The sequence below is a fragment of the Flavobacterium sufflavum genome (genome assembly GCF_004016525.1).
Lineage (GTDB): Bacteria > Bacteroidota > Bacteroidia > Flavobacteriales > Flavobacteriaceae > Flavobacterium > Flavobacterium sufflavum.
This window is the reverse complement of sequence record NZ_SACJ01000017.1, coordinates 1-50,719: the sequence shown is the minus strand read 5'-3', so window position 1 is coordinate 50,719 and position 50,719 is coordinate 1. Positions and strand designations below refer to the sequence as shown.

The 50,719-nt window shown below is 32.1% G+C and carries 44 protein-coding genes and 1 pseudogene; 34 read left to right on the top strand and 11 right to left on the bottom strand.

All coding sequences use genetic code 11. The features are described from left to right. Window positions 1–496: 496 nt before the first annotated feature. Complete coding sequence (locus EOD40_RS17585) at window positions 497–1,174, bottom strand: DUF4294 domain-containing protein (RefSeq protein WP_128197786.1); 678 nt, start codon at window positions 1,172–1,174, stop codon at window positions 497–499. Between the two features lie 82 nt (window positions 1,175–1,256). Between EOD40_RS17585 and EOD40_RS17580 the strand changes: the two genes are divergently transcribed. Next, the gene (locus tag EOD40_RS17580; protein WP_128197784.1) at window positions 1,257–2,345 is read left to right on the top strand and encodes a M42 family metallopeptidase; all 1,089 of its coding nucleotides are present in this window, start codon (window positions 1,257–1,259) and stop codon (window positions 2,343–2,345) included. 228 nt (window positions 2,346–2,573) lie between these two features. Then, on the top strand, window positions 2,574–3,170 hold the full coding sequence (locus tag EOD40_RS17575; protein ID WP_128197782.1) for a DUF2238 domain-containing protein: 597 nt from the start codon (window positions 2,574–2,576) through the stop codon (window positions 3,168–3,170). 74 nt (window positions 3,171–3,244) lie between these two features. Here EOD40_RS17575 and EOD40_RS17570 read toward each other — a convergent pair whose 3' ends face one another. From EOD40_RS17570 to EOD40_RS17560, 3 genes are all read right to left on the bottom strand, one after another. Next, window positions 3,245–4,201: a phosphoribosylaminoimidazolesuccinocarboxamide synthase gene (locus EOD40_RS17570; RefSeq protein ID WP_128197781.1), complete on the bottom strand. Its 957-nt coding sequence runs from the start codon at window positions 4,199–4,201 to the stop codon at window positions 3,245–3,247. A gap of 337 nt (window positions 4,202–4,538) precedes the next feature. Continuing rightward, complete coding sequence (locus EOD40_RS17565) at window positions 4,539–5,369, bottom strand: Cof-type HAD-IIB family hydrolase (RefSeq protein ID WP_128197779.1); 831 nt, start codon at window positions 5,367–5,369, stop codon at window positions 4,539–4,541. A gap of 213 nt (window positions 5,370–5,582) precedes the next feature. Then, window positions 5,583–6,533, bottom strand: coding sequence for a PhoH family protein (locus EOD40_RS17560; protein ID WP_128197777.1), 951 nt, complete (start codon window positions 6,531–6,533; stop codon window positions 5,583–5,585). 197 nt (window positions 6,534–6,730) lie between these two features. Here EOD40_RS17560 and EOD40_RS17555 point away from each other — a divergent pair, with 197 nt between their 5' ends. From EOD40_RS17555 to dnaN, 4 genes are all read left to right on the top strand, one after another. Further along, window positions 6,731–7,561: an SAM hydrolase/SAM-dependent halogenase family protein gene (locus tag EOD40_RS17555; RefSeq protein WP_128197776.1), complete on the top strand. Its 831-nt coding sequence runs from the start codon at window positions 6,731–6,733 to the stop codon at window positions 7,559–7,561. Between the two features lie 35 nt (window positions 7,562–7,596). Continuing rightward, window positions 7,597–8,322, top strand: coding sequence for a gliding motility-associated ABC transporter permease subunit GldF (gene gldF, locus EOD40_RS17550; RefSeq protein WP_128197774.1), 726 nt, complete (start codon window positions 7,597–7,599; stop codon window positions 8,320–8,322). Next, window positions 8,322–10,007: a gliding motility-associated ABC transporter substrate-binding protein GldG gene (gldG, locus tag EOD40_RS17545; protein ID WP_128197773.1), complete on the top strand. Its 1,686-nt coding sequence runs from the start codon at window positions 8,322–8,324 to the stop codon at window positions 10,005–10,007. Before gldF ends, gldG begins: the two co-directional genes overlap by 1 nt. A 105-nt stretch (window positions 10,008–10,112) precedes the next feature. Beyond that, complete coding sequence (gene dnaN, locus EOD40_RS17540; protein ID WP_128197771.1) at window positions 10,113–11,231, top strand: DNA polymerase III subunit beta; 1,119 nt, start codon at window positions 10,113–10,115, stop codon at window positions 11,229–11,231. 152 nt (window positions 11,232–11,383) lie between these two features. Here the strand turns inward: dnaN and EOD40_RS17535 are convergent, their stop codons facing one another. Together EOD40_RS17535 and EOD40_RS17530 are read right to left on the bottom strand one after the other, a co-directional pair. Continuing rightward, window positions 11,384–13,156 (bottom strand): MutS-related protein, encoded by a 1,773-nt coding sequence (locus EOD40_RS17535; protein WP_128197769.1) that lies wholly within the window; start codon window positions 13,154–13,156, stop codon window positions 11,384–11,386. Between the two features lie 69 nt (window positions 13,157–13,225). Continuing rightward, a complete protein-coding gene (locus EOD40_RS17530; protein ID WP_128197767.1) occupies window positions 13,226–14,059 on the bottom strand; it encodes a universal stress protein in 834 nt (277 codons plus the stop codon). A 146-nt stretch (window positions 14,060–14,205) separates the two neighbouring features. Here EOD40_RS17530 and mnmE point away from each other — a divergent pair, with 146 nt between their 5' ends. The 10 genes and pseudogenes from mnmE (at window position 14,206) to EOD40_RS17490 (ending at window position 22,920) form a co-directional block, all read left to right on the top strand. Beyond that, window positions 14,206–15,609, top strand: coding sequence for a tRNA uridine-5-carboxymethylaminomethyl(34) synthesis GTPase MnmE (gene mnmE / locus EOD40_RS17525; protein ID WP_128197765.1), 1,404 nt, complete (start codon window positions 14,206–14,208; stop codon window positions 15,607–15,609). 148 nt (window positions 15,610–15,757) lie between these two features. Beyond that, entirely contained in the window at window positions 15,758–16,888 is a 1,131-nt protein-coding gene (locus EOD40_RS17520; RefSeq protein WP_128197763.1) for a tyrosine-type recombinase/integrase, read from the top strand. A gap of 4 nt (window positions 16,889–16,892) precedes the next feature. Continuing rightward, window positions 16,893–17,879 carry a hypothetical protein gene (locus EOD40_RS17515; protein WP_128197761.1) on the top strand — a complete coding sequence of 329 codons (987 nt, stop codon included), beginning with the start codon at window positions 16,893–16,895 and terminating at the stop codon, window positions 17,877–17,879. A gap of 87 nt (window positions 17,880–17,966) precedes the next feature. Continuing rightward, a complete protein-coding gene (locus tag EOD40_RS17510) occupies window positions 17,967–18,251 on the top strand; it encodes a helix-turn-helix transcriptional regulator (RefSeq protein WP_128197759.1) in 285 nt (94 codons plus the stop codon). Between the two features lie 10 nt (window positions 18,252–18,261). Next, window positions 18,262–19,692: a DUF3987 domain-containing protein gene (locus EOD40_RS17505; RefSeq protein ID WP_128197758.1), complete on the top strand. Its 1,431-nt coding sequence runs from the start codon at window positions 18,262–18,264 to the stop codon at window positions 19,690–19,692. A 225-nt stretch (window positions 19,693–19,917) separates the two neighbouring features. Beyond that, window positions 19,918–20,091: pseudogene (locus tag EOD40_RS18355) on the top strand (PG0870-related protein); the annotation flags it as partial. Continuing rightward, entirely contained in the window at window positions 20,092–20,964 is an 873-nt protein-coding gene (locus EOD40_RS17500; protein ID WP_164905508.1) for a DUF6371 domain-containing protein, read from the top strand. It abuts the pseudogene before it with no gap. A gap of 3 nt (window positions 20,965–20,967) precedes the next feature. Continuing rightward, window positions 20,968–21,096: a hypothetical protein gene (locus tag EOD40_RS18290; RefSeq protein WP_262707540.1), complete on the top strand. Its 129-nt coding sequence runs from the start codon at window positions 20,968–20,970 to the stop codon at window positions 21,094–21,096. Between the two features lie 151 nt (window positions 21,097–21,247). Next, window positions 21,248–21,631: a plasmid mobilization protein gene (locus EOD40_RS17495; protein WP_128197754.1), complete on the top strand. Its 384-nt coding sequence runs from the start codon at window positions 21,248–21,250 to the stop codon at window positions 21,629–21,631. Beyond that, complete coding sequence (locus tag EOD40_RS17490) at window positions 21,628–22,920, top strand: relaxase/mobilization nuclease domain-containing protein (RefSeq protein ID WP_128197752.1); 1,293 nt, start codon at window positions 21,628–21,630, stop codon at window positions 22,918–22,920. The genes EOD40_RS17495 and EOD40_RS17490 overlap by 4 nt, the downstream gene beginning before the upstream one ends. Before the next feature lie 268 nt (window positions 22,921–23,188). Here EOD40_RS17490 and EOD40_RS17485 read toward each other — a convergent pair whose 3' ends face one another. After that, window positions 23,189–23,551 (bottom strand): hypothetical protein, encoded by a 363-nt coding sequence (locus EOD40_RS17485; protein WP_128197750.1) that lies wholly within the window; start codon window positions 23,549–23,551, stop codon window positions 23,189–23,191. Window positions 23,552–23,856: 305 nt separating this feature from the next. On the opposite strand from EOD40_RS17485, the gene EOD40_RS17480 reads away from it, so the two are divergent. The 13 genes from EOD40_RS17480 to EOD40_RS17420 all read left to right on the top strand — a co-directional run bounded on the left by EOD40_RS17480 (window position 23,857) and on the right by EOD40_RS17420 (window position 37,586). Beyond that, complete coding sequence (locus tag EOD40_RS17480) at window positions 23,857–25,440, top strand: type I restriction-modification system subunit M (protein WP_128197749.1); 1,584 nt, start codon at window positions 23,857–23,859, stop codon at window positions 25,438–25,440. Then, complete coding sequence (locus EOD40_RS17475) at window positions 25,440–26,666, top strand: restriction endonuclease subunit S (RefSeq protein ID WP_128197747.1); 1,227 nt, start codon at window positions 25,440–25,442, stop codon at window positions 26,664–26,666. Before EOD40_RS17480 ends, EOD40_RS17475 begins: the two co-directional genes overlap by 1 nt. A gap of 98 nt (window positions 26,667–26,764) precedes the next feature. Beyond that, window positions 26,765–27,550, top strand: coding sequence for a trypsin-like serine peptidase (locus EOD40_RS17470; protein ID WP_128197745.1), 786 nt, complete (start codon window positions 26,765–26,767; stop codon window positions 27,548–27,550). Window positions 27,551–27,561: 11 nt separating this feature from the next. Continuing rightward, the gene (locus EOD40_RS17465; RefSeq protein WP_128197744.1) at window positions 27,562–29,040 is read left to right on the top strand and encodes a hypothetical protein; all 1,479 of its coding nucleotides are present in this window, start codon (window positions 27,562–27,564) and stop codon (window positions 29,038–29,040) included. 6 nt (window positions 29,041–29,046) lie between these two features. After that, entirely contained in the window at window positions 29,047–31,926 is a 2,880-nt protein-coding gene (locus tag EOD40_RS17460) for a type I restriction endonuclease subunit R (RefSeq protein WP_128197742.1), read from the top strand. Between the two features lie 94 nt (window positions 31,927–32,020). Beyond that, window positions 32,021–32,596: a hypothetical protein gene (locus tag EOD40_RS17455; protein WP_128197740.1), complete on the top strand. Its 576-nt coding sequence runs from the start codon at window positions 32,021–32,023 to the stop codon at window positions 32,594–32,596. Between the two features lie 277 nt (window positions 32,597–32,873). Beyond that, a complete protein-coding gene (locus EOD40_RS17450; RefSeq protein WP_128197738.1) occupies window positions 32,874–33,842 on the top strand; it encodes a hypothetical protein in 969 nt (322 codons plus the stop codon). Further along, complete coding sequence (locus EOD40_RS17445; RefSeq protein ID WP_128197736.1) at window positions 33,839–34,462, top strand: hypothetical protein; 624 nt, start codon at window positions 33,839–33,841, stop codon at window positions 34,460–34,462. The genes EOD40_RS17450 and EOD40_RS17445 overlap by 4 nt, the downstream gene beginning before the upstream one ends. 42 nt (window positions 34,463–34,504) lie before the next feature. After that, window positions 34,505–34,750, top strand: coding sequence for a hypothetical protein (locus EOD40_RS17440; protein ID WP_128197734.1), 246 nt, complete (start codon window positions 34,505–34,507; stop codon window positions 34,748–34,750). A gap of 467 nt (window positions 34,751–35,217) precedes the next feature. Continuing rightward, on the top strand, window positions 35,218–35,811 hold the full coding sequence (locus EOD40_RS17435) for a DUF6088 family protein (protein ID WP_128197732.1): 594 nt from the start codon (window positions 35,218–35,220) through the stop codon (window positions 35,809–35,811). Window positions 35,812–36,099: 288 nt separating this feature from the next. Continuing rightward, on the top strand, window positions 36,100–36,297 hold the full coding sequence (locus EOD40_RS17430; protein ID WP_128197730.1) for a type II toxin-antitoxin system Y4mF family antitoxin: 198 nt from the start codon (window positions 36,100–36,102) through the stop codon (window positions 36,295–36,297). A gap of 1 nt (window position 36,298) precedes the next feature. Further along, entirely contained in the window at window positions 36,299–36,634 is a 336-nt protein-coding gene (locus tag EOD40_RS17425; protein ID WP_128197728.1) for a HipA N-terminal domain-containing protein, read from the top strand. Beyond that, window positions 36,627–37,586, top strand: coding sequence for a HipA domain-containing protein (locus EOD40_RS17420; RefSeq protein ID WP_164905507.1), 960 nt, complete (start codon window positions 36,627–36,629; stop codon window positions 37,584–37,586). Before EOD40_RS17425 ends, EOD40_RS17420 begins: the two co-directional genes overlap by 8 nt. A 159-nt stretch (window positions 37,587–37,745) precedes the next feature. Here EOD40_RS17420 and EOD40_RS17415 read toward each other — a convergent pair whose 3' ends face one another. The 4 genes from EOD40_RS17415 to kduI all read right to left on the bottom strand — a co-directional run bounded on the left by EOD40_RS17415 (window position 37,746) and on the right by kduI (window position 42,992). Continuing rightward, on the bottom strand, window positions 37,746–38,393 hold the full coding sequence (locus EOD40_RS17415; protein ID WP_128197727.1) for a DUF998 domain-containing protein: 648 nt from the start codon (window positions 38,391–38,393) through the stop codon (window positions 37,746–37,748). 140 nt (window positions 38,394–38,533) lie between these two features. After that, complete coding sequence (locus tag EOD40_RS17410) at window positions 38,534–41,041, bottom strand: phosphatidylglycerol lysyltransferase domain-containing protein (protein WP_231129655.1); 2,508 nt, start codon at window positions 41,039–41,041, stop codon at window positions 38,534–38,536. 294 nt (window positions 41,042–41,335) lie between these two features. Beyond that, window positions 41,336–42,130 (bottom strand): gluconate 5-dehydrogenase, encoded by a 795-nt coding sequence (locus EOD40_RS17405; protein ID WP_128197725.1) that lies wholly within the window; start codon window positions 42,128–42,130, stop codon window positions 41,336–41,338. 19 nt (window positions 42,131–42,149) lie between these two features. Continuing rightward, entirely contained in the window at window positions 42,150–42,992 is an 843-nt protein-coding gene (kduI, locus tag EOD40_RS17400; RefSeq protein ID WP_128197723.1) for a 5-dehydro-4-deoxy-D-glucuronate isomerase, read from the bottom strand. Window positions 42,993–43,285: 293 nt separating this feature from the next. On the opposite strand from kduI, the gene EOD40_RS17395 reads away from it, so the two are divergent. From EOD40_RS17395 to EOD40_RS17375, 5 genes are all read left to right on the top strand, one after another. Further along, window positions 43,286–44,311, top strand: coding sequence for a LacI family DNA-binding transcriptional regulator (locus tag EOD40_RS17395; protein WP_128197722.1), 1,026 nt, complete (start codon window positions 43,286–43,288; stop codon window positions 44,309–44,311). A 179-nt stretch (window positions 44,312–44,490) separates the two neighbouring features. Next, window positions 44,491–46,113, top strand: a complete 1,623-nt coding sequence (locus tag EOD40_RS17390; RefSeq protein ID WP_128197720.1) for a hypothetical protein — start codon at window positions 44,491–44,493, stop codon at window positions 46,111–46,113. 51 nt (window positions 46,114–46,164) lie between these two features. Then, on the top strand, window positions 46,165–47,598 hold the full coding sequence (locus EOD40_RS17385; protein ID WP_196781469.1) for a glycosyl hydrolase family 28 protein: 1,434 nt from the start codon (window positions 46,165–46,167) through the stop codon (window positions 47,596–47,598). Between the two features lie 514 nt (window positions 47,599–48,112). Then, window positions 48,113–50,242, top strand: a complete 2,130-nt coding sequence (locus tag EOD40_RS17380; protein WP_128197717.1) for a beta-galactosidase — start codon at window positions 48,113–48,115, stop codon at window positions 50,240–50,242. Window positions 50,243–50,330: 88 nt separating this feature from the next. Further along, window positions 50,331–50,719: beta-galactosidase (locus EOD40_RS17375; RefSeq protein WP_196781468.1), on the top strand; the 389-nt coding region annotated here is incomplete at its 3' end.

Sequence of the window (50,719 nt, the reverse complement as noted above, 5' to 3'; positions counted from 1 at the left end):
AAATCTCACAAACTTTTTTAAACCTTTTTTTTAAAGAAATAAATCTCTAATTCCGATTTAATGTTTGTCAGTATTTTAAAGAACGTATGCGTTGTTGCGGGTGCAAAAGTAGAACCTTTATTCGTTTTGACAATAACTTTTCGAAACTATTTTGAAAGTATTTTTTAATCTACTGATAACATGCAACTTATTTTTAGCCGTTTTTTAGTTTTGTAAGGTTTTAGACAGAAGAACTCAGCTTTTTATGGCTGTACCGCAGAGATACGCCAAGAAAAACACGGAGATTCGCTAAGGTTTTCTAACAAACTACACTATTATACAATAGTGCATATCGCCATTTCTAGCACAATCCCTAGCCCCGATAGTAGTGAAAATCCTTTCTTGACGACCTTTAGTCAAGAAAGATTGTAGTGAATAGCAGGAAACAGCTCCAAAAAAAAAGCTCATACTATAATTATAGTACGAGCTTCTTTATATTTAAGGTGTAATTTAGAATTTATGGTTTTGTAGATAATTTGGAATCCCAGTATTCATTTAACTTATCTACATCTACCGGTGTTGCTGCCGGTTGATTCTGCAATCTACCCGATTCAAAGGCATCTTTAAGAATGTTTTCTATCAAATAATCCTCATTAGATTCGAAAGGCGCATATTGGGATTTTAAATCTATATCAAACATACTGGCAGCTGTGTTAGACCAAAAAGCTTTCCATCCGCTTTTTAATGTCTTTATCAGTTCATAGGTTGTGGTTCCTGTTTGTCTATGAATCAACCGGACTAAAATACGACCCTGACTACGGGACAGTTTTTTAAGCCTTGCCTCAAACTCATTAGTAAGATAGTCTTCCACAATTTTAAAATACCTTTTCTTTTCTCTTTCAGAAGTAAGGCGAGCCATACCTTTATTTAAATTCGTCAATCTATCGGCAGCCAATTTAGCGTAAGGATAGGTTCTATAAACCCTGTTTTGTAAAATCAAATATTGTTTTTGAGCTTCAGGATCCAGTTTCTCTTTTGAAATAATAATTTCAGGCAATTTTATGGTGTCATTTAATAAACTATCCTTTTCTGTCAGCACATATCCCATGGCATTTGGATCATAAGGCACGACCCCCTGACTAAATCCAAGACATGAAATTAATAAAAAGAATATTAAAAAATAAATCGATTTCATAAAGGTAATATTTTGCTGTAAAATTATGCAATATCTATACAACTGTAATAGCAAATTTATAATTTAGCGAAAAATTATTTTTATGAGTACAAAATCAATACTAAACAATGATTCAATGGCTTTTTTAGAAAGCTACCTTAATAATGCTTCACCAACAGGTTACGAAAGTAGCGGTCAAAAAATATGGATGGAGTATCTAAAACCTTATGTTGATACTTTTATCACCGATACCTACGGAACAGCCGTGGGAATTATCAATCCAGATGCTCCTTTTAAAGTTGTCATTGAAGGTCATGCCGATGAAATTTCCTGGTATGTAAATTACATTACCGAAGATGGTTTGATTTACGTAATTAGAAATGGAGGTTCTGATCACCAAATTGCACCTTCAAAACGTGTAAACATTCACACTAAAAACGGAATCGTAAAAGGTGTTTTTGGATGGCCTGCCATTCACACCAGAAATAGAGATAAAGAAGAAAATCCAAAAATCAGTAACATTTTTATTGATTTAGGTTGCGAAACTAAAGAACAAGTTGAAAAACTAGGCGTCCATGTAGGCTGCGTGATTACTTATCCTGATGAATTTGTGATTTTGAACGAAAACAAATTTGTTTGTCGCGCTATCGACAACCGCATGGGAGGTTTTATGATTGCTGAAGTGGCCCGCCTTTTGCATGAAAATAAAGTAAAACTGCCTTTTGGATTATATATAACGAATGCTGTTCAGGAAGAAGTAGGCTTGCGTGGTGCTGAAATGATTACCAATACCATCAAACCAAACGTAGCCATTATTACCGATGTATGTCATGATTCTACCACTCCAATGATTGATAAAAAAATCGAAGGAGAAACTAAAATTGGTAAAGGCCCTGTTGTTACTTATGCTCCAGCGGTACAAAACAATTTGAGAGACTTAATTATCAATACTGCCGAAGAAAAAGAAATTCCTTTTCAGCGTTTAGCTTCTTCTCGCGTAACCGGGACTGATACTGATGCTTTTGCTTATAGTAATGGAGGAGTGGCTTCGGCTTTGATCTCACTTCCGTTGCGTTACATGCACACCACTGTTGAAATGGTACATAAAGAAGATGTTGAAAATGTTATCAAATTGATTTATGAAACTATACTTAAAATAGAAAATAACGAAACTTTTTCTTATTTTAAATAATATTCAGGAGCTAATCCTCCTCCCGATAGCTATCGGGACGCTATATCTTTTTATTTTTGTTCCCTTCGACAAGCTCAGAGAGCAAAAATAAAAAGGATACCGCTCCAAACGAAGTTCACTGAACTCCTATGAAAATAGAAACCAAGTGAAGTAATCAGGGCTAAAAAACCGTTTCGTTCTAAAAAATCGAAACGGTTTTTTATTACATTCACTTCTTAAATTTATACTATGAAGTCCATCTATTTAATGCTCCTTATTTTCTTTACCACTTTAATTTGGTCCATTATCAATCCAAAAGAAGTTTTCACCTGTTTTCTCGAAATAATTCCTGCCATCATTGGTGTTTTGATTTTAACATTTACTTTCAAAAAATTCCGTTTTACCAATTTCACCTATTTTTTAATACTCATCCATTGTATTATTTTGTTCATTGGCGGACATTATACCTATGCCGAAGTTCCTTTATTTGATTCTATCCGGGATATTTTTCATCAAAGCAGAAACAATTATGACAAGGTGGGACATTTTGCCCAGGGTTTTATTCCAGCCATGATAATCAGAGAATTGTTTATTCGAAAAAAAGTAATTACCAATAAAAGCTTTTTCAATTTTATTATTGTTTGTATTTGCCTGGCGATTAGTGCCGCTTACGAATGGATTGAATGGGGAGTTTCACTAGCAACAGCCGAACAAGGCGATGCTTTTTTAGGAACCCAGGGCTATATTTGGGACACCCAATCGGATATGTTGTTTGCCACTATTGGTGCCATTACAGCTTTGATTTTATTTTCTAAAGTTCAGGATAGGGAATTGCAGAAATTATAAATTCATTTTTTCAATAAAAAACCCGACAGTTTTTAAAAAACTGTCGGGTTTGAAATTATATAGGTGTATCGAAATTATTTGTTGTTTGCCAAATAAGCCAAAACATTCTTCTCGATTCTTTCATTAATATTCGAAATATCTGCTTTTACAAATTTTTCTCCAATGATGTTTTCGTATAATTCAATATATCTGTCCGAAACGGTTTCGATATAAGCATCAGTCATTTCAGGAATTTGTTGTCCTTCCTGTCCCTGGAAACCATTTTCAATTAACCAACGACGTACAAACTCTTTCGATAATTGTTTTTGTTCTTCATCGTTGTTTTGTCTTTCCTGATATCCTTCGGCATAAAAATAACGAGAAGAATCCGGAGTATGAATTTCGTCAATTAAAACAATTTGTCCTTCTTTTGTTTTTCCAAATTCATATTTGGTATCCACTAAAATCAATCCGCGACTTGCAGCAATTTCAGTTCCTCTTTGAAACAAATCTCTGGTATATTTTTCTAAAACCAAATAATCTTCTTCGCTCACGATCCCTTTAGAAAGAATTGCTTCTCTGGAAATATCAGCATCGTGTTCTCCATTATCTGCTTTAGTTGTAGGTGTAATAAGAGGTTCCGGAAATTTATCATTTTCCTTTAAACCTTCGGCCATTTTTACACCACAAATTTCTCTTTTTCCAAGAGCATATTCGCGTGAAGCGTGACCTGACAAATAGCCGCGAATTACCATTTCTACCTTGAAAGGCTCACATAAATGACCTACAGCAACACTTGGATCCGGAGTAGCAATCAACCAGTTTGGAACAATATCCTGAGTCAATTCCATGAATTTAGTAGCAATTTGGTTTAGAATTTGTCCTTTATAAGGAATTCCTTTTGGCAAAACCACATCAAAAGCCGAAAGCCTGTCGGTTGCCACCATTACTAATAATTCGTCATTAATATTATAAACTTCTCTTACTTTACCTCTATAAACCGATTTTTGATTTGGAAAATTAAAATTAGTGGTAGTGATTGTATTACTCATCTAGATACGTATTGCGTTGATTTTATAAGAATGCAAATTTAGGATTATTTTAGACAGAAAAACAAGGAAACTACACTTCTATTACAAAATACTTTTATGATTTATTTTCTTTTTTGCTTGATCAAAAAAGAAACAAAAAAATCAAGTCTTGCGCTTCCTCGTCGGTCAAATTAGTTTTCGAATGCTAAAAGAAAAAAACTCGCTACGCTCAAACAGTTTTTCTTTTTACGCATTCTTCAAACATTTGACGCTCGACTGCGAAAGCTAAGGACAAATGAGCTACACAAATTACAACATATCAATTTGTGCTAATTTGTGAATTTGTGGTAAGCATAAATTATTTTGTTACCAAACTCACATTATTCAATATTTTATCAGCCAAATAATTAGCAACTCCGTCTTCATTATTTTTTGAAATAACTTCCAGATGTGACAATTTATTTTTCAGACTATCAGGAGCATTCCCCATTAGCAAACCTTTAGAAGTAGCCTTCAACATTCCTTCGTCATTATAACCATCACCAAAAGAAATCGCCTGATGGAATTGATAATTTTCTATTTCTAAAATACGCGCAATTGCCACACTTTTATCTACCGATTTGTCCATGAATTCCAAACAATGCGGCAAACTAAAAGCATGACTAAAAGTGTCCGGATGTTTATCCAAAATCATTTCTCTCAACTCAATTAGTTTTCCGTGACTTTCGTGGGTGAAAAATATTTTAATCACATCAAAATCAGTTACTTCTTTGTAGTTTACTAATTCAGGAACATAATTCAGTTCGGTTTGAAATTCCAGTAATTTATCGTTGTGTTTATTGGTTTGCCAAACATTTTCTTTGAAAAGAACCGTAGTATATTCAGCCGGAATATCCATTTCTAAAACCGATTTCACAGCTTCACTTTCCATATTGGTAGCAAAAATCAGTTCTTTATTGGGTGCATGGATTCGGGCCCCATTGGAAGTAACCAGATAAATTGGAAAACCTAAAGTCTCGATTATGGGCATCGCATCCAAGTGATGACGCCCTGTAGCTACAATGATTAAATAATTCTGATTGTATAATTCTCTAAAAACCTGTTTGGTGTAATCTGAAATTCGGTGGTCACTGTTCAATAATGTCCCGTCTAAATCGCTTATAATTACTTTTATATTTTCTTTTATCATATTCTCTTTCACTGTAATGAATTGCAAAAATATTGAAAATACAAAGAAAGCACAGCAAAAACCTATTGAAATAACAGCAAATTAACTTATGGGTAATTTCACTTCAGCGATTCTTCATAAAAAATTCTATAAAAAAACTACGACCTAAAATTAGAGTCGTAGTCTTTTGTTATTGCTATTGCTATTGCTATTGCAATTGTTATTGATTTTTATTTAATCTACGTTTTCAGTGTATTTATAAGCATCAATTACTTTTTTCACTAATCGGTGTCTTACAATGTCTTTGTCGTCAAGGTAGATGATTCCAATTCCTTCAATGTCTTTTAGGACTAACAAGGCTTCTTTTAGTCCCGAAATGGTTCTTCGTGGCAAATCAACCTGTCCCGGGTCACCGGTTACCATGAATTTGGCGTTTTTTCCCATACGGGTCAGAAACATTTTCATCTGCGAATGCGTGGTGTTTTGAGCTTCGTCCAGAATCACGAAAGCATGATCTAAAGTTCGTCCGCGCATGAAAGCCAATGGTGCTATCTGGATAATTCCTTTTGCAATATAATCTTCTAATTTCTCATTCGGAATCATATCGCGCAAAGCATCATAAAGCGGTTGCATATAAGGATCTAATTTTTCTTTCATGTCCCCTGGAAGAAAACCTAAATTCTCCCCTGCCTCTACCGCCGGACGCGTCAAGATAATGCGTTTTACCTGCTTTTCTTTCAAAGCTTTTACCGCCATTGCCACACCGGTATAAGTTTTACCAGTTCCGGCTGGTCCTACTGCAAAAACCATGTCGTTTTTGTTAATAGTATCTACTAATAATTGCTGGTTAGGCGTCATGGCTTTTACAATTTTGCCCCCTACTCCATGCACTAAAATTTTGTCATTCGGACTCATTTTTTTGTCGTCTTGAACATCTCCTAAAATTACGCGCTCAATTACATTGTCATCAATGTTGTTGTAGCGGGTAAAATGAAGCATTAATCTTTGAAAACGCCTTTCGAACTCGTCCAGTATGTCTTTTTCTCCAAATGCTTTTAAAGTTGTCCCTCTGGCAACTATTTTTAATTTTGGATAGTACTTTTTAATGGTTTCAAGATGAGTGTCTTGAGCACCCCAAAACTCTTTTGGAGCGATGTCTATGAGCTCGATGATTCTTTCGTTCAAAGGGTATAGTTTTATAGTATTACTAAATCGATTAAAAATCTAATCCATAGTGTGAGTACACCTAGGTTTTATTTGGTTAATATTTAGAATTTGTTTTTGCTTTTTTGCTTTGTATGAATTTACTAATTATTAGCTTTGCATTTCTCAAATTTAATGAAAATTAAGTTTAGATTTCACCAATAGTTATAAACAAAAATATGTCAATAATTACCCTTACTACCGATTACGGCTTGAAAGATCACTTTGTAGGTACATTGAAGGGAAAAATTCTATCTGAATATTCAGAAGCCCAAATTATTGATATTTCGCATGATATAGATCCATTTAACACCGTAGAAGCCAGCTACATAATTAGTGCGGCTTATGCCAGTTTCCCTAAAGGAACCGTACACCTCATTGGGGTTGACATGGAATTAAATAAAGAAAATTTACATATCGTAATGCAATGGAATGATTCTTATTTTATTGCTGCCGATAACGGGATTCTAAGCATGCTTTCGCAAAAAATAATGCCGCAAAAAATTGTAGCCATCAACATTCACGACCGTTTGCCCAGTGATGCTTCAGGATTGGATGTTTTTGTAACCGTGGCCTGTCATATTGCCAGAGGTGGCTTGCTCAATGTAATTGGCAAAGAAATCAATGCGGTGAAGGAAGTGACTGAAATGAAAGCCGTAACCGCAAATGATAACAACAGCCTAAAAGGTCACGTTATTTACATCGACCATTTTGGGAATGTGGTGACCAATATTACCAAAAAACAATTTCTGGAAGTCGCTAAAGGCCGACCGTATGAAATCCAGATGAAAACTAAAAACATCAAAACCATATTACCTAATTATTCAGCGATTGCCATTTCAGATAAATATCCAATTAAGAATTATGAAGGCGAAAAACTCGCTATTTTCAACGAAGCCGGTTATCTCGAAATTGCCATTTTTAGAAGCAATCCTTCTAAAATTGGTTCTGCAAGCAGTTTATTAGGACTCAATTATCGCGATGCGGTTACTATCGAATTCAAAAATTAAGAATTTCAAATTAACAAATACACAACTCATAAAGAATGAAAGCCCTATTATTACGTGAAATTAAATCCTTTTTTGGCTCTCCCATAGGTTATTTAGTTATCGCCATTTTTCTAATCATCAACGGATTATTTCTGTGGGTTTTTGAAGGCGATTACAACATCCTGAATTCGGGTTTTGCCGATATGACTCCTTTTTTCACCCTTGCTCCCTGGATCTTAATTTTCTTAATCCCGGCAGTAACCATGCGTTCTTTCTCTGACGAAAGAAAACAAGGAACACTTGAATTATTACTAACTAAACCATTATCTATTTGGCAAATAGCAAACGGAAAGTTTCTTGGAGCTGTATTGCTCATCATCATCGCCATTATTCCAACATTTATTTATGTGGAAGTAATTTCGAATTTAGGAATGCCCGAAGGCAATATCGATATGGGAAGTACTATTGGATCTTATTTTGGACTTTTATTCTTAATTGGCGCTTACACTGCTATCGGAATATTTACTTCTACCCTTTCTGATAACCAAATTGTAGCCTTTATTCTTGCTGTCTTTTTGTGTTTCTTTTTCTATTTTGGATTCGAAGGTTTTGCAACTATCATTCCTTCTTTTTCGTCGTTTATTTCGGTTTTAGGAATGCAAAATCATTTCAAGAGCATGAGCCGCGGCGTAATTGACACCCGTGATATTATTTACTTTGTAAGTGTGGTTGTGGCTTTTCTTTCGTTTACTGTTTACCAACTTAAATCTTTTAAATTGTAATGATAGCTGCTAAAAAAAGAAACCTACAATCAGTATTGATTACAATTGCAATCCTGTTACTCGTAAACTTAGTTGGGAATTCATTCTTTCACCGATTTGATTTAACTAAAGATCATCGTTATACCTTATCGCAAACTTCGCTAAATATTATCAAGCAGGTCAAAGAACCGCTTTCGATAAAAATTTATATGGAAGGCGATTTGCCTGCCGAATTCAAAAGATTGCAACAAGAAACCAGAGAGTTATTAGAAGAATTTCAAGCGTATAATTCGAATATTATTTTCGAATTTGTGAATCCTCTAGAGAACGAAGACGAAAGCATGGACAACATCAAATCGTTGTACATGAAAGGATTAACACCTGTAAACATCACGGTTGACGACAAAGGAAAACAATCCCAGGCCATGGTTTTTCCTTGGGCAATTGCAGTTTATCACAACAAAGAAGTGAATATTCCGCTGTTGAAAAACATCATGGGAGCTTCCACTACCGAAAAAGTAATTGGCTCAGTTCAACATTTAGAATATTCTATTGCCGATGCTTTAAATAAAATTACCAAAGAGAAGCAAAAAAAGATTGCCGTAATTAAAGGAAATGGCGAAATCCAAGATGTTTCTATTGCTAAGTTTCTTTTGCAAATAAGAGAAAGTTACCACATTGGTCCTTTTACCTTAGATTCTGTTGCCAAAAGTCCCGTTCCCAGTTTAGAAGCCTTAAAAAAATACGACTTGGCTATTATTGCCAAACCTACTGAAACCTTCACAGATGCCGAAAAACAAGTCTTAGATCAATTCATTATCAACGGTGGAAAAACGATTTGGTTAATCGATCAGGTAACAGTAGAAATGGATAGTTTGTACAACGATGCCGGAGCTACTTTGGCTTTCCCAAGAGATTTGAATTTGAACGATATGTTCTTTAAATACGGTATCCGAATCAACCCTGACATTGTAAAAGATGAACAAGGAAGCCCTATAAAACTGGCCACCGGCGAACAAGGAAGTGCGACGCAATACCAGGCTTTCAACTGGAAATTTGCACCTTTGGTTTATCCTGAAAGTCAACATCCTATTGTGAAAAACCTGGGTGGAATCAAATTTGATTTTGCTAACCCAATTGACACTTTAAAAAACGGAATCAAAAAAACCGTTTTATTGCAATCGTCAAAATATTCTAAAAAAGTAGGAACGCCAGCCGAAATCAATTTGAACATTGTAACCGAGGAAACCAGCCCAAATCATTACATCAATACCGGAAATATTCCGATGGCGGTTTTACTTGAAGGCAACTTCCGTTCAGTGTTTCAAAACCGGGTTTTAGCTTTCAACCAAAAGAATTTTGAAGCTACAGGAAAAGCCTGCAAAATGATTGTGATTTCGGATGGCGATATCATCAAAAATCAACTAGATAAAAATTTCGCTCCTGTTGAATTAGGCTTTGATCAACGCTCAGGAAATTTATACGACAATAAAGATTTTCTGCTTAACTGCGTCAATTACTTACTGGACGATACCGGACTTATTAACATTCGATCTAAGGATTTAGATTTGCCATTATTAGACAAAGAAAAAGTATACGAAAATTATACACTTACCCAAGTCATAACTATCGGGCTTCCAATTCTAATTTTAGCGATTTTTGGAGTTGTTTTTAGCTTTTTAAGAAAGCGCAAATACAGCAAATAGATGTTAATAAAAATTTTTCTATACTAGATTTGTTTACGATATATTTGTAAAAATGTATCATTTGCAAAATCAAAAAAAAGATACCTAAAAAATAAAATATAACAGATGAAATTTATAGTATCGAGTTCGTACTTATTAAAGCAATTACAAGTTTTAGGAAGCGTTATCAATAGCAGCAATACTTTGCCTATTCTGGACAACTTCTTATTTGAATTAGACAATAACGAATTAACGGTTTCTGCCTCTGATTTAGAAACAACTATGTCTGCCACTTTAGCAATCGATTCTACCAGCAAAGGAAGTGTGGCGGTACCTGCTAAATTGCTTTTGGAAATCTTAAAAACTTTCCCTGAACAACCTTTGACTTTTACTGTAGAAGAAAACAGCACTATAGAAATTAGTTCTAACTCAGGAAAATATGCCTTAGCTTATGCTCCCGGAGAAGAATTCCCTAAAGCAATAAATCTGGATGAACCTTCCGTAACTTTAGTTCCTGCCGATGTATTAGCTACTGCGGTTAGCAAAACTATTTTTGCTGCCGGAAACGACGATTTACGTCCGGTGATGTCAGGAGTATTCTTCCAGTTTTCTCCACAAGGATTGACTTTTGTGGCTACAGATGCTCATAAATTAGTAAAATACGCCCGTACAGATGTTACTGCATCTCACGTTGCCGATTTTATTATGCCAAAAAAACCATTGACTATCCTAAAAAATATTCTGTCTACATCAGATGCTGAAGTAAAAATAGAGTACAACGATTCGAATGCTACTTTTTCTTTTGATAACTACGTATTGATGTGTCGTTTGATTGATGGGAAATATCCAAATTACGAAGCTGTAATTCCAAAAGAAAACCCAAATAAATTAATGATTGACCGTTCTCAATTTTTGAGTTCTGTACGTCGTGTGGCTATCTTTTCGAATAAAACAACACACCAAATTCGTTTGAAAATTGCCGGTGCCGAATTAAATGTTTCTGCTGAAGATATTGATTATTCAAACAAGGCCGAAGAAAGACTGACTTGTGATTATCAAGGTGACGATATGCAAATAGGTTATAACTCCCGTTTCCTGACTGAGATGCTTACAAACCTGCAATCAGACATGATTATGCTGGAAATGTCATTACCTAACCGTGCAGGAATTTTAACTCCCATTGATGGATTAGAAGAAGGTGAAACAGTAACGATGCTTGTTATGCCAGTAATGCTAAATAGTTAAATAAAAATTAAGAAAATATTAAGTTTTATTTTTGATATTCAAATATAATACTTATCATTGCGAACTATTAACCAACCATTTTTTATATTTAAAAAACCGCGATTCCTCCTAGAAAAGCGGTTTTTTTTCTTTTTAAACTTTCTGATTTAGAACTAAATAATTTCCATTTTCTTCATTAAAAAAGTAGCACTTTTATTTCGGCAAATTCCGTCTCTTAGTTTATAATCAAAATGCAAATCATTATCCTTAATTTCGACCTCAAAACAATTATTGCTTAATATTTCGGGATAATCATTGGTTGTCAAACAGACTTCAATATCATGTGTAGCAATAGCACCAATTGCTTTTTTAGCAATTACTTTTTTAAGCACTTCAATAGTTCCGTTACGTTTATCGTCCGAATTGGTTCCTCTTAAAATTTCGTCTAATAAAACAAAAGCAGGCTTTTGCTCTAAAGCATCCATAATTTGTTTCAGACGCTTTATTTCGGCAAAGAAATACGATTCACTATCTGACAAAGAATCCGAAAGTCGCATCGAAACCAAAACCGGTAAAGGGTGAATTGTAGCTTCGGAAGCACAAACAACCGAACCCACTCCCGCCAAAACCATATTGACTCCCAAACTCCTCAAAAAAGTACTTTTGCCTGACATATTGGAACCCGTCAAAATCATAAAGGATTGGGAATAAAAATGGGTATCATTCCCTACTCTGGTCTCCGGATTCAACAAAGGATGACTCAAATTTGAAAAACTAATTTTAAAATCGGTATTTAATTCAGGATAAGCAAACTCAGGATTATTATATGAAAAATTAGCCAGACTATTGAGTTTCTCGAATTCGCCAATTACAATTAACCAATCTTCAAGAGCTTCAGAATGTTCTTTTTTCCACTTTAACAATGATTTTAAAACATGAAAATTAAATAGAAATGTACCATTGAAAACTGTGGCTGTAACTAAATTTGCAATAGTATCCATTCTTGAAAACAACTCTGATAATTTTTTAAAATGCGTACTTGCATTGGCTGATTTGAATTGCAGTCTTTTTTGCAAATCAATTAACTTTTGAGAATGAAATTTTTCATCTTCAATTTTTTTTACCAACAAGCCATATTGAGCAATAATCTTATCAATATTTTCGGCACTTGTAATTTCGCTTTGAATTCGTTTGAAAAATTTGCCTAGAAACATTAAATTAATAACAAACACATACGATGAACAACTCAAAAAAACAGTGTTATCAGTAATCAAATAAGCTATCAATGTTGCTAAAAACAAAGCAGGAAAAACATAAGAAAGAACGATAGCCGTTTTTGATAAATCTGAACCAGAACTTTTATTCCATTTCAACAATGCTTCATAACTACTTTGATTGTCCTGACTTACTTTGGCGAAAGCCAAAAATTCCTGACGCCAATCTATTTTTTGATTCAATTCTTTAATTGACTGCTGATTTTCAAGAATAACATCGTTATCATTTAATGTCAATAATTGATTGGCAAGTGTTTTTTTCCCAATAAAAGTTGCTGTTCTGTTTAAATTTTGGAATAAGGAATGCTCTCCAAAAATATCTAAATCATAAGCATACGGATGATGAAAATCCTGAAACTCCACACCATTTTCAAAAGGGATTTTTTCTCTTTTCAGAAATGAAATTTCATCTTGATTGATCTGTACCAATGCCTTTTTTAAGAGTCTTTGAAAAGACAAACGGGAATGAATTCGCATTAAAACCAAAAAAGCAGCAAAAAACAACACTGCCAGAATAATCCAAAATCCTTCCGATTTTTGAATATAAAAATAGATTGCAGTTAAAAACAGGAAAATACTCAACAATCGAAGCAAACTGATTGAATTGTATTTTGTGTTGATTTTGCTTAATTCCCCAGTAAAAAAACTAACCTTAGATTTATAAATGTCCATAATGTATCAAATGAGACACAAATATAAACCAGCCTAATAAATTAAGTACTGAAAATTCGTTAAAAAGTACTATTTAATTGGAATGGCTAAAACAGGAATATCCAAATTTGATGCGCAGTCCTTAGTTAAACTATGATGGAAAAGGTTTTCGAAAAAATTGCGTTTGTAAGTTAGCATAACCAGAATATCCACTTTTTTAAACATAATGAAATCAAGAATGCTCTCTTTGACTTCTTCACTAAACACAACATTAAAATCAACAGGATCATTAGCAAATTCTTTTTCCCACTCTTTGATGATTTCTTTTGTCACATCAGAACTTTCCTTTTTCACATATAGGCATTTGATTTTTGCACCCATCTTTTTGGCTAATTTTAGAACTTTCTTTAATGCCTGTTTATCTTTATCTCTGAAACGGGTAGTAAAAACAATATTTTTTACAGGTTTAAAAGCTGCCTTCACCGGAATACTCAATACAGGAATACTCACATCTGAAATTACAGCCGTGGCATGTGTCCCCAGTAAAACTTCTGACCATCCCGTTACACCTTCCGTTCCCATAACTATATAATCAATATTATCTTCCTGGATTACTCGTTCTATTGTACTCAATAAATTGCCATCCATTAATCGATGTGTCATTTTAATTCCGTCCAAATTGCGTTTTTGGGCAATAGCATGTAGTTTAGGCAGCTCATCCTTAAAAATTTCAAATTGAGTCAACTCGACTGATTCATAAATCAGCATGTAATTTTCCGGAAAATACTGGCTATCAAAAACAGGCAAATCAAAGGCGTGCAACAACACTAACTCACCGTCAATACTATTAGCAAACTCTAAAGCATGTACAAAAGCATTGGTTGCAGCTTCAGAAAAATCGGTAGGAAATAAGATGCGTTTCATTTTAAACAACTTAAAAAATTAGACATCAACTAGTAGAATAAAGATACAATTTTAACGCTTTAATTCCCAACAAATTGTGGTTTTATATTCGCCCGCTAAACAATACTTCATTAGATTTAGTACCTTTGCAATCAATCTAAAAGAAAATGCTAAACAACGATTCTATAGTAGCACTGGCAACACCTTCGGGTGCCGGAGCGATTGCGATAATCCGAATTTCGGGACAGGATGCCATTACAATTGGTAACTCAGTTTTTAAATCTGTTAAAAACAAAGACTTAACAAAACAGAAAACGCATACACTGCATTTAGGACATATTGTAGATGACAGCAAGACCTTAGATGAAGTATTGATTTCTATTTTTAAAGGACCAAATTCTTATACAGGCGAAAACACTATCGAGATTTCCTGTCACGGTTCCACTTATATCCAACAGCAAATTATTCAATTGTTATTGCGAAAAGGCTGCCGCATGGCCGATGCCGGCGAATTCACACTGAGAGCTTTCCTTAACGGAAAACTGGATTTATCCCAGGCCGAAGCCGTAGCCGATTTGATTGCCTCAGACAATGAAGCTTCACACCAAATTGCGATGCAGCAAATGCGTGGCGGATTTTCAAATGAAATTGCCAAACTCCGTGAAGAATTATTGAATTTTGCCTCTTTAATAGAACTCGAATTAGACTTTGCAGAAGAAGATGTGGAATTTGCCGACAGAAGTCAGTTTAACGAATTATTGAACAGAATCGAATTTGTTTTAAAACGTTTAATTGATTCTTTTGCCGTTGGAAATGTCATCAAAAATGGAATCCCAGTAGCTATTGTAGGTGAACCTAATGTGGGGAAATCAACACTTTTGAATGCTTTATTGAATGAAGAGCGCGCCATCGTTTCGGACATTGCCGGAACAACCCGTGACACCATTGAAGACGAATTAGTCATTGGCGGAATCGGATTCCGATTTATCGATACAGCAGGAATTCGTGAAACCCAGGATTACGTGGAAAGCATCGGAATCAAAAAGACTTTCGAAAAAATAGAACAGGCACAGATTGTTCTTTATTTAGTTGACAGTTATGAGTTGTCGGTTGTGAGTTTGGAAATATTAAAAATTGAGATTGAAAAAGTTAAAAATCAATTTCCCTTAAAACCGCTTTTGATTGTCATCAATAAAATGGATTTGCTTTCAGAAGAAAAAATTAAGTTAATTGAAACACAACTCACAACACATAACACACAACTTCAATTTATTTCAGCCAAAAACAAAATAGGAATCGATGAATTGAAAAACCAACTCCTATCGTTTGTCAACACTGGTGCCTTGCGCAACAACGAAACAATTGTTACCAATACTCGTCATTACGATTCTTTACTAAAAGCCTTAGACGAAATCCAAAAAGTAAAATACGGACTCGAAACTAATCTTTCCAGCGACTTAATGGCTCTGGACATCAAAGAAGCTTTATATCAGTTTGGAACCATAACTGGACAAGTGACAAATGACGAATTACTAGGGAATATCTTTGCTAATTTTTGTATCGGGAAATAAAAGTACTTTCTTTAAGTTTCTTTGTCTTTCTATTAGTTGACAACCATTGATTTAACAGGATTTCTACTTTCTTGTAATATCTTTAATTCATACATTTGTTACATTCAATGTACACCTCAAACCAAAAAAGGTGTAAAAATGTACACCTATGAATATTACTTTAAAGAAAAAGAAATTGCAAAATGGCAAATTCAGTTTGTATCTAGAATACTACAAAGGTTCAAGTATAAACAAAGATGGTAAAAGAGTTCACTTAAGAGATTTTGAGTATCTAAAACTTTATCCGTATCAAGCCCCTAAAACTGCTAATGAAAAGAAAGAAAATAAGGAAATTGAAATTTTAGCAGAACAAATACTTTCAATCCGGAAAGCAGAATATTTTCAAGGAAAGTTCGATATAAAAAATACTGCGAAGGGTAAACGTACATTTTTAGATTATTTTCATGATAAAACTGAAGAAAAAATTGACTCTCCTAAAAACTATGGAAATTGGACTGCCACATTAGTACATTTAAAAAAATGTATTTCAACAAATTTGACTTTCGAAGAAGTTGATGAAAACTTCATTAAAAGGATTCGTAATTATTTTGACAAAGAAGCTAAAACAAAAAGTGACACTCTCCTATCTCTTAATTCAAAATACTCCTATTTCAATAAATTTAAAGCCTGTTTGAGAGCCGCATTTGATGATGGCTATTTATCAATTAATTATGCTTCAAAAACAAAATCATTTGAACAGGCTGAAAGTCAAAGAGAATATCTAACGCATCAAGAGCTTCAATCACTAGCTAGTACTCCTTGCAAATATGAAGTTTTAAAAAAAGCCTTTATTACGTCTGCATTATCTGGATTAAGATGGTCAGATATAAACACTTTAGTTTGGGCAGAAGTAAGAGATGAAGACAATGGAGTTAGTCGAATCAATTTTCGTCAAGAAAAAACAGATGGGGTTGAATATCTTTATATCTCAAAACAAATTAGAGAACTTCTTGGTGAAAGACAGCTCCCTACTGAAAGAGTTTTTAAAGGTTTAAAATATGGTGCCGTTTACAATAATGAAATTGTCCGTTGGTGTAATCGTGCCGGAATATCAAAACACATAACATTTCACAGTGCCAGACATACGAATGCAGTTCTATTACTTGAAAACGGAGCTGATATCTATACAGTTTCCAAAAGATTAGGGCATCGTGAGATACGCACCACAGCAATCTATGCAAAAATTGTTGATCAAAAAATGAAGGAAGCGGCTAATTTAATACCAAACTTAAAACTTTAACAATATGTTACATTCGTATTTCAAAATTAAAAACAAGCATTACAAAACTTTAGATTACATTAATAGTAATTCAAATTCAAAAGATGAGAATCTATTTATAAAGAAAAAAATTAAAAAACTAAATCAGTATCAATATTTCTTTTTTCTAAATAACATCCTAGAAAATAACAATTTAAAAAATATTTCAATAAATACACTTGAATTATTCTTTGAAAAAAGTGAAATTATTTTAAATGCAAGCGAATATATTTCTCTTCAAAAAAATGGTAATACAAATGATTTTGTACCTGTTAAAGAAGATTGGATTACTTTTCATCATAAAGACAATCTCAAATCATTAATTGATTATTTTTTAAACACAAAAGAATATCCAAAAGAAACACTTATAACTAAATTACTGGTTTTATCAGAAAGAACCTTAACAGATATTTTACAATCAATATTTATTTTGAGAGTTTTAATAGATGAATATGTGGACGAGATATTAAACGGTGATGTAGATGAAAAATATTACTTTTTAATACTTATTTCAAATGGATTAGAAAATGAAATAGGACATGTTCAGTGGTTGCTAGATTCAATTCAAGAAAAAATAGATTCTTTATCAAAAACTAATATTCAAAATGAAAATTACTTAATAGATATAGATAATGAAATTTTAAAAAAGCTCTATTGGGGATTAGAAAAAAACATGTTAATTGACCAAGAAAAAACTTCATTGAAACAATTCATAGAGGTTTTGAAACACGATTGGAAAACTCATAATTCAATTATGCACCTTGAGATGGACAATATCCAGTTTAGATATTTTATTGAGTGTATAGATCAATTTTTAAAAACTAAAATACCGCTAACATTTATTCAGCGTTCTGGAAACATCAGAAATAAAAATGGAAAAATAAAAGCTGGTTCAATGTACACTGCAGGTTCTAATAATATCATAAAACAAAAAGATATTGAATTAATTAGATCAATTTTCGAAAAAATATAAAAATAAAGATTAAGGTTCTTAACCTCCTTAACTTTTTGTATTATCCTTTATTGACATTTGCTCCCATAACGATAAAACATATCACTTATGGAAAGCAATGTAATTCTTCAAAAATTGACCCAATTAGAAAAACTTATAATTGGAACTAACAAACAAATCTTCACTGTTGATGATGTTGTGAACTACACGGGGTTTTCAAAAAGTTATGTATACAAACTTGTACATAATAATATAATCCCCTACTCTAAACCTAATAATCGTACTCTGTTTTTTACCAAAACAGAGATTGACGAATGGTTACTTCAAAACAAATCAAAATCGATTTCTCAAATTGAAAAAGAGGCAGCAAATTATGTAAACTCAAAAAAATAATATTTGAGTTATGATTGATCTAAAAAACAATACCCTTCTTACTAAGGAAAGTAAAAAGGGTAAAATCTTTGATTCGCAAAACAAAGATATAGAAAAAGAAGGGCAAATTGATATCATTGATCTAGAAATTGATTTTTTGAAACATAAAGAAACTCACGGAAACTTATTCCCAATAGAAATTTATCCAAAAGCCATACAAGAGATAATTATTGAGGTTCACAACAAAAATTTATTCCCCATAGATTATCTTGGAGCAGGTATCCTTTCGGCTGCTTCGACTTCAATTGGTAAATCACATAAAATTAAAGTGAAAGACGACTGGGAAGAGAAAGTAAACCTATTTATGGTAATTGTTGGGCAACCAGGAGATGCAAAAACACAATCCTTAAAATTTTGTTTTAAACCAATTCAAATTAAAGAAAGTCAACTTTATATTGAATACGAAAAGCAATTAGCTGAATACGAAAGAAATAACCCGGATAATACTGAAAATAAATTCAAAGAAAAAAAACCGATACTAAAAAAATATTTATTAAGCGATTTTACACCTGAGGCACTAATTCTAAATCACACTTATAACAAGAGAGGAATGTGTATATATGTAGATGAATTAAAAGGTTGGTTAAAGAATTTTAACCGCTATAATAGTTCTAATGAAGAAGAAAATTATTTGAGTTTTTGGAGTGGAACTGAAATTTCAACTGATCGGACTTCGGTGAAAAGTCTAAGGCTTGACGATCCTTGTTTAAGTGTTGTGGGAAGTACCCAAATTTCCGTCTTAAAGGATTTTGGAAAAGATGGAAGATCAACTAATGGTTTTATGGATCGATTGCTTTTTGTTTATCCAAATGAAGAAAAAATATTACAATGGAATATTGAATCGATAAACAAAGTACTTTTCAATAATTACAATGCATTAATCCACAATTTAATTGAAATAGGAGATGAAGATCCAAATGTATCAACTGTGATAGAGATTGAACCTGAAGCAAAAGAATATTTATTCCGATGGCAAAACAATAGACCCTACAAGTTTTTCTTTGATTATGAACGGAGCATAGAAATCAAATTACAACAATATGTATTGCGTTTTACTTTAATTCTTCATTTAATACATTCAATCGTAGAGTGTAAATCAAAAAATAAAATAGAGATCTATTCAATAAAGGGGGCTATTAAGCTATTTGACTATTTCTTAAATAACGCCATCAAAGTTAGAACTGAGATTCTAAAAAAAAATTATTTTGAAACTCTTACAGAACTTCAAAAAAATATTTTAAACGAACTCCCCAAAACTTTTACAACTGCTGAAGGGATAAAAATAGCTTGTAAATTAATTGAAGGTAAACCTAGAGTGTCTGATAGACAATTTAAAACCTACTTAAAAGACCTCAAATTATTCAAAAGGCTTGCACACGGAAGTTATGAAAAAATAGTATAGACTTCATTTTCTTCACTTCCTTCACTTTAACACTTAAAAAACTGAATTACAACATATTGAAAATGAATATTTGTGAAAAATTAGTGAAGAAAGTGAAATATAGAATTCACTAATAATATTCAAAGTGAAATCAAAATGAAGCCAAAGCGAAGTAAAAAACACACCCTAAACCCTTACTACTACATGAAAGTGAAGAAAGTGAAGAAAGTGAAACCATAGTAAATTATGCATAAATATTCATTACATAAAAAATCAACAAAACACCCATGTCCAAACTGTAATAAAAAAACAATGGTGCTCTATATTGATGTAGAATCAAGCGAATATGTTTCTCTAATAGTTGGAAGATGTGACAGAGAAATAAATTGTGGCTATCACTATACTCCCAAATCTTATTTTATGGATAATAACATCGAATATAAGTATCATGTTACCAACGAAGCTAAATCAGTAAAACAAGAACAAATTTCATATCACAATGAAAAGGATTTAATATCAACATTTAAATCCTTTTCAAAAAATAATTTCATAACGTTTCTATTATCACTATTTGATGCTCAAGAGGTAGAAAAGATAGTTAACGATTATAAGATTGGAACTGCTAATTTTTGGAATCATGGTACTGTATTTTGGCAGATAGATTCAAATAATTTTATTAGAGGTGGAAAAGTGATTATTTACAATAGATCAGGTAAAAGAACAAAGTACATCAATTGGATTCATTCAATAAAAATAAAGTCGAATGAAATAAATAGTTTCAATCTCCATCAATGTTTTTTTGGAGAGCATTTAATCAGTAATTGTAAAAATATAATTGCTATTGTCGAATCGGAAAAAACGGCTTGTATTATGAGCTTATTATTTAAGAAATATATTTGGTTAGCAGCAGGTAGTTTAAATGGCTTAAATGATAGTAAAATGTATGCCCTAAAAAATCGAAAAATAATTTTATATCCTGATTTAGGTATCAATGGACTTAATGGTAGTCCATATAGTATTTGGAAATCAAAATGTATTTATTTCAAAAATAAGGGATTTGATATTGAAATTTCAAACTTACTTGAAGACAAAGGCTCTTCTGTTAATAGAACTAATGGATACGACATTGCTGATTATTTTATTGAAAACATTAAATACATTCCAAAAAAAATAATTTCAAACGAGCATAAATTAATACACAAATTATATCAGCAAAATAAGAATTTAAAAATTCTTATAGATGTGTTTGACTTGAGAGATTATTACGGAAATACAATACTAGATAAATTATAATTTATGAAAAATATCACACACGAAGCTTATATAAAAGCTAATATTTTTGACCAATTCCCTAACTCCACAGATAACAGAAATATCTTAAACGGTTTCAAAGATTTAAATGATTGGTTTATGAAAAATAAATAAACAATTGAATCACTGTATGAAAGAGCAAGGTGTGATTTGCGAATCTCGAAACTCAAAAACTCCGTTTTAGCTTCTCATTCACAAAACCTCCTTGCCCTAGCGGGAATGAAATACTCCGAAGTCGTATTTCTTAAAACTAAAATCTTAATTCATGGAAAATTATAATAAAGGAGGAAGACCCAAAACAGAGAATAAACGAAAAATTGGAAAAACAATTTGGTTTACAGAATCAGAAAATAAAATTTTAATGACTCTTTTATCCGAAGGAGAATACCAAAGTTGTAATGATATGATTAGAGATATTGTAATAAATAAAAAATACCAAATTATAAGTCTGGACTCTGATAGTCGAATTCAAAAAAATATTTTGATTGAACAAACCAGGAGAATCGGAAACAACTTCAATCAATTAATCAAACATTTTAATCAAAAGAAATTGGATTCTTTTAGTAAAGAAGAAATTTTAGCTTTAAAAACAACTCTAAATAATATCAAGATCATTTATGAACAAATTGAAAAAACAACCAGAGGATGATAGCAAAAATAAGCACAGGAAGTTATACTGCCGGAATGGTCAAATACAACCATGACAAAACTATAAATTCTAAAACGAGAGAAAAAGATGCTGAGTTAATTGGAACAAAAAATATAATCACACCGAATTTTGAATCTATTGTTTCTACTATACAGGATTACAACAGTAAAAACAAAAGGGTAACAAAACCCAATATCCACATAAGTTTAAATTTTTACAAAGATGATTTACTTGATAATGAAAAAATTCTCGAAATAGGAAATGATTACATGGCTCAAATGGGTTTTGAAGACCAACCATACGCTTTTTACAGACACTTTGATAGAGAGCATCCCCATATTCATATTGTAAGTTCAATGATTAATTCTGAAGGCAAGAAAATCAATGACTCACATATTTATTTTAAAAGCCAAGCCTTAACGAGAAAGCTTGAAGAGAAATACAATATCACTAAAGCAGTTTGTAAAAGAGGAATACTCGGAGAAAATGATATTCATAAAGCTATTTACGAACATTTAGAGCATGGTAAGCACAGTTTAACAGGTATCTTGAATGAGGTATTGTATAAAGTTTTAGATTCTAAACCAACATCAGAAAATGAGTTTGACAAATTATTAGAAAGCTATCAGGTAAAACGATTTGTATCTTTTGATAAGGACAATAATCCAAAAGGACATTATTTCGATCTATACCCGTTAGAATATCTAAATGAAGCTATTCCTTTTAAAAAATCAAAAGGTATTGAAGGAAAAACTCTGGATTTTAATTTCAACCATGAATCTATTCAAGCTCAGTTAATGTTGAATTCAAAGGGTAAAGAGCAATTAAAAAACGGAATTATGGGTAAAATTTATGCTGTTTTAAACCCTATTTTGGATAACCAATCATCAATAAAATTAAGTGATTTAAAAATAAATTTTAAGAAAAAAGGGATTGAATTAATTACTAAAAGAACTCAAACAGGAGAAGATATTGGTAGTATTCATGGACTTTTATTTAAAGATATTCATACTAAATATACCTATTCAGCTACTGAAATTAAGCTTAAAACTAAAGGATTATTGAATTTATTGGAAGATGATGAAAAACGTTATAAGACCCCAACTTATTACAAAGAGAATATTCCCAAAAATGTGAGTGAACAGAAAATATTTATTCCTGAATCACAGCCTAATAACAGCATTATAAGTTCTTTTTTTGAAACTTTAAATGCAATCCTTACGGACACTCATAACTCATTCGATGATCAACAAATTAACAATAAGAAGAAAAGAAAAAAGTTAAGATAATAAGAGGATACAAGTATACTTCTTTCTTTTATTCTTTTAATGTATTAATGTTTGTATTAATGTTTGTATTAATGTTTGTATTAATGTTTGTATTAATGTTTGTATTAATGTTTGTATTAATGTTTGTATTAATGTTTGTATTAATTAAAGTTTACAAGTATACTTGTTTCATTTTATACTTTTATAAGTATATATCTATCTAATTATATATTTCTCTATCTATATATTTCTCTACAATTATAATTTTATAAAATTATAATTGTAGAATTTAAACTAAAAACTCAGTATCAATAATAGGATTTAGATCTAAATCAAATTGTTTTAAATATTCTTCTTTCTCATATTCCTCAAGTTCATCATTAATTAAATCATAAATGTCTTTATAGGCTAGTTCTGTGCAACCGGAAAGAGGATAATTTTGCTTTCTGTATTCAATTTCTAATTTTAGAATTTCAACTATCTTAGGCTCTACGTATTGTTCTAAAAGAGAATATAAACACAAACCCTGGTACACTAAAGGATATGATCCTTTAATATGGTTAGCTAGTACTCTGTAATATGATGATTGTATTAAAAGTTGCTCGTAATTCTCATTAAATTCAATTTTACTTTTTTCCGGGTTTTCTAACATAATTTTCTCTTTAAAAAGTTAATAACTATAAATTAGATTATCTATTGAATTTAAATTTAACAAACAATAATTTACAAAATATATTCTTTAAAAGAAAATTGGAGATAATTTCAAATAGAAGTTGAATTTAAAAAACTAAAACCCTCTTGCTTACTGCAATACAACTTAAAAACTATTAAAAGATAATAAAGGAAAACAAAAAGTAAACTTTTTTTTACTTTATTATACCTAAGTCTATTAGAAATTATATTTTTTTCGATAATTTTAGCACTTATTATTATCTATTATAATTCAATACTCGCTTAATGGCAGCCGAACAAAAACAAAAATTAGAACAACAACTTTGGAATATTGCCAACACCCTTCGTGGGAAAATGGATGCCGATGATTTTAGAGATTACATATTAGGTTTCATTTTCTATAAGTACCTGAGTACTAAAATGGATTTGTATGCCAATACCATTCTACAGCCCGATGGATTGACTTTTCAGGAAATCGAAGGGCATGCTGAAGAAGCTGCCTTATTAGAAGAAATTAAACAACTAGCCTTAGATAAATTAGGCTACTTTTTATTACCATCAGAGTTATTTTCAGAACTAGCACGAAGAGGAAATGCAGGCGGAAAAAACAATTTTATCTTAGGCGATCTTTCTAAAGTACTTACGCACATTGAGCAAAGTACGATGGGTTCTGAAAGCGAAGAAGATTTTGGAAATCTGTTTTCTGACCTGGATTTAACTTCTCATAAACTTGGAAAATCAGAATCTGATAAAAACGAACTGATTGTTAAGGTTTTGGTTCATCTGGACGAAATTGATTTTGACTTAGAAAATACCGATAGCGATGTGCTTGGCGATGCTTACGAATATTTAATTGGGCAGTTTGCCAGTGGTGCAGGGAAAAAAGCAGGTGAATTCTACACTCCACAACAAGTCAGTAGCATTTTGGCGCAACTGGTAACGGTGGGCAAAGACCAATTGAAGAGCGTTTATGACCCTACTTGTGGCTCGGGTTCTTTGTTGTTGCGTGTAGCCAAAGAAGTAAAAAACGTGAGTGCTTTTTACGGGCAGGAAATGAATCCTACTACATACAACTTATGTCGTATGAATATGATTATGCACGATGTACATTACAAACGTTTTGATATTAAGAACGAAGATACTTTAGAGAGACCACAGCATTATGATATGCGTTTTGAAGCCATTGTTGCTAACCCTCCTTTCTCGGCAAACTGGAGTGCGAGTCCTTTGCACATGACTGACGAACGTTTCTCAGCTTATGGGAAACTTGCCCCAAGCAGCAAAGCCGATTTTGCTTTTGTACAACACATGGTACACCAGCTGGACGATTATGGAACTATGGCAATTGTGTTACCTCACGGTGTTTTATTTCGTGGTGCTGCCGAAGGACACATACGTCAATACTTGATAAAAGAAAAAAATTACCTGGATGCCATAATAGGTTTGCCAGCGAATATTTTTTACGGAACTTCTATACCTACTTGTATTTTGGTTTTGAAGAAAAAAAGAGAAAACCCAAACGATATTTTATTTATAGATGCCAGCCAGCATTACGAAAAGGTAAAAACCCAAAACGTATTGCGTACCGAGGATATTGACAAAATTATTAGTACCTACAAATTATATGTAAGTCATCCTGAGCTTGTCGAAGGACAAAATAAATACAGCCACCTTGCTCCTTTAAGTGAAATAGAAACTAACGATTACAACCTGAACATTCCTCGTTATGTAGATACTTTTGAAGAAGAAGATACTATAGATTTACAAGCCATAACTGCCGAATTACGGGAGCTGGCAGCACAAAGTAAAACTACCGATGCTACTATTGCAGAATTTTGTATTGAACTAGGAATTGAAACCCCATTTTAATGAGCACAGCAACTTTACATAGCGAAAAGAAGGAAACTTTAGTGCCAAAATTGAGGTTTCTTAGTTTTGAGGGAAATTGGGAATTAGAAAAGTTTGGAAAATTAGTAACAAATAAATCAGGAAAATTTAATCCTATAAAAGAAAAATCATTTACAAAGTGTATTGAATTAGAACATTTAGCAACAGAAACTGGTCAATTGCTTGGTTTTATTGATGGGAGTAATTCTGGGAGTATAAAGAATAAGTTTAATGAAGGAGATGTACTTTTTGGTAAACTAAGACCATATTTGAAAAAATATCTTCAGGCATCTTTTGACGGAGTTTGTTCTTCGGAAATATGGGTTTTAAAAGGCTTAAAAATCACCAACTCTTTCTTATATCAAATTATTCAAACAAATAAATTTATTGATTTAGCAAATCAATCAAGTGGTTCAAAAATGCCTCGTGCAGATTGGAATGTTGTTGAAAGTGGAATTTTCTCTTTTCCAACCTTCCCAGAACAACAAAAAATAGCTTCTTTTTTAAGTGCCGTCGATGAAAAAATACAGCAACTTTCCTGCAAAAAGGAACTCTTAGAACAATACAAAAAAGGTGTAGTGCAACAATTGTTCTCTGGGAAATTGAGATTTAAAGACGAGAATGGAAAAAATTATCCGGATTGGGAGGAGAAAAAGTTGGGTGAGGTTGCCAATAGAATTGTTAGAAAGAACAAAGAAAACAATCTTAATGTTTTGACTATTTCTGCACAACTTGGTTTAGTAAGTCAATTAGAATATTTTAATAAATCTGTTTCTGCAAAAGATGTTACTAATTACTATCTGCTAGAAAAAAATGATTTTGCTTATAATAAAAGTTACTCTAATGGCTATCCAATGGGGGCAATTAAAAGGCTTAAAAAGTATGACAAAGGTGTAGTGTCAACTTTATATATATGTTTTCGTTTTAATGAATCAGTTTCATTGAATTTTATGGAGCAATATTTTGAATTTGGACTTCACAATAAAGAAATTGAAAAAGTAGCTCAAGAAGGTGCAAGAAATCATGGATTACTAAATATTGGAGTAAATGATTTTTTGAATGTCGATTTAATTATTCCATCTATTCCTGAACAACAAAAAATAGCCAATTTTTTATCGGGTATCGATACCAAAATAGACGGTGTTAACAAACAAATCACCCAAACGCAAACGTTTAAAAAGGGGTTGTTGCAGCAGATGTTTGTGTAAATAAACGAACTAACTAAGATTACAAGTACAAATACAGTAAATTTTAAAGACATCTAAATGTTAAATCTTAATTATAGTAACCAGTAATCTAATTAGATATGAAAGTAAAGGTTAAATTATTTGTGTCATTTTTGGTGTTTAGCTTATCTGCAATTGTATTTGGGCAAAATAATAATCATTGTAATGGTGTGGTACTACAAAGAAGGACAGTTTCGGACACTCTAAAACCGAATACTTTTGTTGTTTATGTAAATCCATGTAGATTATTTGGCGGGTTTTCGGGTACTGCTTTTTTAATACATCCGAGGGTTTTATTAACAGCAGGTCACAATGTTGCTAAGAGAAAACACAGAGGGATTAATAAGGTCAAAAGTTTATATGTTGAATATGCCACTAAAAACGATATAAAGCTTCATTCGCAATCATTTTCTGTAAAACAAAACAAGAACATCATCAGTGGAAGTGATGGAGTATTTCGTTATCATGTAGAGGAAGATTGGGGAGTTATCATTTTACCTGATGAATCAATTTACAAAAATGTTGATGGATATTTTAAACTCGAAACGTACAATCCATTAGATATTAAAGACACTATCCATTTAACAGGATATCCAGCAGAAAAAACTCAAAAAATTAGAAAAACGGATGTAAGTTTAAATTACCATTATAATAACAATGTCCTTAATTATGATTTTGAAACAGAACATGGTGATAGTGGAGCAGCCATTTGGTATTATAAAAAGGGTATCCCTACTGTATTTGCTATTCATACAAATGGTGATCCAAAGAATATAAGCTGTGGAAGGGCTACCATAATAACTCCTTTAATTTATGATAAAATTATAGCATTTTGCAACATTCAAGGTATAGATATAACTAATTAAATAGTATGATTATGGAAATTCAAAAACATCTTTTTACATTGATTTTAGTATTTATTTTTTGTTCTTGTTTTGGACAAAAAACTCCAATAAATTATATGGGAGAAAAATTAATAATTCCACCAAAAACAATTGAAGAATTAAAAAAAACGCCATTGATATATGAATATCATATTGATTCATTGAAAATATATAAAACGAATAATAAAGATACAGTTGTTTTATTTGAAGGAGCGAAACCTTTCTTAGATGCAATTGAAGATCCATTACCTAATATAAATACTATTAATTCCTTAAGGGATAAAGTAAATGAGAACACTATATTTAATGATAAGATGTTAAACATCTTTTTTGCAGATGAAGTGGCAAGATATTTTAACGGAGGTAGTGATTTGTCTTTACAAAAATTCTACAGTAGTATTGAAGCAGAAGATTCATCGCTGTCATTTGGAGTCAATTTTGATCCAAGAAAGGAGTCAAAACTAAAAAAACTAACATGGCTATTCAGTGCTGGTTTTAAAGCTAAAGCAGACTCAAAATTTTCAACATTTGTAAAGAATGGAAAACTTGATAATAGTGATTTAGGAATTACTGGAAAAGTAACACTAATAGGTAGAGGAGTATTAAACTATAATGAAATTAGTAAAGACAAAGTTACGATTTTGGACAGAAAAAAAATTATTACTTTAAACCGTAAAAAACTACTTAAGAAATACACAGATAAAATTGAAAAATACAAAGCTGAGGATTATGATAAAGATCTAGATAGTTTAAAATTATTATATGATTTAAGTTATAACAAAATAGATACTTTATCAGTTAAACAAAAAGAATTTATTTTAGATAAATACCAAGAATATTATCAAAAAATAGCAGAAGATGAAATAAGCTTTATTAAAAAGAATAAATTATATCACCGTTTTAGTGACAAGTGGGGGAGTCTAGATGTGTTCCTTCCTATTGGTCAAAAATCATATAAGTATGCATTAACAGATACGAGTCCTGACAAGCCTTCAACAACTAATTTTTATCCTTTAAAAATAACTGGAACATATACACATTTATTAAAATGGTCATCAGGACAATCATTATATCTAACAGCTCAAGTTGCTGCATTCAATAACAATAATGTGCTTGCTGATAAAACAGATGCCACAACTTTTCAAACTATAACTTCACAATCCCCAACACAACAAGCTGTAACCACTGAAAACGTTTACGTTTTAGCGAATGGATTTGATAGATTTATTACTGGTGTTGCTAGATTTGAAACGGTATTTTTTGTTACAAATTGGATCGGGATTAGTCCAGCTATTGAAAAAAACTTTGGACAATATTATCATAGAACAAATTGGAAATTAGGAATTCCGTTTAGTTTGAAAGATAAAGAAGGTAAGCCATCTATAAATTTTGAATTACAATGGAAAGAAGTTAATAAAGATCACTTAGTTGGTATTAGTGCTAGTTTCTTATTTGGTAAATTTTTGAACTAATTTTATATGAGCCATCAATCCGAAGCACAATTAGAAAACAATTTAATCAGGCAATTGATTGGTTTGAACTATTCCTCTGTAAAAATACAGGATGGTAGTGCTTTGGTTACCAACCTTAAAAATCAGCTTGAGGTTTTTAATGATACGACTTTCACTGTCAAAGAGTTTGATGCTATTTTGAATCATTTAGCGAAAGGCAATGTTTTTGAAAAAGCCAAAACGCTTCGGGATCGTTTTCAGTTGGATAAAGAAGATGGTACTTCGTTTTATGTTCGTTTTTTTAATACTGAAGATAGCAGTCAAAATTTATTCCAGGTTACCAACCAAATCAGTTTAGAAGGAAGTTATAAAAACCGTTTTGATGTTACGCTTTTGGTTAACGGTTTGCCTTTGGTACAAATAGAACTCAAACGTTCAGGAATTGAAATCAAAGAGGCTTTCAACCAAATTAATCGCTACCAAATGCACTCCTTTTGGAGCAATCATGGTTTGTTTCAGTACGTGCAACTGTTTGTGATAAGCAATGGAGTAAATACCAAATATCTTGCAAATAACAAATTACAATCGGTCAAACAAACCTTCTTTTGGGCGGATTCCAATAATAAAAACATCACCGAGTTAACCGAGTTCGCAGCTGCTTTTTTAAACCCGGAACATTTGGGTAAAATGATTGCACATTATATCGTAATCAATGAAACTCATAAGGTTATGATGGTGTTGCGACCGTACCAATTTTTTGCTACCGAAGCGATTATTCACCAGGTTAAAAACTCTAATGACAACGCTTATATTTGGCACACCACAGGTTCAGGAAAAACCCTGACTTCTTTCAAGGCAAGCCAAATTTTAATGGAATTGCCAGACGTTCATAAAGTTGTTTTTGTTGTTGATAGAAAAGATTTGGATTATCAAACCATGAATGAATTCAACGCTTTCAAAAAAGATAGCGTTGATGTTACCGATAATACCCAATCGTTGGTAAGGCAATTAACGGACAATACTAAGTTAGTCTTAACTACGATTCAAAAATTAAACAATGCCGTTTCAGAACGTTTTTCAGGTAAAATTGAAAGCTTACGACATAAGAAAATCGTTTTTATATTTGATGAATGCCACCGTTCTCAATTTGGAGAAACCCACGATAGAATTAGCAAATTCTTTGATAAAAGCCAGCTAATTGGTTTTACAGGAACACCCATATTTGCTGAAAACGCATCTAAAAATGATTTAGGAAAGCGTACCACCAAAGATTTGTTTGGCAACTGCCTGCATAAATATGTGATTACTGATGCTATTCGGGATCAAAATGTATTGCGTTTTGGGATTGAGTATATAGGGAGATACAAAAACAAAAGTAACACCTTTATTGATATTGAAGTTGAAGATATCGATAAGCAGGAAGTATTGGATTCTGAAAAAAGAATCAATAAGATTGTTGATTATATTATTGCCTATCACAATCAAAAAACCTTTAGTAGAGATTATTCGGCACTATTAGCAGTGAGTAGTATTGATAATGTAATTCAGTATTACGATCTTTTTCAGCAAAAGAAAATAGCCGGAGAACATGATTTGCGCATTGCTACTATTTTCACTTATGGCACTAACGAAGATTCAGATGATGCACAGGATTTTCTTCCTGGTGATGAAGTCGATTTTGATGTTTTAGCAGAAGCTCCATCAACTTATCAAACCAAGCGTACCAGAGATAAATTGGAAACTTATATTGCTGATTATAATGCAATGTATGGCACGAGCTTTTCAACCAAAGACGGTCAGCAATTTGAGAATTATTTCAAAAATATTAGCCAACGTTTAAAAGACCGGGAAAAACAAAACTTCAATGATGAAAAAGATCGTTTGGATATTGTTATTGTTGTGAACATGATGCTTACAGGTTTTGATGCTAAAAAAGTAAATACTTTGTATGTAGACAAAAACCTGAAACAACACGGTTTAATTCAGGCTTATTCCAGAACTAATAGAATATTAGGTGAACAGAAGTCACAAGGAAATATTTTGTCTTTTAGAAACCTTAAAAAGGCTACAGACGATGCTATTACTTTGTTTTCGAATAAAGAAGCTATCGAAGTGGTTACGATGCCTAATTATGAAGCGATAGCTGCCAAGTTTGAGGAAGCTTTAAAACTCTTAAGAGAAATTGCTCCTACTTATCAAAGTGTGAATGATTTAGAAAGCGAAGAAGACGAAGCGCTATTTGTGCAAGCTTTCCGAAAATTAATGCGAGCCATGAACGTCCTGCAATCCTACGCTGACTTTGATTGGGAAGATTTACAGATTGACGAACAAGAATACGAAGACTATAAAGCCAAGTATTTAGACTTATACCAAAAAGTAAAACAAGACAATCAAAAACAAAAAACGTCTATACTGGACGATATTGATTTTGAACTAGAGTTAATCCACCGGGATAAAATTAATGTTGCCTACATCCTGAAATTATTAGCTCAATTAAAAGCTACAAAAACTGCTTCGGCAGCAGCTGTACAACGAAAAGCTATTATTGATTTATTGGGAGGAGATATTCAGTTAAGAAGCAAACGGGAATTGATTCAAAAATTCATCGATGAGAATATGCCTCACATAAAAGATGGAGATAAAATTGAAGATGAGTTTGAAAAATTCTGGCAAGATCAAAAGGTCTTAGCATTAGGCAAACTGTGTGAAGAAGAACATTTGGACAAAGCACAATTCAAAGCCTTAATTGATGCCTACATCTACAGTGGTAGAGAACCTATAAAAGACGAGGTTTTTCAATGTTTAGACAACAGACCAAGTATTCTTCAAGCCAGAGTAATCGGCGATCGAATTATAGCTAAAATGAAGGAGTTTGTGGAGGTTTTTGTTAAAGGGATGATGGCTTAGGGGATTAATGGCAATACGAGGGGTTCATGATATGAATGGATATTTTTCTGGTAAGTATGCCAAATAGATATAGGGATAACGAAAAGGTACAATTATGAATAAATTACAAGATATTGTGGATGATCAAATTAATAAATTAAAAAGGTGTATTGACGCAATCAAGGGGAATGATTTAGAAGTAAAGACTATAGAAATTGATAGTAGCTATCTAAATGAAAAGTACAGAAAGACACAAACATTTTCTAAGTGTGCTAATTTTAAAGATTTGTACGATAGCTTACCGAAAAAAGTACCTGTTTTATATTGGCTGACTTACGATGCTACAAAATTAGAAAATGATTCTTTAAATCAGCTATTTGAAAAGATTAGCAAAATACCTAAAGAAAGAAAATTTACAGAAATACCAAGTTCCCGAAGAAAATCTAGCGGGGTCTTATATGTAGGTAAAGTTATAGATAAATTTCACTATAGGTTTGTTAATCATTTGGGACATTCTGTTAGTGACAGAACTGGAAGTTTACAACTGACCTATTGGTACGATACTGAACGTTATGGCAATTTGAAATTAAACTATATAGTATTTAAAGAAGAAATGAAAAGCTTACTTGGAGTTCTTGAAATTGAATTAGCAAAGGAATTAAAACCTATAGTAGGATCGCATAAGAATTAATTAAAGTTGAAAAACTATCTGTAGAAAAAACAGAGCTATTCATAGAAACTATCTCTTTTGGCAACATGAACCTTTGCGAGACGAATTCTTAGATTTAATAGAAACAGATAAAGAATAAGTTTTCTAAACCAAGTAAACTGGAAATAGGATATTATATAAGATTATTGAGTTTATGAAGGAGTTTGTGACTGTTTTTGTTAAGGGGATGATGGCTTTATATATAGCAAATTTTGATAAAGGCGATACAGCCAAATAAAAATATAAAAGATTAAAAAAAATGAATAACCCAGAAAGTGTAAAATTAGAAGTATTTACCATTGCATTAAAACCTGTTGCAGGATATGAAAATAATAGTTTTAAGGATTTAATATTAAATATTCCAGGTGTTATACCTGAGAACAACTTATTTAATGAATTTTATCAATTATTTATTAATCGTATTGATGAAGGATATACTGAAGTAAGAAACAAAGCTTTTACATTAAGCACAAATGTTCAAGAATATGGTTATAATGTAACCGATGAAATTATATGGGGAGTTCTAAAGGGGGGAGTTAAAGGATCTGGTAAAACAAAATCCCCATTAAATAACAGAGAAACTGAAGAAGATTTAAGTGGTAATGTAATTAATGATAAATATTTTTTCTATCTTCATCTACCTTTAGAAAGCAGTTTTGGATATTTATTTTTTCACATATATGGTGGTGAAAGTATTAGAAAAGAATTTATACAGCATATAAGGGATTTATTTAGTATTAGGGGTAAATACAATAAACCAGAACCTTCAGCCATTTTGCCCGATAGTATAAGAGATGAATTTAAAAATAATAGTAAAGTTGTAGGTTTAAGTTATCTCACAAACACTTTATCTTCATCTATCACTACTGATGCGGAATTTTCTAATTTATGTAAAGAATATAGTATTGAAATCTCTATTAAACCGAAAGGGGTTAATAATATTCCTCCAGGAAAAATTGGTATATTAAACAGAGTTGTTTCTGGATTAACTTTTAATAATTTTCAATTATCAAGAGCACAAAAAAGAGTATCATTACAAAATTTATCTTCTAAAAAAACTTCAACTTTTGAATTGGATACGAATGATGTGATGCCAAGAATTTATTTAGAGGGTAAAGTGCCATTAGATGTAAATGGGACTCCAAATTTTGTAAATTTAAAATTATTTTGTGATGATTTATTAAGAGAATTAGTTGCAGGGCAATATACTAGAATTGCAAGAATATGATAAAAAAAGTCTGGAAAATTTACTTAAATGCTACTAGAAGTATTTACATCAGTGACGATAATAAAGTAAATTATCGTGAATTGATTATTGTATATGTTATAATAACGGCACTAAGTGTTTTTATTGTTTGTTACAAGCATGATAAGTTTATTGAGGACTCTAAAATTCTAGCAATGCTTTTATCTTTATTTTCTGGATTAATGTATAGTGTTTTATTAAAAATTCCAGATAAATTGACTAAACTAGAAACTATACATCCAAAGGAAAATGAAACTATTAAAGATCTAAAAGAGAGAACAGAAACTAATACTCTAAATAATAGAACCTTTAATTATTTGAAGAATTTTTCATTCACTTTATCTTACTCTATTATAGTAGCAATTATGTGTATATTTTTTGTAATTGCTAGTTCTTTTTTTACTTGTTTACTAAATTTTCATTTATCGACTGTTAAATTAAATTTTGAAGCCATAGATTATTGGCTAACTTTTAGGGTTACTCTAATTATTTTGTATCGTTTTTTATTTGTTTTCTTTATGTTTCAATTTTTATATTTTATTACTAAATCAGTTATATACCTGACTGACTTTACCTTATATGAATTTAACAATTTGAAATAGCTAAATAATTTAAAAAATGCGGTGAATAAACACTAATAATTTATGGAAACAAAAAAAATATTGACAAGAGAAAATATACCAACGAACGAATTACAAACAATTGTGAATATAGGTTATAAAGGAATTACGCTGCAATATAATGAAGAGTATTATTTAGATTATATTGTAGAGGAAAACACTGGTATGATTAATTATGATGCTCAAGAAAAGAATTATACTAAAAATCAAATGGAGCAAAATCTCAGAGCATTGAAAAATGCTTATCTTATCGCAAAAAGACCTTTTTAGAAGTGTTAATTTTAAAAATGCGGTGAATAAACAACTTAATCACCGCATTTTTTGCGGAGATTAATTCATTAACTAGAGATTGGAATTTAGATAAATAAACAATTTTCAGTCCTAAAAAAACCTTATTTGTCCAAATAATACACAAATAAGTAGATTTGAATCTACTTATTTTACTGTTTTAGCACAAAATAAATATTAAAACTACTCAAACCTCCCTACTCTATTTTCCAACAATTCTAAATACTTTTAAAAGAAATTTAAAGCAATTCCTTCTATTTTTGAATTACTTGTTGCATCTTTCTAAGATTATATAGACTGTTTTATAGTTGAATTGCAATCTTTCTTTATCATAGTAATCAATAAAATAGTAATGATAATTTTCTTATTACCTCAATACCTAGCAATTCTAAAACATACTTTGTCACAAATTTTCACTATATTTGTGACAAAAATAATCATCATATAAAATGGAAAGTATTGAATTAAGAATAGAAAACAATATTGAATCTCAAAAACGAGGTACTTTGTTTTTTCCTGATACTTTCAATAATTTTGGTTCTTCAGAAGCGATACGCAAAGCTTTACAACGTTTGGAAGAAAAAGGTTTTATTACACGTATAGCGCAAGGAATTTATGTCCGACCAATTATAAGTGAATACATTGGTGAAGTACTACCTTCTGCCGAAGAAGTAGCCAAAATCATTGCCAAAAGAGATAGAGTAAAAATTGTACCTACAGGTGTTTATGCGCTGAATGCTTTAGGTTTAAGTCCGCAAGTCCCTTTAAACTTAGTCTATCTTACTGATGGTGCTCCGAGAATAATTAAAGTAGGGAAACGAACTATTAAATTCAAAAAAACTACTCCTAAAAACTTATTAGCTAAAGGAGACATTAGCAGTTTAGTTATTCAAGCTTTAAGAGAAATTGGTATCGATAAAATCACTGTTGATGAAGAGAAGAAAATAATAGCTATTTTAAAAAAAGAAGATCGAACTAACTTACTACACGATATACAATTAGCCCCAGTTTGGATAAAAAAAATAATGCAAAAAGCACTGTAATGACAAACATAAGTTTTCATACGTTACTATCAATGAAAAAGCAACGATATTACAACAAGTCAGTAATAAACTAGGATTAGCCCCATTTGCAGTAGAAAAAGACTGGTGGGTAGTACAAACACTTACTACTATTTTCGACACTCCTAATAAAATCAAAACAAATTATTTTTACTGTTATGTCGGTAAATTATATCTAAACACATATAATTTAAATCTAAAAATCTATTTTATATTTAATTACATATAATTTACTTTTTTTTACTATTTTTATATCCAAAAGCATATAACATGGATTCAATTGCCAATTTTGTAAAAACAAGACGTAAACAGGCTAATCTTACTCAAGAAGAGTTTGCTATGAAAGCAGGTGTTGCATTAACAGTCATTCGGAAAATAGAACAAGGGAAAGACAATTTAAGCTTGTCTAAAGTGAATCAGGTTTTAAAAATGTTTGGCCATACAGTAGGTCCAATAATTGAAAAGTAACATGAGACAAGCTATAATAAAATATAATAATCAAAGAGCAGGGGTACTAAGCGAACAAGATAGTGGAGAATATGAATTTGTTTACGATACTGAATATTGTACAAATCATCCCGACGACTTTATTACTTTTAATATGCCTGTACGTAAACAAGCCTATAAGAGCAAGCATTTATTTCCTTTTTTTGATGGGTTAATTCCTGAAGGCTGGCTGTTGAATATAGCTTCAGAAAGTTGGAAAATTAATAAAAATGACCGAATGGGATTGTTATTGGCTTGTTGCCAAAATAGTATTGGTGCGGTAAGTGTTCATCCTATAACTCAAAGTAAAAATGCGTAGATGTTTGTATTGCTATCAGGAACTTCAAGATGATAATAACGACTATTATCATGCAAAATGTAATAAAGCATTTTATGGAACAAGTGAAGCTCCAAGTCTTCCCTACCGATTAGAAGATATGGCTAAACTTGCAAAAGAAGCCGTTGAACTATCAATAACCGTTCCCGGTGTACAGCCAAAATTATCATTGAGTTTGATACAATCAAACTTAGAAGATGGACAAACAGGACGTTTAACTATAATGGATGCTCTGGATGGAAATTATATTTTAAAACCACAAAATCAGCTATATGAGCAAATGCCTGAAAACGAGCATTTATCTATGAAACTAGCCGAATTATTTAATATTAACGTAGTTCCTCATAATTTGATTCCCTTGGCTTCGGGCGAATTGTGCTATATAACAAAGCGTATAGACCGACCAGCTCCCAATACTAAAATCCATATGATTGATTTACTACAAATAGTAGAGCTTGAAGACAAATATAAAGGAACAATGGAAATGGTAGGTAAAACAATAGGAGAATTATCTGCAAATACCTTGCTAGACAAATTGCGCTTTTTTGAATTGGCAGTTTTTAATTATATCATTGGAAATAATGATATGCACTTGAAAAATTTCTCCATGTGGCATCCAAATTTAAGTTGGGAACTATCACCTGCCTATGATCTATTAAATGTAAAAATGATATTACCAAAAGATGATGAAGATACGGCCTTATTGTTTGGAGGAAAAAAGAAAAATTTTACTAAAAAATATTTTGATCGATTTGGAGCTGTTTTAGAATTAAATGAAAAACAAGTTAACTATGTCTACAAGAGATTAGAGAAATGGCTTCTAAAAGCAATTGAACTCATTCAACTATCTTTTTTGAATAATGAAAAAAAGGCCAATTATACTGCATTAATCGAGAAAAGGACACAACTATTTCTTTCCGAAAAAAAAATATAATTTATTTTTATTAGCACTAACTAATACAACAACACAAAACAACTACACCCGATGTACACCTCCACCCTATAAAACCTTTATAAATAAAGGATTTTTAGATATTGTATCGGAAAGTAAATTTTATCAAAAAAACTAATTATTTTTTCAGCATCATAAAGCTTATACTTCTTTATTATACATTATAATTGAAATAACTATAAAATAAGTATATAAATTCAAAAGAAAAAGCCGTTGCCACAATCCTTTATACAAGACCAAAAAATTATGCTCATTAGGAGAAAATCGGATTGCAAATAACAACATCGTAATAATTCCAATAATGAAAACCACCCATGAAAATAAATAAAAATGGAACATTGTTTTCTTTGTAATTAGCTTACGCATTATTAATGGTAAAATCAATGCGGCAATAACACCAATCCCTCCTAAAATATTATGAATAATGAACGGTTTAGTCAATCCTCCTTCTATTCTGTCTGCTTTAAACAATCCTGAACCAATACCTTCACCTAATCCGTAAAGTATAATTAACAGGGAGGCGATTTTTACATTTTTATGATTTATATCAAATGCTTTTCCGATAATGATTCCGAAAAAAACAAATACAGTCCCAATGAATATCCACCATAAAGAAATTACATATGAAACTGGACTGACTGAGGCTCCTAAAGAACTTATCGTATTTTTTAATTGACTATATCCAGGATAACAATTGCCCAATAAAAACAATACAATAAAATCAGAGATACAGCTAATAATGCAAATCATAGCTACTACTTTAACCAAATTAAATTGGGTTATTCTCATATTTTTTCATTTGAATAGGTTATGGCTTTATTACTTTATTTAAAACCATTGGAACTTGTAATAAATCATAATCATGGGTATAAATTAAATATTTATTATACCATACCGGAGAAAACTTTTCCTTAAAATCTCGCAAACCTTTATAATGTGAAAAAAAAAATGATTTTTTCATAAGCAAACTTCATTGATTTTTCCGGAAATGTATGCGCTTCTTCTATGCCACTCATTGCAGCTAATCCTAAATTTACTGATGTATAACCTTGAGATTTTAGATAAGTAAACAGCTCTATAAGAATAAAATCCATTATCCCATTAGGCGCATCATTGGTTTTTCGTATTAAATCATAAGTTCCTTCGCCTTTTGCATAATCAGGAATTACATTTAAAAAAGCGACTACTTTTTCTTCCGAATTTTCAACCGTAATTATAGTTTGTTGTTTGAGTTCGTTCCAATTAAACATTCCTTGAGAAAAAACCATTTCGTTTCTTCCCGTGCTAACTATCCATTCATCACTTACTGCTTTTATTTTTTGCAGAATTCCATCTTTTACAGGCGAAGTATGTACAGTTGTTTTATAGCCTTTCTCCTTTACTTTACTTATAGCATTACGCAACGATTTTTTGGCTCCGCCTTCTAAAGTAAATGTTAATAAATCAACAATCCCTTCCTGTCCTATAAATAAACTCTTTTTTTGCAGTGAAGAAAACAGTTGTAAATTTTCTTCAGATACACGATAATAAATACTTCTTAATCCATTATCATAACAATAAGCATCAAATTCGAATATGCATTTTTTCTTTTCAACGACTGATTCAGCAACCGGATTTTCCAAAACCACAGCAAAATTATCGATTACTCGATAAGCCAAAAAAGCCTTTTTATTATTAGCAAAAAAGATAATTTTATCATTATAGGTTTTAAAATAATCTAAAGCAGAAGTTCCAAACTGATTCAGGATAGCATTGGCTGTTACAAAATCATCCTCGACTGCTTCTCTTTTTATTGTATAGGGGCGAATTAAGGCAAAAGCCAGAAACCCTAATGATAAGAAACCACAAATATTTATAGAAAGTAAAAAGCGTCTGGCAAAACGATCCAAGGGCACTAAATCAGAACTTCCTATTAAAAAGTAATTCTGCAAGGCATACTTCACAGACTGAAGCCAATTAAAATCAATATCAAAATGCTTCTTATCTAAAAAATAAAAACCTAAAGTACTATACACTAAAACAGCTGCAATACTAATTGAAACTGTTTTTAAACCTATACTTTGTAAGTGCGAATTGCTCTTTACATAATACTCTTTTCTGGTAACAATTAAACTTATAAAAACAACCAGAGCAATTACAGCTTCCTCATAATCAATTGCTTTTGTAAGATGTCCAACAACAGAAATACCACTTAAAAAAATCGCAAACCACCAAGCAGTTCGCAATCCTTTAAGCATAAATGCTGCATTAACCAACATAAATAATCCTGCAGTGATAACAAAAATATTCGAGACCTTAATTGCCGAAATAGGAATAAAATTTTCTAAAATCTTTAAACGTTCTGAAATAGCTGGTGTTATAACTGACAATATATTTATCAGTCCTAAAGCAAAAAGTAGAAAAGAAGGTGCAATTCGCATCAATAACTTATTCACATTAAATAAAAAAAGTGATGCGCCTGCTAATAACGGAATCCAAAATTCAAAAAACCGATATAAAAAAGTAATTGCTATGGCATTAACATTTTGAAAACCAAATTGTATTAATATAAAACTCATTGAAATTTCGATAGCACCAAGTCCACGAAGAAAAGGAGAGACAATCAAAAATATAACAGAAATTATATACCCCATCACGGCAGCGGTTAATGATGGACTAAAACCCAAAGCAATCATTACAATATACAAATGTCCTATTCCAACAAACTCAATAAGAATGGAATAAAAAACAATTTGCAAAAAATTCTCTTTAACAATTTTGTTACTCTGAAAATCATCCATCAATACTTCTGCAGACGGAAAAAACTTTATTGTAAGATGATAAATATACCCCTTCTTTAAAATTGACGAGTAAATTAAAAAAAAGAGTAAACTTAATGCTATAATAGCCCCAAATGCATACCACTCTCCTAACCCTAATCTTCCTTGAAATAAAGAATAAATTAAAGCAGGTATCGCTACAATAATTACCGAGAGAATACCAACAAAACCATATAGTATTGATGCAAAATAAATTTGGGTTGCTTTTACTCCTTCCTTTTCAATAGGTTTTGTAAAAAATGCTAAGGACGAAATTCCTCCTGCCGGTAAAAATACACTAACAAAATTTCGCTTAAGAAATAAAACAAGCGCCTGTTTAAATGAAATCTTGCTTTGAATAGCCTTAAAGGATGCAAAATACATTAATGCCTGCAAAATAATGTAAATAGCAGCCAGAACAATTCCTCCTAAAACCCAAAAACTGTTGGCATTTGTAATCACATTTTTTACTTCCCTTAACTCCGAATGCTCTTGTTTTATAAACCAAATTCCAATTCCAATAAAAAAAGCAGTTAATATATACTGTCTAATAATTTTATCATTTTCTCGCAAAAAAGAAATTCCTCTTTTTTCTTTAAAAAAATTAAAAAACTTATTTGAAACTGATACTATTTTCATATTTATATTACAGGATAATTTACTTATGAAAAATTAAATTTGAACTTATATAAATATACTATTTTTCAAAGAATTAAATAATTTGATTTTTAATATTGTTTATTATAATATATAAATATTTTAATTTATTTCAAATAATTTGCCCCAACAGGGTAATTAAGAATTAAATCGTGATTCAAAACTATTTAAAACACCAAAATAGCTATAAGATGTTCGATTGTAATCCTGACAAGAGCACAAAAAAAGGATGATTAAAAAACCATCCTCTTTAAATTTTATACAACTCTTCTAAAATTAGACCTCATTAGAAGGTTTCCCTATTGTTGCTAAGATCCCTCCATCGACATAAACAACATGACCATTTACGAAATCACTCGCTTTTGAGCTTAAGAAAATAGCCGCTCCTTGCAAATCATTTGGATCTCCCCAACGACCAGCTGGAGTTCTACCAACAATAAACTCATTAAACGGATGTCCATTCACTCTGATTGGAGCTGTTTGACTAGTGGCAAAATAACCTGGTCCTATTCCGTTAGTTTGAATATTAAATTTAGCCCATTCGGTAGCCATATTTTTAGTCAACATTTTCAAACCTCCTTTAGCGGCAGCGTAAGCACTAACAGAATCTCTTCCTAATTCACTCATCATTGAACAAATATTGATGATTTTTCCTCCTCCACGCTCAATCATACCTTTAGCAACATTTTTAGAAACAATAAACGGACTAATTAAATCAACATTGATTACTGCAGCAAAATCTTTAACTTCCATTTCGAGCATAGGAGTTCTTTTGATAATTCCTGCATTATTAATTAAAATATCGATAGGGCCAACTTCAGCTTCTATTTTTTTAATCGCCGCAATTACAGCCGCTTCGTCAGTTACATCAAATAAATATCCATGAGCCTCAATACCCTCCGATTTATATTCGGCAACAGCATTATCTACAGCCTCTTGCGAAGAAAGATCGTTTACTACGATTTTTGCACCTGCGTGCCCAAGACCTTTAGCCATCGCCATTCCTAAACCATGAACACCTCCAGTAACTAAAGCGGTTTTACCCGTCAAATCAAATAAGTTTATTGACATAATTAATTATTTTTAAAGTTTATTTTAAATCAGTTATTTTACAAAAATCCATATCACCGTAATCTAAATTTTCTCCAGCCATTCCCCAGATAAAAGTATAATTACTTGTTCCTGAGCCTGAATGAATGGACCAAGGCGGAGAAATCACAGCCTGTTCATTTGCCATCCAAATATGTCTGGTTTCTTGTGGTTCACCCATGAAATGACATACAGCCTGATCCTTTGGCACTTCAAAATAGAAATAAACCTCCATCCTTCTATCATGCACGTGGGCGGGCATGGTATTCCACACACTTCCGGATTTCAACTCCGTCATTCCCATTTGAACCTGACAAGTTTCAACTACACTATTCACTATTAATTTTCTTATCGTTCTTGCATTAGCAGTTTCGATAGAACCCAATTTCACTATTTCAGCTTCTTCCTGACTAATTTTCTTAGTTGGAAAAACTTTGTGAGCAGGTGTTGAATTTAAATAAAATTTTGCAGGATTTGAAGCTTCAATACTATGAAAAATAATTTCTTTATTGGATTTACCCACATATAATGCTTCTTTATAATCCAAATCAAATCTTTCTCCATCAACTAAAACATAGCCACTGCCCCCCACATTGATAATTCCTAATTCTCTTCTTTCTAAAAAATACTCCGATTTTAATGGTTCAAAAGTTCCCAACTTCAAAGAAGATTTAACAGGTACAGCCCCTCCGGTAACAAATCGATCATAATGGCTATAAACTAAATTCACTGAGTCAGACTCCATTAAATTCTCAATTAAGAACTCTTCTCTTAACCTTGTTGTATCATAATTTTTAACATCTTGTGGAGATGCCGCATAACGCACTTTAAAATTTTCAGCCATATCCCTATTTTCTTAGCATTTATTTTTTTCAAAAATACTATTTATTTTTACAAATACAATCGATTGTATTACATTATTTGTATTTTTGCTATGTGATAATAACTTTTCTGAAAAAAAATAGATGTTAATTTCAGAACTAACATAAAAACTAATCTATCTACCCCCTGATAAAAGCTTGTCTTCGAACATTCTTTTATCAGAATACAACTAATTTGTAAAAGGAATGACTTTCAATAGTTTAATTTTACTACTTTTTTATAAAAGAAAAACGTCATTCAAATTTTAAGACTAAAATGGAGAACAACAAAGTAACAATTCATGATATTGCAAAAGAATTAAACATTGATAGTTCTACCGTTTCAAGAGCATTAAGTAATAGTGACAGGGTAACACAAAAAACAAAAGATAAAGTAAACGCAAAAGCTTTTGAACTTGGTTATCAAAGAAATCTGCTTGCCTCGAATCTCCGCAATAATAAAAGTAATACCATTGGAGTGATTGTTCCCCGAATCTCCCGTCATTTCTTTTCATCGGCAATTGCAGGTATAGAAGAAACAGCTTATGATGCGGGATATAATGTCACCATTTGCCAATCGTTAGAACAATTTGACAGAGAACAAAAAATAATACAATCACTTTCGGCAAACAGAGTGGACGGAATTCTTATTTCGATATCAATGGAAACCAAAGACAATGCTATTCTTCAAACTTTCAAAAACAGTGGCAGACCCATAATTTTTTTTGATAGACACATTGATATTCCTCAAATTAGTACTATCCTTATCGATGATTTCCAGGGAGGTTTTGATGCAACAGAACATCTTATTTTACAAGGCTGTAGAAAAATAGCCCATTTTTCGGGTCCGCAAAATTTAGAAATCTACAAAAACCGTTTCAAGGGATACATAGCCGCATTAGAAAAACATAAGATTCCTTTGAACGAAGACTTAATTATAAGTTCAAAACTAATGGAAGCTGATGGAATTGAAAACGTAAAAAAACTGCTTTCTTTAAATATTCCTATCGATGGGATTTTTTCTTCCAATGATACCGCTGCCATAAGTGCTTTACAATATTTAAAACAACAAGGATTTAAAATCCCTGAAGACATTGCCATTGTAGGCTTTAGTAACGAACCCATTTCTTCGGTGATAGAACCTTCACTTACTACAATTGACCAACCAGGATTCGATATGGGAAAAATTGCAACTAACCTCCTCCTAACACAAATAAAAGACAAACAAGGACAAACCGAGCCTGAAAATATTGTATTGAAACCTGTATTAATACAAAGAAATTCTTCGAAAAAATTAAGTTAATCATTCTGCAAAAAAAATGACGATTTAACAAACAGTTCAGAATAGTTTTCTCTGAATTAAAATATAAATTTGAAATTTAATTTAAATGGCATTAAAAAAATTTTAATGCCATTTTTATTTAGAATAAATTATAATTTTCAAAACATATAGCTATACCAACCTGAATACCAATAAACAAAATGAAATTATTCCCAAGACAACTAAACTTATCACTAACCCTATTTTATCTATTTCTAAGCTCTCCTATTACCGCCCAATGGCAATGGTCAATTCCGGTTAGCTCAATGGTTTCTAATGAAACCAAAGACCATCCCCATGCTTTTTTATGGATTCCGGAAAACTGTAAACAGGTACGTGCCGTTATAATTGGCCAACATAATATGACCGAAGAAACCATTTTTGAACATCCTAAATTCCGCAAAGAAATGGCTCAATTAGACATCGCCATTGTTTGGGTTTCACCGGGATTTGACATGCTATTCGATTTTAATAAAACCGCCGGCAAAGATTTTGAGTCCATTATGAAAGATTTGGCAACAGCTTCAGGCTATTCAGAACTTCAATTTGCTCCGGCAATTCCTATCGGGCATTCAGCCTATGCCAGTTATCCGTGGAATTTTGCCGCATGGAATCCAACACGAACTTTAGCGATTCTTTCCATACATGGAGATGCGCCTTTAACGAATCTTACCGGAAGCGGACGACCAAATCCGGATTGGAGCAACCGAAACATTGACGGCGTTCCAGGCTTAATGATTGAAGGAGAATACGAATGGTGGGAAGCACGCGTACAACCGGCACTTGATTTTCAACAGCGCTTTCCTGATGCGGCTATTTCCTTTTTGTGTGATGCCGGACACGGGCATTTTGATATCTCTGACGAGCTGATTGATTATCTCAATTTATTCATAAAAAAAACCGTAGCATACCGATTACCTTCAAAATCACCACTAGACAAAGCAGTAATATTAAATACTATTAGTCCCGAAAAAGGCTGGCTGAAAGAACGTTGGAAAAAAGATGTAAAACCCGGCCATCCGGCTGCACCTTACCATCAGTACAAAGGCAACAAAAAAGAAGCCTTTTGGTATTTCGACAAAGAAACAGCTGATGCTACCGAAAAATTTTATGCGAACGTCAGAGGCAAAAAAGAACAATATTTAGGATTTACTCAAAACGGAAAATTACTCCCTTTCAACCCAAAATCGCATGCGCGTATCATAGGAAAGTTCACTCCTGAGGCAGATGGACTCACTTTTCATATCAATAGCATTTTCACAGATACCTTAAGAACAAAAACAATAAATAATCACGCCAAAGGAAAACCAACAATTAGCCGGATTTGCGGCCCGGTCGAAAAAATTAACGACACTACTTTCACAGTTCGTTTTTATCGAATGGGATTAAATAACGAAAAAAGAACAGGCGACATTTGGCTGATGGCAAGTCATCCGGGAGATAAAAATTATAAAAGCAGTGTGCAACAATTCAATATGCACATCCCTTTACAAAATACGGAAGGTATAGAGCAAAAAATCACATTTGAACCTTTAAAGAATCAAAAAAAAGGCATCAAAGAAATTACTTTAAAAGCCACCTCCGACAGCGGAAAACCAGTCTATTTCTATGTTCAGGAAGGCCCTGCCGAGATAAAAAATGGAAAATTAGTTTTTACTAAAATTCCACCTCGAAGTCAATTTCCAATAAAAGTAACCATAGTCGCCTGGCAATACGGACAAGCTATTGAACCTAAAATACAATCGGCCGAACCAGTTATTCAGAGTTTTTATATTTTAAAATAACTATAATTCCGGTTGATTTATAAATGATGATTTAAATTCAAAAAAATAAAAATGAAAAAAATAGTTAGCCTCCTTTTATTCTGCAGTTTCAGCCTTGGTTTGCATGCACAAAAACTAATCACATTTCCGGCATCAGACAGTATTCCCCACAATGAGGATTTTACCGTAAAAGTGAGGATTGCAGGTGGAGAATGGAAAGACTTATATGAATACGAAGCCTTGGTTGATATGCATCATGTAACCAAAAGTTCCATGGTTTATTTTGATTTTGAAGGCAGTGTTGATTTTTCGATAACTTACAATCGGGGAACGGTTCAGTCTGCTCGTATTCGTCCATTGTCTTATGGATTCCAACCGTTGATAAATGGCAATACGCTAACATTTTCAATTTCTAAACCTTCCAATCTTTCTGTTGAAGTCAATGGAGATATTTTTCACAATCTGCAAATTTTCACTAATGCCCCCGAAACCTACAAACCTAATCCCAAAGATAAATCAGTAATATATTTTGCTCCGGGATTTCATAAAATCAAAGACAATGTCTTACATGTTCCAAGTGGCAAAACGGTCTATCTGGCTGGAGGAGCAGTACTAAAAGCTTCCATTCATTGTGACAGTGTTAAAAAGGTACGCATTTGTGGCCGTGGAATTGTCTATAAAGCCGATGATGGTGTGGGCGTGAATTTTTCAGACCAAGTTCAAATTGAAGATCTAGTTTTTCTGAATCCAAACCACTATACGGTATCTAGTGGTCAATCTACTAATCTGACAATCAAAAACATTCGTTCTTTCAGTTCCAAAGGCTGGGGCGATGGAATCGATTTGTTTTCTAACAATAATGTATTGATTGATGGGGTTTTCATGCGTAATTCTGATGATTGTATCGCTATTTATGGACATCGCTGGAAGTTTTTTGGAGACTGTAAAAATGTTACCGTTCAAAATGCAACGCTTTGGGCCGATGTAGCCCACCCTATTTTAATTGGAACTCATGGAAATCCCGAGCCGGGTCAAGCCGAAGTAATCGAAAATATAAAATTCAACAATATTGATATTTTGAATCATGACGAACCTCAAATTAATTACCAAGGTTGTATGAGTATTAATGTATCTGATGAAAATTTAGCCCGAAACATCTATTTTGAAAATATCCGTGTAGAAGATTTTGAACAAGGGCAATTAATCAATTTACGGGTTACTTATAATAAAAAATATGCCAAAGCTCCCGGTCGTGGGATTGAAAATGTGTTTTTTAAGAATGTGAGCTATAACGGTAAAAATGCCAACCTTTCCATTATTGAAGGCTATTCCCCGGAGCGTGGTATTAAAAATATTGTATTCGAAGGCCTGAAAATAAACGGAACCGAAATATCAGACAGAGCCATCTATAAAAAACATATGCAACTCTCTGATTTTGCACGATTCTATGAGGGTTTGTATGTAGAAGGACTTGTTTACAAATCATTAAATGAAGTCACAAAGTAACCTCATCTAAATACTATTTCTAAAAACCAAAACCATCTCTTGTACATGTACTTGAGGTGGCTTTTTTATTTGAAAACTAGACAAGGGGAACCCTATGAGTGAAATTATTTGAAATAAACCAAATTAAGTTGGTTATAAATTGATTAAGACACTGATAATAGTATCTTATTGTTTTATCATAAAACTGTCTACCTATAGGTAGGCAGATTACACTAATTTTCACAAATTAATTGAGCAACTATCTATATTTATATTGGGAATATCTATGGACTATCTATGGGGGAATAATGAATTAGTTAATTTAACAAACAGTTCAGAACAGTTTTTACCTAATTATAATATACTTTTGAAAGCTATACTATAAAAAGAAAACTTTTGCCCCAAATCTATCTTTTTATTATAACAATTCTTGATGTTTTTAAATTGGAGCTGTAATACTTCTTTATTTCAATCTCTTATATAATACATCTCGAGAATAAAAAAGTCCTTAGAATAAATTACCAACTTGCATTATATGAAAAATAACTTTCGTTCTTCCTATTATAATTTTTCTATTAAAGATAAAATTGTTTTAAGCATTCTATTATTGTTTGGAATCCAATCCTCATTTTCTCAAGAAGCTGAGAAGTTTTTCAATAAAAAAGATTTGATGCTTGTTGGAAGCTATTATTATCCGGAGCAATGGCCTGAATCCAATTGGGAAAGAGACATAAAAAAAATGGCTGAACTTGGTTTCGAATTTACTCATTTTGGTGAATTTGCCTGGTCAACCATGGAACCTGAAGAAGGGAAATACAATTTTGAGTGGCTGGACAAAGCTGTAGCTTTAGCCGAAAAAAATCATCTTAAGGTAATATTATGTACTCCTACACCTACTCCTCCTGTTTGGCTTACGGAGAAACACCCTGATATATTAATGGTCAATGCCGAAGGTCGTACAATACAACACGGTGCCAGGCAACAAGCATCCTGGTCTAGCGCTACCTACCGCCAATACGTCGATAAAATAGTAACACTATTAGCCAAGCGATACGGAAACAATAATACCGTTTGCGGATGGCAAATTGACAACGAACCTTCACATTATGGTGCTTCTTTTGATTATAGTGAAAATGCACAAAAAGCATATCGAATTTGGCTTGCTAAAAAATACAAAAGCATTGACAACTTAAATAAAGTTTGGGGAAACGCTTTCTGGAGCCAAACCTATAATAATTTCGAACAAATACATATTCCTAATCAAAAAGAATTAGTACAGCAAGCTAACCCTCATGCTATTTTAGATTTCAAACGCTTTACAGCAGATCAGGCTGCCGATTTTGTAATCCTTCAAAAAAATATATTACGCAAATACATCAAGCCCTCTCATTGGGTCACTACTAATTTAATGCCTCAGCATTCAGCAGTTGACCCATTAAGAATGAAAGAACTTGATTTCCAAACCTACACCAAATACCTTGCTGAAGGATATGATATTGGACAAGGAGAACAAGGATTTCGCATGGGATCAGCTCATAGTATCGGATTTTCAAATGATTTTTTCAGACCTATAAATGGTGTTAGTGGCGTAATGGAATTACAGCCAGGGCAGGTAAACTGGGGATTATTCAATCCGCAAACCATGCCTGGAGCAGTTAGAATGTGGATGTACCACGTTATGGCTGGTGGAAATAAATTCGTTTGTAATTACCGTTTTCGCCAACCTCTATCTGGAGGTGAACAATACCATTATGGTATCATGAAAACCGATGGTATTAACGTAAGTCGCTCAGGAGATGAATATGTAAAAGTGATAAAAGAATTACAGGAACTCCGCAAATGGTACAAACCAGAAGCAACACCTGATATTCTCAATAAAAGAAAAACAGCAATTCTATACAATCCTGATAACCGCTGGGAAATGGAATACCAACCTCAAACCAACCAATGGGATTATGTAGAACATGTAAATCGTTACTACAAAGCTTTAAAATCTATGGGAACTCCTGTAGATGTAATTGACGAAAGCCACGATTTTTCCAAATATCCTTTTCTTATAGCTCCTGCTTATCAACTATTGGATGACCAATTAGTATCTCGTTGGAAAACCTATGTCGAAAATGGTGGTAACTTAGTATTAAGTTGTCGTACAGGTCAGAAAGACCGAGAAGCACACTTATGGGAAGCATTATTTCAAAAACCAATATTGGAATTGGTTGGAGCAAAAGAAATCTATTTTGATTTACTGCCAACGAAATTAATGGCTAAAGTAAAAATGGATGGAACTTCCTTTGGATGGAATAACTGGGGGGATGTAATCGAACCACAGGATACAGCAAACGTCTGGGCGAGCTATGACGATCAGTTTTACAAAGGTAAAGCTGCTGTTTTACATCGAAAATCAGGTAAAGGTACTGTTACCTATATAGGTCCCGATACCGATGACGGACTACTGGAAAAAGAAGTACTGCAAAAAATATTCAACAAAGCCAACGTTCCAACATTAGCACTACCTGAAGGAGTACTGGTAGAATACAGCAATGGTTTCTGGTACGGACTAAATTATTCTTCCCAAAATCAGGAAATTCCAGTACCCACTAATGCAAAAATTATCATAGGACAAAAATCACTAAAACCAGCGGATGTTGTCATTTGGAAAGAATAAATAGAAAGTATTAGTTGTAAATAAAAGATGTTAAAAACTATCTCTTTCAAAATACAAAATACTATATTAATAAACCAGAGAAAAGAAGATGAAAATACACCATATACTATTTGTTTTTTTTATTTTATTGACCAATACAGTTAAGTCTCAAGATCATAAGAAAGTCGGAACTTTTGAGGCTGTAGAAAAAACTTTTTTGTTGAATGGAAAACCATTTGTGGTACGTGCCGGCGAAATACATTTTCCGAGAATCCCACGTGAATATTGGGAACACCGCATCCAGATGTGTAAAGCCATGGGGATGAATACCATTTGTATTTATCTTTTTTGGAATTTTCACGAGCAACAAGCTGATCAATTTGATTTTACGGGACAAAAAGATGTAGCCGAATTTGTAAAACTCGTTCAAAAAAACGGAATGTATTGTATTGTTCGTCCCGGTCCTTATGCTTGTGCTGAGTGGGATATGGGAGGTTT

Bases quoted from the DNA above. Each gene is read 5' to 3' on its own strand.
- EOD40_RS17585 (WP_128197786.1), bottom strand. From the start codon at position 1,174: ATGAAATCGATTTATTTTTTAATATTCTTTTTATTAATTTCATGTCTT.
- EOD40_RS17580 (WP_128197784.1), top strand. From the start codon at position 1,257: ATGAGTACAAAATCAATACTAAACAATGATTCAATGGCTTTTTTAGAA.
- EOD40_RS17575 (WP_128197782.1), top strand. From the start codon at position 2,574: ATGAAGTCCATCTATTTAATGCTCCTTATTTTCTTTACCACTTTAATT.
- EOD40_RS17570 (WP_128197781.1), bottom strand. From the start codon at position 4,201: ATGAGTAATACAATCACTACCACTAATTTTAATTTTCCAAATCAAAAA.
- EOD40_RS17565 (WP_128197779.1), bottom strand. From the start codon at position 5,369: ATGATAAAAGAAAATATAAAAGTAATTATAAGCGATTTAGACGGGACA.
- EOD40_RS17555 (WP_128197776.1), top strand. From the start codon at position 6,731: ATGTCAATAATTACCCTTACTACCGATTACGGCTTGAAAGATCACTTT.
- gldF (WP_128197774.1), top strand. From the start codon at position 7,597: ATGAAAGCCCTATTATTACGTGAAATTAAATCCTTTTTTGGCTCTCCC.
- gldG (WP_128197773.1), top strand. From the start codon at position 8,322: ATGATAGCTGCTAAAAAAAGAAACCTACAATCAGTATTGATTACAATT.
- dnaN (WP_128197771.1), top strand. From the start codon at position 10,113: ATGAAATTTATAGTATCGAGTTCGTACTTATTAAAGCAATTACAAGTT.
- EOD40_RS17535 (WP_128197769.1), bottom strand. From the start codon at position 13,156: ATGGACATTTATAAATCTAAGGTTAGTTTTTTTACTGGGGAATTAAGC.
- EOD40_RS17530 (WP_128197767.1), bottom strand. From the start codon at position 14,059: ATGAAACGCATCTTATTTCCTACCGATTTTTCTGAAGCTGCAACCAAT.
- mnmE (WP_128197765.1), top strand. From the start codon at position 14,206: ATGCTAAACAACGATTCTATAGTAGCACTGGCAACACCTTCGGGTGCC.
- EOD40_RS17520 (WP_128197763.1), top strand. From the start codon at position 15,758: ATGAATATTACTTTAAAGAAAAAGAAATTGCAAAATGGCAAATTCAGT.
- EOD40_RS17515 (WP_128197761.1), top strand. From the start codon at position 16,893: ATGTTACATTCGTATTTCAAAATTAAAAACAAGCATTACAAAACTTTA.
- EOD40_RS17510 (WP_128197759.1), top strand. From the start codon at position 17,967: ATGGAAAGCAATGTAATTCTTCAAAAATTGACCCAATTAGAAAAACTT.
- EOD40_RS17505 (WP_128197758.1), top strand. From the start codon at position 18,262: ATGATTGATCTAAAAAACAATACCCTTCTTACTAAGGAAAGTAAAAAG.
- EOD40_RS17500 (WP_164905508.1), top strand. From the start codon at position 20,092: ATGGATAATAACATCGAATATAAGTATCATGTTACCAACGAAGCTAAA.
- EOD40_RS18290 (WP_262707540.1), top strand. From the start codon at position 20,968: ATGAAAAATATCACACACGAAGCTTATATAAAAGCTAATATTTTTGAC.
- EOD40_RS17495 (WP_128197754.1), top strand. From the start codon at position 21,248: ATGGAAAATTATAATAAAGGAGGAAGACCCAAAACAGAGAATAAACGA.
- EOD40_RS17490 (WP_128197752.1), top strand. From the start codon at position 21,628: ATGATAGCAAAAATAAGCACAGGAAGTTATACTGCCGGAATGGTCAAA.
- EOD40_RS17485 (WP_128197750.1), bottom strand. From the start codon at position 23,551: ATGTTAGAAAACCCGGAAAAAAGTAAAATTGAATTTAATGAGAATTAC.
- EOD40_RS17480 (WP_128197749.1), top strand. From the start codon at position 23,857: ATGGCAGCCGAACAAAAACAAAAATTAGAACAACAACTTTGGAATATT.
- EOD40_RS17475 (WP_128197747.1), top strand. From the start codon at position 25,440: ATGAGCACAGCAACTTTACATAGCGAAAAGAAGGAAACTTTAGTGCCA.
- EOD40_RS17470 (WP_128197745.1), top strand. From the start codon at position 26,765: ATGAAAGTAAAGGTTAAATTATTTGTGTCATTTTTGGTGTTTAGCTTA.
- EOD40_RS17465 (WP_128197744.1), top strand. From the start codon at position 27,562: ATGGAAATTCAAAAACATCTTTTTACATTGATTTTAGTATTTATTTTT.
- EOD40_RS17460 (WP_128197742.1), top strand. From the start codon at position 29,047: ATGAGCCATCAATCCGAAGCACAATTAGAAAACAATTTAATCAGGCAA.
- EOD40_RS17455 (WP_128197740.1), top strand. From the start codon at position 32,021: ATGAATAAATTACAAGATATTGTGGATGATCAAATTAATAAATTAAAA.
- EOD40_RS17450 (WP_128197738.1), top strand. From the start codon at position 32,874: ATGAATAACCCAGAAAGTGTAAAATTAGAAGTATTTACCATTGCATTA.
- EOD40_RS17445 (WP_128197736.1), top strand. From the start codon at position 33,839: ATGATAAAAAAAGTCTGGAAAATTTACTTAAATGCTACTAGAAGTATT.
- EOD40_RS17440 (WP_128197734.1), top strand. From the start codon at position 34,505: ATGGAAACAAAAAAAATATTGACAAGAGAAAATATACCAACGAACGAA.
- EOD40_RS17435 (WP_128197732.1), top strand. From the start codon at position 35,218: ATGGAAAGTATTGAATTAAGAATAGAAAACAATATTGAATCTCAAAAA.
- EOD40_RS17430 (WP_128197730.1), top strand. From the start codon at position 36,100: ATGGATTCAATTGCCAATTTTGTAAAAACAAGACGTAAACAGGCTAAT.
- EOD40_RS17425 (WP_128197728.1), top strand. From the start codon at position 36,299: ATGAGACAAGCTATAATAAAATATAATAATCAAAGAGCAGGGGTACTA.
- EOD40_RS17420 (WP_164905507.1), top strand. From the start codon at position 36,627: ATGCGTAGATGTTTGTATTGCTATCAGGAACTTCAAGATGATAATAAC.
- EOD40_RS17415 (WP_128197727.1), bottom strand. From the start codon at position 38,393: ATGAGAATAACCCAATTTAATTTGGTTAAAGTAGTAGCTATGATTTGC.
- EOD40_RS17410 (WP_231129655.1), bottom strand. From the start codon at position 41,041: ATGAAAATAGTATCAGTTTCAAATAAGTTTTTTAATTTTTTTAAAGAA.
- EOD40_RS17405 (WP_128197725.1), bottom strand. From the start codon at position 42,130: ATGTCAATAAACTTATTTGATTTGACGGGTAAAACCGCTTTAGTTACT.
- kduI (WP_128197723.1), bottom strand. From the start codon at position 42,992: ATGGCTGAAAATTTTAAAGTGCGTTATGCGGCATCTCCACAAGATGTT.
- EOD40_RS17395 (WP_128197722.1), top strand. From the start codon at position 43,286: ATGGAGAACAACAAAGTAACAATTCATGATATTGCAAAAGAATTAAAC.
- EOD40_RS17390 (WP_128197720.1), top strand. From the start codon at position 44,491: ATGAAATTATTCCCAAGACAACTAAACTTATCACTAACCCTATTTTAT.
- EOD40_RS17385 (WP_196781469.1), top strand. From the start codon at position 46,165: ATGAAAAAAATAGTTAGCCTCCTTTTATTCTGCAGTTTCAGCCTTGGT.
- EOD40_RS17380 (WP_128197717.1), top strand. From the start codon at position 48,113: ATGAAAAATAACTTTCGTTCTTCCTATTATAATTTTTCTATTAAAGAT.